We start from the raw sequence: 57,671 nt of genomic DNA, 5'->3' as shown, positions 1-57,671 counted from the left end.
AGCGAATGCGTGAAAACGTAGTTCGCTGCGGTGGCGAAGCTATTCTGGTTGACGATGAGTGGGGGAAACCTGTTTCCGTCGATAAAGTTGAGCAGGCACTGTCCGAACACCCAGATGCCGTTGCTGTTGCGTTTGTTCATGCAGAAACATCAACGGGCGCCCTTACGGATGCGGAAGCGATTTCTCAGGTTGCTCGTCGTTCTAACGCACTAACAATCGTAGATGCTGTGACTTCATTGGGTGGAGTCCCGCTGCTGGTGGACGAATGGCAGTTAGACGCCGTCTACTCGGGTAGTCAGAAGTGTTTGTCTTGTGTTCCGGGTCTTTCGCCTGTGACTTTTTCTCAAAAAGCGGTAGAGAAGATGAAAGCGCGTCAATCGCCTGTGCAAAGCTGGTTCTTAGATCAGAGCTTAGTGCTTGGGTACTGGAGTGGTGAAGGAAAACGTAGCTATCATCATACTGCGCCGGTAAATAGCCTGTACGCTTTGCATGAGTCCTTGGTGATTCTCCGTAATGAAGGGTTAGAGAATGCCTGGGAGCGTCATCAATCAGCGCACCGTGAGCTAAAGGCAGGGCTTGAATCTCTTGGTTTAAGTTTTGTGGTTGAAGAGGGAAGTCGACTACCACAATTGAACGCGGTGTATTTCCCTGAAGGAATTGATGAAGCAGCTGTTCGCACACGATTGCTTGAGGAGTACAATCTAGAGATTGGCGCGGGTCTTGGCGCATTAGCCGGGAAAGCGTGGCGAATTGGCTTAATGGGTTATGGCGCTCGCAAAGAGAATGTTGCCTTGTGTTTGAAAGCTCTGGCGGATGTTTTGAAGTAAATACTTCGTATCATTGATTTGAAAGGCGAACGGGTTATCTCGTTCGCCTTTTTTATTAGGTGCTATTGAGCGCTGCTTTGCGCTGATGATGTCGATGACTTTACCCGTGATGGGCGCTGATACTGCACGGTCGAAAAATCTCTATTAGGGAACAGGAATTGCGCTTCGCTGCGAATCTGTTCGGCTTTGCTTTCGTCCCCCAAGCCTTGGTAAGCCAAGATCAGGTTGTTGTAAAACGCAGGTCGTGGTTTTGACTTGATGATATTCAAAGACCAATCGATATACGGCTGAATCAGTTTTGGATCTTCTTGATAGAGTCCTATATTGAGATAAGTACTGTAAATATCCCAATCGTAGCGATCTTTCCAAACCACAGGGTTCGAAACCTCTTTCAGAATATCCGGATTTTTAGGCTGTGATTTCTCAAACTTGGTAAGCACATAGTTGGTGTGTAAGGCGCTCAACATATAGAAGCTGACAAGAATTGGCACAACCAAGCTCGTTACTCTAAATAAGGTCTTACTGATAACGCTAAATCCTTTTTGGTAATGGTAGGAAGTGCGTTGATCAACCCAGTAAAGGAGCACAATAAAGGTGATCCAGTGAATGGCCGAGTGGTAAAACGGGTACTCAAGTTGTGAGTGTAGAACGATCGGGATAAACAACGCGAACAGAGCTAACTGTGTTCCCTTTGTTGCGGTCGTTATCCGACCTGCGACCAAAGCCGCTGCAAGTAGAATACCGATGATCGGTACAATACCCCCTTCAACACCCCAAAATAACAACTCATTGTGCGGGTGGTCCATCGCAGGAAGCCCCGGGTGATAATTGGAGTTGAGTTGATGTTGACGTGCTGTGTACAGCGTATATTCAGACTCAAATTTACCGTAGCCATAACCAGAGAATGGCTTTTCTACCATCATATCGAGGGCTTGCGGAAAAGTATAAGCTCGAGGGCTTTCTAAGTGTGTACGCTTGCTGGCTAAGCTATCAGCTGCCTGTAAGTTGATAATAGCAAAACCAGCAATCAATCCGAGCAATACAGAACCGCACCAGCCGTAAAAACGTTTCTTGGTCGAAAACTTGTAAAGGTATGGCAGGATAAGGACAAAGCTCAATATGCTAGCTAGCCAACCCGTCCGGGATGCTATGATGATCAGCAGTGGTACTGTGATCGCAGGCATGAGATAGAGCAGAAATGACTCGCTCAGTTTAAGGTTGTATTTGGTCGGCTGTCTCGCCAGAAGATATGCAGAAAGCACAAAGCCAGTTGCGAGAAAGCTCGCCATCACATTTGGCTGCTGGAAAATACCATAAGGGCGGTTGGCTTTGGTGTTGTAGCCAAACATATTGCCAGCTTCTAAGAAAAAGTACTGGAAGTAACCAAACAGAGCTTGGATCATAACGGCGAGTACAATGAACCAGAGTAAGCGCTGCTTATGTTTATTACTAAACTTGAACTGCTGAAGAAGAACGAAAAAAGAGAAACCCGTCCATAGCCCGAGCAAGCGGCCTGAAGCACCGGAAGGCGCTGCGTTACTGTATAGGACTGGCAGTGTAAGAATTATGCAGCTAATCAGAAGCCCAATAGTGAGCTTTGAGTATTTGATAACACGGTTATTGGCCATTTGATAAAAACCAACTGCTAGAGTAACGCTCAAGGCCAGCCAAGTGGTAGGATTGAAGGAGAGTGCTAAGCCTGAACCACCAGGGTTAGGCATAAAAAAGTGCATAGCGATGAGAAAGACAACGGCCAAAGAAACCAAAAAGGGCTTATTGAGCGGGAGTTGAGTCACTTGACCCTCAAGCTGTGTACCACTGGTGTGTATTGTCGCCATAGATCCTTAACCTTATAAAAACGGGGCTTGTCCAATTAGAACAAGCCCCCGATACTTTAACACTTTTCGTCTTATTCGCTGAGCGCTATTGTAGACCTATTTCATAGTTAACATAGGCTTAAGAAAGCGAGCTGTGTGAGAGCCTTCGACCAACGCCACATCTTCAGGCGTGCCAGCAGCAATAATTTCACCACCGCCTTGGCCACCTTCTGGGCCTAAGTCGATGATCCAGTCTGCGGTTTTAATCACATCCAAGTTGTGTTCGATGACTACGACTGTGTTTCCGTGATCACGCAGACGGTGCAGAACAGTCAATAGCTGTTGGATATCGTGGAAGTGAAGACCTGTAGTCGGCTCATCTAGGATGTACAGAGTCTTGCCTGTATCACGCTTAGATAGCTCACGAGCCAATTTAACACGCTGTGCTTCACCACCAGACAACGTTGTCGCGGCTTGTCCAAGTCGAATATATGATAAGCCCACATCCATTAATGTTTGGAGCTTACGTGCGATCACTGGAACTGGGTTAAAGAATTCACGAGCATCTTCGACTGTCATCTCTAATACTTCATCGATGGTTTTGCCTTTATAGCGTACTTCCAGTGTTTCACGGTTATAGCGTTTTCCCTTACATACATCACAAGGAACGTATACATCTGGTAAGAAGTGCATTTCGACTTTAATTACACCATCACCCTGACAGGCTTCACAGCGTCCACCTCGAACGTTGAAGCTAAAGCGGCCAGGCTTATAACCACGAGAACGTGCTTCTTGTGTACCCGAAAACAGTTCACGAATTGGTGTGAAGATACCGGTATAGGTCGCTGGGTTAGAACGTGGCGTGCGTCCAATTGGGCTTTGGTCGATATCGATAACCTTATCGAAATGCTCTAAACCTTTTATCTTCTTATATGGTGCAGGAACTGCAGTTGTGGCACCGTTAAGCTGCGTGTGGGCGATCTTAAAGAAGGTATCGTTAATCAGAGTTGATTTGCCAGAACCTGACACACCCGTAATACAGCTGAACAGGCCGACAGGAATTGTCGCTGTCACCTCTTTAAGGTTGTTGCCTGTCGCGCCAATCAGCTCTACGACTTTCTTCTTGTCGATTGGAGTACGCTCTTTTGGTACTGCAATTTCTTTTACGCCACTGAGGTACTGGCCAGTCAAAGAGTTTGGATTGTCGATGATCTCTTGCATGGTGCCTTCGGCTACAACATTACCACCATGAACACCAGCGCCCGGACCAATATCAATCACGTGATCGGCACAGCGAATCGCATCTTCATCATGCTCTACCACTAAAACGGTGTTACCAAGATCGCGAAGGTGTACGAGAGTCTGTAGTAGTCGCTCGTTATCGCGCTGGTGGAGACCAATGGAAGGTTCATCCAAAACATACATAACGCCAACTAGACCTGCACCAATTTGGCTTGCAAGTCGGATTCGTTGCGCTTCACCACCTGAAAGTGTCTCTGCGCTGCGCGATAGGTTGAGATAGTTCAAGCCAACGTTGACCAAGAAGTGTAGGCGGTCGTTGATCTCTTTCATTACCTTTTCGGCAATTTGTGCGCGCTGACCGCTCAATTGCAGGTTTTGGAAGAATGCCAAGGCATCAGCAATACTCAGTTCAACAATCTGTGGCAAGGTGGTATCACCAATAAATACATTGCGCGCTTCGAGTCTTAGGCGGGTACCGCCACAGCTAGAACAGGACTTAGTTGAAATATACTTCGCAAGATCTTCACGAACTGAGTTCGACTCAGTATCACGGTAGCGTCTCTCTAACGTATTCAGAATACCTTCAAACGGGTGACGCTTAACTCGAATATCGCCACGATCATTGATGTATTTGAATTCAACCTCTGTGCGACCCGATCCTTTCAAGATGATGTCTTGAGTTTTCTTTGGCAAAGAGTTGAACGGCGCAAACAGATCAAATCCGTAGTGCTCAGCGAGCGAAGTGAGCATTTGGAAATAGTAATAGTTCTTTTGATCCCAACCTTTAATGGCACCGTCGGCAATACTTAGGTTGTCGTCAACAATAATGCGGCTTGGGTCGAAATATTGTTGTACACCTAGGCCATCACAGGTACCACAGGCACCAGCTGGATTGTTGAAAGAGAACAGTCGTGGCTCAAGCTCTTGCATGCTATAACCACATTTAGGACAAGCGAAGTTAGCCGAAAATACAATCTCTTCTTGATCGTTATCGTCCATCCAATCAACAACAGCGATACCGCCAGACAGCTCAAGTGTGGTCTCAAAAGACTCAGCGAGTCGTTGTTGAAGATCTGGGCGAACCTTAAAGCGATCGACCACAACTTCAATCGTATGCTTTTTATGTAGTTCTAGTGCTGGTGGATCGGAAAGATCACAGGTCTCACCGTCGATCCTTGCTCGAATGAAGCCTTGAGCTGCAAGGTTTTGCAGCGTCTTAACATGCTCACCCTTACGCTCTTTAACGATAGGAGCAAGCAGCATCATCTTCGAGCCTTCAGGCAGTTCGAGCACTTTATCGACCATTTGACTGATGGTTTGTGCTGCAAGAGGAATATGATGATCTGGACAGCGAGGTTCACCAACGCGAGCATACAAAAGTCTCAGGTAGTCATAGACCTCTGTAATTGTTCCCACTGTTGAGCGCGGGTTATGGGATGTCGACTTTTGCTCGATAGAGATCGCCGGAGACAAGCCTTCAATGTGGTCAACATCGGGCTTTTCCATAAGGGACAAAAATTGACGAGCGTAGGCAGACAGTGACTCAACGTAACGACGCTGACCCTCTGCATACAGGGTGTCGAAAGCCAGTGAAGACTTACCAGACCCAGACAAACCCGTAATCACAATTAATTTATCTCTTGGGATTGTTAGGTTTATATCTTTGAGGTTGTGCGTGCGAGCACCCCTTACTTCAATTTTATCCATTTCAGGCAACCATGTAATTTTCAGTGGCTAAAGTATTACATAGTGTGAGTTTTGTGCAAAGTTTTACTGGATAAAAAAACAGTGCAAAAAAGGCAGCTCAGTAGAGCTGCCTTTAAACTAGAGTAAAAATGGGAAGTGATTACGCTTCTTTCTTGGTTGAGTGTTTGTCTAGCTCAACTTTCTGTGCGTCTTTTTTGTATAGGTTTTCGTAGCAGAAGTTCGTTGCTTCGATATAGCCTTCAACGCTACCGCAGTCGAAGCGTTTACCTTTAAATTTGTACGCAAGTACACAACCAGCTTGGGCCTGTTTTAGTAGCGCATCGGTGATTTGAATTTCGCCGCCTTTACCAGGTTCTGTGTTCTCAATCAGTTCGAAGATATCTGGAGTCAGAATGTAGCGACCAATGATAGCGAGGTTGCTCGGAGCAGTACCTTGCTCTGGTTTCTCTACCATGTCATCAACACGGTAAAGGTCGTCTTTAATCATCTCACCTGAAATCACACCGTATTTGTGTGTTTCGTCTGCTGGCACTTCTTGTACCGCAACAATTGAACAGCGGAACTGTTTGTAAAGAGCGACCATCTGCGCAAGTACACCTTGCTGCTCGTTTACACATAAGTCATCAGCCAGTACCACAGCAAACGGTTCGTCACCTACTAGCTCACGACCAGTTAAGATTGCGTGACCTAAGCCCTTCATTTCACGCTGACGAATATAGGTGAAGTTTGCTGCTTCAATGGTTTCACGAATGTTGTATAGCAGTTCTTCTTTATTAGTACCGCTGATTTGGTGTTCAAGTTCGTAGTTCTTGTCGAAGTGGTCCATGATCGAGTGCTTACCACGGCCTGTTACGATACACATGCCGTCCATGCCCGCTTCAATTGCTTCTTCAACGCCATATTCGATGAGCGGTTTGCTCACAACAGGCATCATCTCTTTTGGCATCGATTTAGTTGCAGGTAAGAAACGTGTACCGTAGCCAGCTGCCGGGAAAAGGCACTTTTTAATCATGGTAAAAACCCTATATCTTTAATAATTATCGAATCAGCTCAGTGTGCTGAACATTTCTGAGGGCAACTCTAGCACAGGTAATGTCGAAAATTCAGCAACAATCCGTATGCTTTATTGGAGCTGTCCTCAAAAATATTGATATTGGCAAGTTATGAAATTAGGTTCTGGTTTGCCCACGCTATAGCTTGCACTCGATTCTTTACAGCCAGTTTACGAAAGATTTGATAAAGATGGGATTTGACTGTGAACTCGCTGATAAATAGATCTTCTGCGATCTGGGTATTCGAAGCGCCAGTTTGTAGGCAGCGAATCACCTGTAATTCTCGGATAGTTAAATCGACCGTAACAGGGCAAGTGCTGATGTTGACGATATTGCGATAATAGAACAGCAATTGGCTGGTGATCTTTCTTGGTAACCAATTCTCTCCATTAATGATCCTTGTGATGCCTTCAGCTATTTTCGGTTTGGTATCGCTGCAGTAGAACAACCCTTTTAAGTGCCCAAAGCGGATGATCTCTTGAGTCTGCAGTGGCTTTTCGACATTGAAAAGAATGATTTCAAAGTTCTTCCACAGTACAGCAAGATTAGGGAAAGCCTGAAACAGGTCAGGCAGTTGCTTGTAATCGACCAAGAGGATTCGATTGCTCTGCTTTTTGTTGATGCACATTATCTCTCCTGGAGGCATTCTATACATTGGAATAGAAAGTAAATTTTCTATCTCATTGATGTACAGATGACTCTGTTCTAGGTCTAAGCATAAAAAGTGTAATGTGCGAGTATACCTCGATACTTTCATGTGAAAGCTCCTTCTACTGTTTATTGGGAAGCGTTCACACTGTCATGATGCGAATTTCATCACTAGTCGCTTTGTTATGACTTGCGTTGAATATCAATTCACCACGTAAATGAGTGGTTTGTAAGTGGCGAAAAAAACAACACTCGTCTGAATATCATGATTTGTTACGTTTTTATTCTTTCGATTCAATAGAGAATCGGATTGCGATTTATCACTGTTAAAAAGCGTGTTATTCTTATGCGCTAAAATTTTCAAGACTATGAGTTTAGACGGAGCAAATCATGGCTAGCCGTGGAGTTAACAAAGTTATATTAGTGGGTAACCTAGGTAATGACCCTGAAATTCGTTACATGCCAAATGGCGGTGCAGTAGCGAACATTACCATTGCAACGTCAGAATCATGGCGTGATAAAGCAACTGGCGAACAGCGCGAGAAAACAGAGTGGCACCGTGTGGCTCTGTTTGGCAAGCTAGCAGAAGTTGCAGGTGAATACCTACGTAAAGGTTCTCAAGTTTACATTGAAGGCCAACTGCAAACGCGTAAATGGCAAGATCAAAGCGGTCAAGATCGCTACACAACGGAAGTTGTTGTTCAAGGCTTTAACGGCGTAATGCAAATGCTAGGCGGTCGTGCTCAAGGTGGCGCACCAGCTCAAGGCGGTATGGGCGGCCAACAGCAGCAAGGTGGTTGGGGTCAACCTCAGCAACCACAACAGCAGCAATACAGTGCACCTGCTCAGCAGCAAGCACCTCAACAACAAGCTCCACAACAGGCTCAACCTCAATACAATGAGCCACCAATGGATTTTGATGACGACATCCCGTTCTAAACTCTGTTTTTCGTAAATCAGAAAACAAAGTATTAAAATGGAAAAGCCGCGTTTGTCGCGGCTTTTTGCTACCCAAAACTCTTAACGCTTTATTTACAACCGCAAAATATAGTATAACGTAGCAGTACGGTATAATGTGAGTTGAAAAGGATTTCGTTATTCATGAGATATACCCCGACCCTTAAGTTGAGCACCCGCTTGGTTGCATTCGTTACTGTTATTGTTATCAGTGCGATGTTTATTTTATTTATCGGGGGCACACTCTCATTCAAGCGCATTGGGCAAGAGTATCTCGATCACTATTTGGTCGGGATTGTTGATGTCGTGGATAAAGAAATGGAAGATCCAGACGCTGCTTATTCTATGCAGCGTTGGATGCCTAAAATGTTGCAAGCCAGCAATATCGTCGAGATGAAACTCTCTAACTCCACCGGTATTGTTTATCGTTTCAAAGATACTTCCCCACAAATCGACCCGAATCGTCTCTATGAGCGCACCTTTATATTAGAGCGAAATACTGGTTATCAAATCGAATTTAAGGCACTCCCTCCATACATTGGCTATAACTATTCAATGGAAGCAATGTGGTCGATCACCTTAGCGGTGGCTTTGATCATTTTCTGTTTAGCAAGAGGCGTGCAATGGCTTAAAGAGCAATTAATGGGCTCTGAAATGCTCGAAGAGCGTGGACGAATGATTCTTGCTGGGCAAGTGGAATCTCACGCTAAGGGGGATGAGCGTGAGTGGCCATATACTGCCAGTGAAGCCCTTGATGTCTTAATTGAAGAACTGCAAGACGCCCGCCAAGAACGCAGTCGTTTTGATACCTTTATTCGCACACACACCTTCTTAGATAAGCTCACTGGCACGGCTAATCGGGTACTTTTCGATAACAAACTGGAATCGGCTCTGCATGAGAGCGGTGCGCGTGGTGGTGTGCTGCTTATCCGTATCGAAGAGTGGGAACAAGTTCGAGACAGTAATGAAAAGCAAGTAACCGACGCCTTTATCGTTGAAGTCGGTGAAGTATTGTCCAATATCGTCCAACGTTACCCTGATGTTATTTTCTCTCGATACTACGATGCGGACTTTGCCGTGTTTATTCCTCATCAAGGTAGTAAAGATATTGCGACACTGGCTGCCCAATGTTTGAGACAACTCGATAAATTGTCACCACCGGAGCCGCTAGATGTGGATAATTGGTGCCACATCGGTGTGACCATGTATGCCGAAGGCGAGCGCCACAGCCAGATTATGGATGAAGCGGAGACGGCACTGAAAAGTGCTCAGTTAGAGCGAAGTAATAACTGGAGTCGTTACCCTAAACTGAATAAGAATGAGTTGGATCGTGGCAGTGTTCGTTGGCGAACATTATTGGATAAGGCATTGCAGCCGGAAAACTTAGTAATCTTTGCGCAGCAGTGTTATCTTACGTCCAATAAAGGGCAAGTTCATGAATTACATAGAGAAATATTCGCAAGGATTCAAGATCCAGAGAAAGGCTTACTCAAATCTTCTCGATTTATGCCAGCAGTAGAGCAGATTGGGTATCAAGCACAAATGGATCAATCAGTTTTGCGTGTTTTATTGAAGTCGGTAAAAGAATCCTCGAAACTGATGAATTACTCTATTAACCTAAATGTCACTCCTTTTGCGAATAAGCAGCACTTTAAGTGGTTTAGAAGTGAGTTATTACAGCTTTCAACTCAGCAACGAGCGCATTTAGGGTTTGAATTTTCAGAAGGTCATGTGATCGCTCACTTAGATTACATGAGGCCCGTCGCCAAAATGCTAAAAGGGCTCGGATGCAAAGTGACAGTCGGTCAAGCGGGTCGAACGATTGTCAGCACTCACTATATTAAAGATTTGAAAGTCGATTTCATTAAGCTACACAGAAGCTTGGTTAAGAAGATCGATCAAAGGCATGAAAATCAACTGTTTGTACGCAGTTTGATTGGAGCTTGTGGAGACTCTCCAACGCAGGTAATTGCAGTTGGTGTAGAAACGAATTCAGAGAAAAATGCTCTGCTTGAGTTGGGAATCCACGGCTATCAAGGACGATTGTTTGATGAAGAGAGGCAAATTATTCCGGTACCTCAACCGAATAAGCCTAAAGTAAAAACAGAGTCGGTAGTTAAAGTTGGCCGAAGAAATCGATGGCGTAAGAGTAGTAGTTAACCATGAAGTTAAAAGCGATTTTAAATAAGATAAAGCCAGCCCAAAACGGCACCCAAGCTCAAGTGGTGTTATTAAGCAGCGACGCTGTTTATGTTTCAGCAGCGGACAAGAGTGTTATTGCTACGCCAATCATGAATGGTGATTGGGAGAGTGCACTGAAAAAGTCACTGGCAAGTGATGCTTTCAATAGCGCTAGCTTGCAGTTAATCGTGAGCTCTAGCTACTACCAGACCTATCAAATTGATAAGCCGGAAATCCCTGAGAGTGAGTGGCCGGTTGCATTACCTTTCCTACTCAAAGATCTAGTGTCAGAACGTGTCACTGAGATCACCGCAAGCGCCGTTGCTTTACCAACGTCGAACAAACTTCAAGTTTATGTTCTTGCGAAAAAGCTACTTGATAAACTACTTAGTGTGGCAAGCCAAGCTCAAGTAACACTCAACGGTGTGGCGCCTGAGGATGAACTTTGGGGTTACAGTGCGGGCGAGCTATCGAACTTTATCTTGTTGCAACGCAGCAAAAATGCTCACTTCAAACTGGGTGCTTTTGTCGATCATACCGTGTGCTTTCAGCGCTCCATTCGTAGCGTAGTACCGCCGTTAACTGGAGTCGCTTCGAGTGCTCTTCAAATGGATGGTCTAGCGCTTGAACTGCAACGTTCAATTGATTACCTCTCTTCACAGATTAAAGGTGTTCAGTTACGACAGCTAAAAATATGTTGTGATGAAGAGGACGAAGCGGAGCTAAAAGAGGCGTTATCTAATACCCTAAGTTCTAGTGTATCTTTGATCAGTGAGAATGGGCGCGAAAGTTCCGAATCACTGCTTGTAGAGCTCGCTCAAGCGCACTCTGAATTCAAAGTTAATCTCTATCCTGAGCATTTAAAACCGAAAAAAGAGTACTTTACTCTTACTAACGTCGCAGCATCTTGGGCTTTAGTTTCTGCTGTTATGCTCGCAGCTTATGGTTTTATGCACTATCAAACAATTCATATTGATGATGAACTGATTGTTCTTCAACAAAAATCTAATCAATTAAACAGTCAGGTGAAGCAGCTTAATGTTGAATTAGCCCAGCATAAGCCTTCTCCAGAGAAAGTAGCCGCCGTTGAGCGTCTCAAACGTGAGATTCAAGCTAAAAAAGACGCCCTACTGGCTGTAGGTCAATACGACGAAAGCCAACAGATCGGGTATTCTGGCGTCATGAACGCTCTGGCTAAATTGGGGCGCAATGATATCTCGCTTTCTCGCATTTATATGACTCATGATTCTCTCGATCTTTCAGGACTCGCTCGCTCTGCCGAGGTGATTCCTAATTGGGTTGGGCAGTTCAAAAATGAGCTTAATCTCGTGGGGCGCGCGTTTGAAAAACTGAAGATTGGTCGTAATGACCAAGATGTTGTGACGTTTGAATTAAGCACCCGTAGGGAGAAATAGTAATGCAAAGGTGGGAGCAGTATAGCGATAAATTCTTAGCGCTAAGCTCAAGAGAGAAATGGCTGGTTTTGCTGTGTGGTTTCGTCGGCCTGTTTATGCTCCTATTCAGTGTATTGGTCGAACCTGCATACAATGATTTACAAGCTAAGCGTGCAAAGAGCATGAGTTTGACCCAGTCAAATCAAAGGCTCGAGGGTGAGTTGTTAGTGCTACAAGCCAAGCTCAATAGAAACCCCGATAAAGAGATCGATATTGAGTTCAAATCGCTGATGGCTCAGAGCCAAGAGCTTTCGATGGATCTGGCTCAGATGATTGATAGCTTGATCTCGCCGTCACAAATGACAGAGTTGTTAGAGAGTGTTTTGAGTTCTGGCAAAGGTTTAAAGCTAGCGTCGTTGGAGTCATTAAAGCCTGAGCCCATTTCAAACAAAAAAGGCACCAGCGAATACTCGGGGTACTACGTACATCCGGTTCGCATGGAACTAACGGGTTCGTACTTCGATATCTCTGCTTATCTGCAAGCTCTGGAGTCTCTTCCCGTTCGCTATTATTGGCGAACCTTTCAATACAAGGTAGAAGAGTATCCACAAGCTCGTTTGGTATTTGAGGTTTACACATTAGGGACAAGACAGGAGTTCATTGGTGGTTAGAGTTCTTTTGCTGTCTCTGCTGTTTTTCAGCTCATCGGTACTGGCCGAACAAGACCCAACTGCGCCGCTAGGGTGGTTGGTTCCTAAAGAGCAGAAAGCAGCACCCGTTAAAAAAGCCCCAACTCGTTATCGCTTACCTTCATTGCAGAGCATAGTTTGTAAGGGTGAAAGCCCATGCTATGCCATCTTAAATGGTCAGGTTGTCTCGCAAGGCGAGGTGGTTCGTGGGTACAAGGTAAAAAAAATAGATTCAGAATACGTCACTCTTCAGAGAAGTACTCAGCAGTGGAAGTTAGAGCTGTTCTCTTTGGATATTAAGAAGAATTAAGGTTTGAGTGAAGACATGCGTAAACTTGTAGTAGCAATTCTAGTTTCATCTTTAGTTGGTTGTTCCATGGGCCATCGTGATCCTGTGGAGATCAAAGAGTCTTTGAATGAATCCATTAATGAAGCCAATAGCCGCGCACTGAGCGAGCTGCCATCGTCGGTGCAAGACGATCTGATGCCGCAGTTTGACGATGATCCAATGTCGCCAAGTATGGAAACGGTTAAGCGTTTTCGTATTCAAGCCAATCGTGTTGATGCTCGAGCTTTCTTCGCGAGCCTAGTAAAAGGTACTGAATTTAGTGCTGCGATTCACCCAAGTGTTACGGGCAACATTACCGTTAATCTCACCGACGTAACCTTGGATGAAGTACTGTCTGTCGTACAAGATCTTTACGGCTACGATATCGAGAAGCGCGGTAAGGTTATCCAAATCTTCCCTGCTGGCCTGCGTACAGTGACTATCCCTGTTGATTACTTGCAGCTTAAGCGAGCAGGTCGCTCATTGACGACGATTACAACGGGTACCATCACTAACTCAGACTCGAATTCATCGAGCTCTTCTAGTTCAAGCTCTAGCTCAAACAGCTCCTCTACGTCTTCAAACTCTTCGTCATCGACAGGTGGTACTGAGATTGAAACGACTTCAGAAAGCGATTTCTGGCCTCAATTAGAAGCGGCGGTGACCCACTTAATCGGCAGCGGTAATGGCCAAAGCGTTGTCGTGACACCTCAAGCAAGTGTGATTACGGTACGAGCTTACCCAGACGAGATTCGCGAAGTGCGTCAGTTCTTGGGTATTTCTCAAGAACGCTTGCAACGCCAAGTTATCTTGGAAGCTAAGATCTTAGAAGTGACATTGAGTGACGGTTACCAACAAGGTATCAACTGGACCAAGATGTTCTCATCAAATGGCACGAATTACACCATTGGTACTGGCAACATTGTTAAAGACACTGCGGGTGCTATCACTCCTGTGACGCTGCCGGGGCTTGATCCTGTTGGTGCACTGTTAGGTGGTCAATCAAATATTGTTGTCTCTGGTGGCAGCTTTGAAGCGGTGTTGAGCTTTATGGGTACTCAAGGTGACCTGAACGTACTTTCTAGCCCACGAGTGACGGCATCCAATAACCAAAAAGCAGTGATCAAAGTCGGTACTGATGAGTACTACGTGACGGATCTTTCGAGCGCTGTAGGCAGCGGCGATAATGCTAACGTTGCGCCAGAAGTCGAGCTAACACCATTCTTCTCTGGCATTTCTCTCGATGTTACGCCTCAGATTGATGACAAAGGCAATGTGTTCCTTCACGTTCACCCTGCGGTTATTGATGTGAGTGAGGAGACTAAATCTCTTAACCTTGGTTCAACCACGGGGACAGTAGAGCTGCCATTAGCAAGAAGTTCTATCCGTGAGTCAGATTCGGTGATTCGTGCGCGCAACGGTGATGTTGTTGTTATCGGCGGTTTGATGAAATCTAACGTGAGTGATGTGACCTCTAAGGTTCCATTCTTTGGTGATATTCCTGCACTTGGTCATCTATTCCGCAATACCAGCCAGCTGACGCAAAAGACTGAGCTGGTGATCTTGCTGAAGCCGACGATTGTTGGTGTGAATACATGGCAGAGTGAGCTTGAGCGTTCGCGTGATCTGTTGCAGCAATGGTTCCCTGATGAAGAGTAATCCGCAGTTTTGCGCGATGGCGGCATCACAGAGGTGAGCAGTTATGTATCAAGCTCACTTTGGTTTTGAACAGTCGCCATTCTCTCTAACGCCAAATACGGATCTTTTTTATGGCTTAGCACCGCATTTTGAAGCGATTCAGACGGTGCTTTCGGCACTCGATATGGGTGAAGGGGTCATTAAGATCACTGGTGAAGTTGGGACAGGTAAAACGATGGTTTGTCGTATGTTGATAAACCATTTAGGTGACAATACGGCATTAATCTACCTGCCTAATCCAGTGTTGTCTGGAGATGATTTGAGATACGCCGTCGCTAAAGAGCTTGGTCTCAATGTTCAAAATAAAGCTATGCTGGTGGACGAGATCCAGCATAGGTTGATTGAACTAAACCACTCCGGAAAAAGAGTGGTGGCGATTCTGGATGAAGCTCAGGCATTATCGGATGAAGCGCTAGAAACACTACGACTATTCGGTAACTTAGAGACGGAATCGACCAAGTTGCTGCAGATTGTACTGTTGGGTCAGCCTGAGCTCGAAACTCGTCTAAACGCACATCATCTAAGACAGTTTCGTCAGCGTATTTCCTTTAGCTCTTGTTTACGAACACTGAACCTTGATGAGACGGTGGCCTACATCGACAATCGAATCAGTAAGTCTGGTGGTTCATCAACTCTGTTTAGTTTGAACCACAAGAAAGCGATTTGGCGGTCTAGTAGAGGTGTACCAAGGCTTATCAATCAACTCTGTCATAAAGCGCTGTTAATGGCCTTTAGCGAACATAAGCAGACCGTAGAAAACCAGCACCTGTTTTCAGCGATGCATGAAACCTACGATGTATCGAAACCTAAGTTTAAAAAGCCAATTTTGTGGGGTTGGAGTGAATCATGAGTACCATAAATAACGCCTTATCAGAATTGGCTAAGAAAGAATCCAAGGTGGCGATTGAAGCTGCTGAGGTGCCAAAGATAAAAACACGTTCACCATGGATTTGGGTGACTGCTGGCTTCTCATTGAGTTTAGCGATGGGCGGATGGGCTGTGTCTCAAGGGTCAAGTGTTGAGTCAGAATCTGTTGCGCTAACTGGTTCGGTGAATGATGAAATAACCTCAAATGAAGCTGTTTCAGCACCAGTATTAGCAGAGTCCCCGACGAAAAAGATGGTGCTAAAAGAATCACAACCTGTGTCTGAAAAAGCACTGGATAAAGCGGACGCATCAACCTCAAATGTCAAACCAGCAACGGTATCGGTTGCCGCATCACCAGAACCTGTAAAAGTTAGCCAAGACAAAGTCAGTGTTGCAAAAACTGCTGATGTACCGATGGCTACAACGACACAAAAACCTGTGTTGTTGGCAAGCACAAAAACAACCAGCACTCAGGCGAATGAGTCAGTAACTCAAACGAAAGCTATTGCACCTGAAGCAACTTCAACTTCGGAAGACACAGCGAGTGGGATTGTCGTTGAGCAAGTCGAGCTTACTCCGGAGCAATTGGCCGCCAATGCTGTTGGCCGAGCTAAGAAGGCGCTTGATGCCAATAATCTAAATGGTGCACTTCAAGGCTTTACTGAAGCGCTTCGCTACACACCTCGTGATGAAGCAGTTAGACAGAAACTTGCGATCCTCTATTTTGGTAAAGGTGATACCCGAAGAGCCTATGAGCTTTTGCAAGCGGGCATTCGTTTGAATATCGATAGTGAAGCACTGCGATTAGGATTATCAAAACTGCTAGTCAAAGCGGATCAAGCTGAGGCGGCACTTAGCCCGTTGTTGCATTTACCTAACAATGCATCGAAAGAATACCTTGCAATGCGCGCAGCCCTAAGCCAAAAAGCTCAGCAAGAAACTATCGCGCTAGAGAGCTATCAAAAACTGACCGAAATAGAACAAGACAACGCACGCTGGTGGTTAGGTTTGGCCATTCAACAAGAGCGCCAACTGATGTTTGAACAGGCAAAACAGTCTTATCAAAATGCACTGGTTCGTGTCGGTATCTCATCACAATCTCAAAGTTTTATCCGCGATAGGCTAAAAGTAATCTCAGACCTAGAGGGCGCCAAGAATGCAAATTAGATTAAGAAAAAGACTCGGTGACCTATTAGTTGAAGAGGGCATTATTACTGAGGCGCAAGTGGAACAAGCTCTTGCTGCTCAAAAAAGCTCGGGCCGAAAGTTGGGCGATGCACTCATTGAGCTTGGATTTTTGTCTGAACAACAGATGCTGAGCTTCTTGTCGCAACAGCTTGATATTCCTCTTATCGATTTAAGCCGTGCTGCGGTCGATGTTGAAGCGGTACAACTGCTTCCAGAAGTACATGCTCGACGTCTTCGTGCGTTGGTTATTGGCAGACAGGGCGACACGCTGCGTGTTGCGATGAGTGATCCAGCGGATCTGTTCGCTCAAGAGGCACTGCTTGGCCAATTAGGTGATTACGCACTGGAGTTCGTGGTTGCTCCTGAGCGCCAATTGGTTGATGGTTTTGATCGTTATTACCGTCGCACCAAAGAGATAGCATCTTTTGCTGAGCAGTTGCATGCCGAGCACCAAGTTAATGAAGCTTTCGACTTTGATATTGCAGAAGAAGACAGCGATGAAGTTACGGTTGTTAAGCTGATTAACTCGCTGTTTGAAGATGCTATTCAGGTTGGTGCTTCCGATATCCACATTGAGCCTGATGCCAATGTATTGCGCTTGCGTCAGCGTATTGATGGGGTGTTGCACGAGACTCTGCTTAATGAAGTGAATATCGCTTCTGCTTTAGTTTTACGTTTAAAGTTGATGGCGAACCTGGATATCTCTGAGAAGCGTCTCCCACAAGATGGCCGTTTCAACATTCGTGCTAAAGGTCAATCGGTGGACATTCGTATGTCGACCATGCCAGTACAACACGGCGAATCTGTGGTTATGCGTCTACTTAACCAATCAGCAGGTCTACGTAAGTTAGAGTCTTCTGGTATTCCTGCAGACCTCTTGGTTCGCCTGCGCAAACAGCTGCGTCGACCACATGGCATGATCTTGGTAACGGGCCCAACAGGTTCTGGTAAAACAACGACTCTTTATGGTGCGCTGAGTGAGCTCAATGAGCCGGGTAAGAAGATCATCACTGCAGAAGACCCGGTGGAATATCGTCTACCGCGTATTAACCAAGTTCAAGTTAATCCTAAAATCGACCTCGACTTCTCTACTATCCTAAGAACCTTCCTACGTCAGGATCCCGACATCATCTTAATTGGTGAGATGCGTGACCATGAAACGGTTGAGATTGGTCTGCGTGCAGCATTAACTGGTCACTTAGTATTAAGTACTCTTCACACCAATGATGCTGTTGATAGTGCTCTGCGTATGATGGATATGGGGGCTCCAGGTTATTTGGTGGCCAGTGCAGTGCGTGCGGTAGTTGCTCAGCGACTGGTTCGTAAGGTGTGCAGCGACTGTAAGGTTGAGGATGAGTTGGATGATGCGCGCAAACAGTGGCTCAGTGAGCGATTCCCGAATCAGGTTTCTGCATCATTCGTAAAAGGTCGCGGTTGTCAGAACTGTAACCTAACCGGTTATCGTGGCCGAATTGGTGTCTTTGAGATGTTAGAGCTTGAACAAAATATGATGGATGCCCTACGTGCTAACGATGCAGTAGGTTTTGCTCAAACGGCAAGACGCTCTGAGAACTATAAACCACTGCTCGCATCGGCCATGGAGTTGGTGTTGCAAGGGGTAGTGAGCCTAGATGAAATCATGCACCTTGGTGAAGGTGATGCTTCTGGCTCGACAGACCCAATCTTGTTGTAGAGGTGTAGAGTATGCCAACTTATCGTTATGTTGGCCGCGGTTCTGACGGGCGTCAGGTTTCCGGCCAATTAGAGGCGAATAGCGAAGAGCTTGCTGCTGAAAGTTTGATGGGTAAGGGGATAATCCCAACCTCGATTAAGCCAGGAAAAAGTGGTGAGTCTGTATTGGAGATGGATGTCTCTAGTCTGTTCTCACCAAACGTTCCCTTAGAAGTTTTGGTGCTTTTCTGTCGTCAACTATATAGCTTGACCAAAGCTGGTGTTCCTTTGTTGCGTTCTATGAAGGGGCTCACACAGAACTGTGAGAATAAGCAACTCAAAGCTGCCCTTGAAGAGGTAAGTACCGAACTCACCAATGGTCGTGGTCTTTCAGCATCGATGCAGATGCACCCTAAAGTGTTTAGCCCGTTGTTTGTGTCTATGATCGGGGTTGGTGAAAACACGGGTCGATTGGATCAGGCCTTACTTCAACTCGCTGGTTATTATGAGCAAGAAGTCGAGACTCGTAAGCGAATCAAAACGGCGATGCGTTACCCAACGTTCGTGATCAGCTTTATCTTGGTCGCGATGTTTGTTTTGAACATCAAGGTGATCCCTCAGTTCACAACCATGTTCGCTCGTTTTGGTGTTGATCTGCCACTGCCCACTCGAATTTTGATTGGTATGTCGGACTTCTTCGTCAACTACTGGATGTTTATGGTTGGCGTAATTGTCGGTTTGATTTTCGCGTTCAAGACTTGGGTAAAAACTGATAAAGGCTTGGAGACATGGGACCGATTCCGTCTCAAGATGCCAGTGATCGGTGGCGTGGTTAATCGAGCTCTGTTATCACGCTTTTCACGAACCTTTGCTCTGATGCTTAAAGCGGGTGTGCCATTGAACCAATCTTTGGCTCTGTCAGCAGAAGCTTTGGATAACCGATTCTTAGAGTTGCGTGTCCAAGAAATGAAATCGGCGATTGAAGCGGGTAGTACCGTCTCTTCAACAGCGATTAACAGCGAAATTTTCACACCATTGGTGATACAAATGATCTCTGTGGGTGAAGAGACAGGTCGTATTGATGAGCTGCTCCTAGAAGTGTCAGACTTTTATGACCGAGAAGTGGATTACGATTTGAAAACCCTGACTGCGCGTATCGAACCTATCTTATTGGTGATTGTTGCAGGGATGGTGCTGATACTGGCTCTGGGTATTTTCTTGCCGATGTGGGGCATGCTCGATGCAATCAAAGGTTAGTGAATGATAAATAACCTACGACGCTCACGTTTTGTCATTTGGAGTGTGGTTATTCTGTCTATTATTACTGGGTTGTTATCTGCTTGGCGTTCGGTCGAAACAGAGGCGACAAACACCGCTTTGATAGTGGCGAGCAAGCGTATATTAGACCGGGCTAACCTCTATAAGCAGCAGTATCTTCTGAATGGTCATCGACAAATGAACGACTTAGGAGAGCCACTCAGTTATAGCCGAACAGGTTGGTTATTACCTATTGATCAGAGCGATGTAAGCTGTGATTATTGGTTAGAACAGTTATATCCCGATGGGCGCGTTTTAGGTTTAGATAGTCCTAAAATTGAGAACTTGAGCGATCAATTTGAGTACCACTGTCGCTACCAATATACCGAAAAACACCAAATAGAGATTTTACTCAAAGGTGAACATTTTCGCGTTATGGCCAATATTTTGGCTTAGTAAAAATATTGACAGTTTTCCTATGGTTTTATGGGCGTGCATATGTATAATGCGCATTAGTAATTAGATGAGAAGGTAGAAAATGCTTAAAAATCAAAAGGGTTTCTCCCTTGTCGAATTAGTTATCGTGATTGTGGTTGTCGGTTTATTGGCTGTGGCAGCACTACCTAAATTTTTGGATGTGACTGACGAAGCGAAAAAATCGAGCATTGAAGGTGTCGCTGGTGGCTTTGCAACAGCTGTTTTGTCGGCTCGGGCGCAATGGGAAGCAGAAGCTCGTCCAACAACGACAATTGGGGTTGAAACATACAATACTGTAAATTATGATGGTGTTGATTTTTGGTTAACAAGATCGAAGAACAGTAACAATGTAGATACTGATTTTCGTGATGGCTATCCTTGGGCAATCAATGAAGATTCAACTTCATTTCCACAAAGCCTAACTAACGTAATTTGTTCTGAGCTGATGGATAATCTACTGCAAAACCCACCAAAAGTAGGGGATGTAGATGTAGTGGCTAATGACAGCAACTACAAGTACTCAGCGGAAGCGAATACAAGCGATGCGACCTGTACTTACGTTCAACTAGAAGGTAATACTGGACATCAGTTTGTTTATGAAGTCAAAACTGGTCGTGTGACCGTAACGTTGCAGTAACACTGCATTATAAACATAGAGAGAGCTAAACTATGAAAAAACAAGGCGGTTTCACCCTAATCGAATTAGTGGTAGTGATTGTTATCCTAGGTATTCTTGCTGTAACTGCAGCACCACGTTTCCTAAATCTGCAAGATGATGCCAAAGAGGCTGCGCTTGAGGGGCTTGCTGGTGCAATGAATGGTGCTGCTGGTATTACTTTTGGTAAAGCTGCTATTTCAGGCCTAGAGGCTAGCGCAGACTCTGCGATCTCTGAAGGAAATACTACAATTGAGATCGTTTACGGCTACCCTGAGGCAACTTCTGCTGGTATCGGTGCTGCTACTGACCTAGATGGTTTCGTTGTATTGAAAGCAGGTACTGCAGCAACTGAAGGGGCGACTGTCGATTACGGTCTTCCTGGTTACACAACACAGTGTGTGCGTTACACAGCGGCAACTTCAGCAGCTCAAGCGACAGCGCGTGTAGTTGACGGTAGTTCAACTCAAAATGCGACAGTCTGCCAATAATCCAATTAATTTTAATAAAGGCCAGCACCTGCTGGCCTTTTTTCTATCTACCACACATTACTGTTAAAACAATTGGTAGTGATACCGTTTTAGATATCAATGTTTTGTATACTTGAAGTCACACCGTAGTGAGAGGTTTGTGATGAAGAAAAGTCTCCCAAGCAGTGGCTTTACCCTTGTAGAGTTGATTATTGTCATCATCATACTCGGCATTATTTCTACCTTTGCTGCGAGTCGCTTCATCGGTACTTCAAGCTTTTCTACCTTTTCTGCGCAAGAGCAAACCATTTCGGTCATCCGTCAAATTCAAGTCAATCGAATGCAGTCAAATGTGTCAGCTGCCAACGACAGCTTCCGTTTAGCCATTAATAGCGATTGCTTAGGTTCTGTCACGGCCTGTAATCTTAACCTCGCTAATTCAACTCAAAGACAACAAGCAGAAGCGCGCAGCGATCATGTTCGCGAAGATGGGATCACCTTTACTCCAGTCAACACAGTGGTTGATTTTGATCTATTAGGTAACCCTTCTGTCAGTTCAGGTGTCAACATTACCATTAATTCCACGACCTCGAGTAACAGCGCTCAGGTCTGCATTAACTCACAAGGTTATGTGAGTGAAGGAGCCTGCCTATGATACGCGTACGTGGCTTTACTCTTATAGAAAGTATCGTAGTGATTGTCGTTTTGGGTATCGCTATGGTGACTATTACTAGCTTCCTTGCCCCGCAAGTCGCAAGCTCGGCTGACCCACAATATCAAAACCGATCTGTTGCACTAGGGCAGAGCTTGATGAATCAAATTCTAGCTAGAGGTTTTGATGAACATAGTGATTTTGATGGTGGCTCAATACGCTGTGGCGACGCAGGCGCTACGTCGTGTACAGACCCAGGTGATTTAGGTGTTGATGGTACAGAATCCATGCCTGCCTCTTTTAACGATATCGATGACTACATTGGGTGTTGGTATACGGCATCAACTCAATCGGCTTGTCAATCTACGCCAACCTATGAGTTGGCTAATATCCTCGATGAAAATATTGCAGGAAGCTACGCGAACTTCCGTGTAGAAATTTCTGTGTTTTACGATCAAAACATGGATGGTGTTAACGATAATGCCATCGGTACTCTTAAGCGAGTAGAGCTCAATATATTCGGTGGCAATAACCAATATACTTTGGCTGCGTATAAGGGGAACTACTGATGAAGATTCGTGGTTTTACCCTAATTGAGATGATTGTGACCATCGTAGTGGTGGGGGTGATTGGCTTAGCCATCGCAGGTTTTGTTGAGTACGGGATGAAAGGCTACGCTGAGACCATTGACCGCCAAAAAGTCCAAGTAAAAGGACAGTTTGTGGTCGAGAAGATGTCTCGCGAGATCAGTCACGCAGTGCCCAACAGTTTTGATACAAGTATTACACCTGCCTCGGCATTTGCTCAGAAGTGCTTGACGTTTTACGCCATCAAGTATTCTGGCTTTTATCATTATGCTGAGAACAGCAATAACCTAGATTTCATTATCGGGCAAGATACTCCAACCCTCGATAACGATGATTATTTAATCATAAATCCAACTACTTATGCTGACTTGGGCGCAGGTTCGACAAAACGAATTCTAGTGTCAGGACTGGTATCTACAAATAATGTATTTACTGCGACTTCGGTTAATTTGAGCAGTCAATCGGTCGCACTACGCCACTACATATATGACAGCAGTGATTCTGTTAGTTACTGTTTAGTAAATAACACGACAGAAAACCAGGGCGTGATCGAACGTAATGGTGTAAGAGTCGCAGATAGTATTAACTACGCAGAAAGTAGTTTTAGATATGAAGAGCCAAGTTTGCAGCGTGGCGGGGTCATCCATATAGACTTAGTCCTCGAACAAAATAGTGAGATCAGTGTTTACCAACAAGATGTGCAGGTACTCAATGCGCCATAGAAAATCGAATCAACAGGGTAGTGTTTTAGTTATCGCCGTATTTGTGATTGTGGTGATGGGCTTTCTTGCTACGTCACTTGTTCAAGTTCAATGGAGCAACCACGACACTTTGACTCGTAAGCAGCTCGGTACACAAGCATGGTTGTTGGCACACTCTGCCAATGAGTGGGCTTTGACTCAGGTGTACCCACTCACCGTTTCTCCTGCAGTTTCGTCAAGTGTAAGAACGGTTTGTACCAATTTAAATGCCAATCAAGTTAGCCATGGCATGTCGACGATATGCAATGTTGACTCACTTACCTGCGATGAGATTGGGGTACTAGATGGTGTCGGATTTTTCAAGATAGAATCAACAACAACCTGTGGCTCTGGTGTTAATCAAGTACAGCGTATTCAAGAAGTTTGGGTGAGGGAGTAGTTATGAATATTGGAAGCATGCTTTTCAGAGTCATTAAAAATACAACCCAGCTTTTAAAGTTCTGTGTGGTTGCGATCGTGCTGTCTATGATTTCTTTCGTTTCGATGGCGGATGACTTCTCTCCTCAACAGTGCAGTAACCTTAAAAGACAGGACGGCTTTTCTATTGCATTTACGGTCCCAGACCCCAATCCAGTAACGGTTACGTTTACATCAAACAACTCAGTGGTCAAATTATGGTCAAGTGTTGCTGGTAGTAATGCCAAGATAATCGACTCGAATGTAAATCCTGGAGAACGTGTTCTTCTAGTTTACAAGCCCACGTCAAGTAATGGTAAGCAAGGAAACCTTATTTACAAACTTGATACTGGTTCAGGGTATACGCAACAACAGCCGCCAATCGCTATTTTCATTACTGGCGGGAATGGGACGCTACAGGTGTCAGGTGATACTGTGGTGGTAGAGTGTGCTGATGGGGAACAAGAACCCGATCCAATCCCCGATTTACAAGATGTCCACTATGAATTCGGTTCCATTGAAGGAATGGACTGTACTCATGGCTGTAATCTTCTATTTCAAAAGTCTTATGAGAATCCGATTGTCTTTTTGATGTCGACCATTGATCCAGACGATATTGTTAATAGCGTTCCGACAAAGGCGAGTGTTGCAACTATTTGGGACTCTAAGAAAGGTGCGACTATTGAAAGTGAATCGATGCCGGGTACTTCAAAATCAGACCGAATGTCACCTATCTATTACTTTGTTACCGAGCCTGGAAGGTTAAAGTTCTATGACTCTAGTGGTGGTGCTGTTTACGGTGAAGCTGGTGTCAAAAGAACAGACCTAGCCCAGTGTACTAGTGGATGTGATAGAGCTGATGATTGGGAGGATATTGATTATCAATTGGGAAACATTACAGATCCAGTGATAATGGCTCAAGTTCAAGGAAAAGATTCTAAGTGGGCGACTACTGCAATTCAAAGTGTCGGTTCAACAGGCTTTGACTTGTCTCTTGAACGCGGTCGTCAAGGTCCTTTGGGTTCTGGTACTAAAGATATTGCCTACCTCGTTGTCCCTGAGTTTCACGGTAAAGACGAAGATTTGCAGTCGAATATAGAGTTTTACCAAGGCTCTAGAGATTATGCTCAATCAAAAGGCTCGCCACCGACTGAATCTATTGGTTGGTCATGCGAAAACAACAAGGTGAATTTGCATCAGAATTTTTCGAAGTTCGGTGTGATTGTTAATAAGCAAAGCCGAGTAGGTAGTCACGGAGGATGGCTTCGTTACTGTAAGCAATTTGAAGAGGGTGGAAAGCCAACGTTCACCTTTGCCTTTGACGAAGATGTAGAGTCTCTCAGTAACCGTAAACACGGCAAAGCAGAGTCAATAGGCTATTTTGCTTTTGAGATCCCAGAAACCGAGTTACCTACTAATGTTTGTAACCTGTTCCCGGAACCAATCCAAAGCTGGTCTGGTGTGAATAGTGAGCTCTACTTAGGGAATCCAATTCGAATAGATGGTTGGTCTCAAGACTACATTGATCGATATGTCAATAAAGTCTCTGAGGGCTATCAGCGTTATGATGACAGTGTATGGTCGCCTTCTGTGGATGAGTACTTATTATTGGGTTTTGATCATACAACGACGGCACACCCCCTCTATACATCGAAAGTTTGTAATGGTGATTATGCTTGCGATGTTGGTAATGGAGACGGGTATTTAGATTTAAGAAAAGTGGCCCAAGCTAATATTTTACCTGTTCCACAAAGAAGTACTTCACATACGTTAAGAATCGCGACTGTTGATGGAGTCAAGAACAGTTGTCGAGATGGTGCCACTCCTAAGTTATGTTCGTATTCTGAAAGTGGGAAAAACATTGAAGTAGTCATCGAGAAAGATCTAGCTAACTTAACGATAAACAAAGAGTGGGTTAACGATACTATTGTTCGGGTTAAGCTGAGAGATAATCTGTATATTGAAAATATGCAGATTTCATCTGGTAACAATGTTGAGCTTGTATTTCCTAAGCTAAGTACAGTGACATTTGGAACATTCCATCATCAGTCTGGTAGCACTCAATATATATTTGAGCCAGGAACTCAAGTTAATATCAGATTGTCGATGACCTTAACTCGAGCCCAGATATCACAAGAGCACTCATACCCTGTTTTATATGCGCCAAACGGAACAATTACTTTCCATGAATCTTCTATTTTTAGAGGATTTATTCTCGCGGACCATTTAATTTTCAATCAAGGTAGTATTGAAGGTGCTGTTACAGCTCGCAAGGCTGAATTCCATAGTTCCAATGTCACCATCAATAAGCCTGATTATAGTTGTCCATTACCTCCAATCCCTCAGGGAGAGTTAGTTGTTACGCCTATTCAATCGCATGTTCTGACTTGTGAAGCCGCTGCTGTTGAATTTCGAGTGAAAGAGAAAGATAGCGACGCTACTGTGACTAGTGAGAATGGTGATTTTATCGCTAAAGCAATGCCAAATGCTAATGCTCGTTGGTGCGAAGAGTATGACAAAAATGCGGGGAGCTTTTCGCAGTGTAGTAACTATGGTTCTTCTCTAACAGCATCGCTAGTTGAGGGAAAAAAGACGCTTTATCTCTCGTCAAATCAGCTAAATAAATCTGGGTATGAAGTCAGTGGTGAGTGGAATGGAGAAGACTTTCTGGGGGACTTTAAGGTTTCTTTCGTGCCTTATAAGTTTGATGTTGACCCTCAACAAGTTGTAGCCGGTAATTCTCAAAGTGTTACCGCCAAAGTTATGTCGTGCGATATAGAAAACTCACCTGTGTCGCAAGATTATATTGGCAAGCCAGATATTCAACTAGATATCGAATCCCCTTCAGATGGTAAAGACGATATTAGTTTGTTGACCTACGAGCCCGAATTTATTGCGTCTGAGAATGGTGAGACTCAAGATCTTTTAACGATCTTGGAGTCGGGACAGTTTCGAGTAACTCTTAGTGACAGTTCTTTCGAATGTAGTGAGTTATCTGGATGTCCCGAGAGTGGTATCGATTCACTTTCTGGCAGTTTCATTGTTAAGTCTCGACCTTGGAAGTTTGCTGTATGTACTGATAGTGACTCTAGTGGAACGAGTAGCACTGGAGACGGGTTTGCAGCAGCCGGAGAAAAGTTCGATGTCTACGCGAAGCCGATTCGTTATACGGACGATGCGACTATTTGCAACGACGCTTTGGTGACAGAAAACTATCTGAAATCCGATGCAAGTGTAGCCATTACACATACTTTGGACACACCAACAGATGATGGTTCTGTTCTTGGTAGCCTTAATCCGAATAGTGAACGTACAAAAAACGCGAACAGTATTGTTGAAGCCAACAAAGGCTACAAATTTGAGAATCTTAAGTACTCAGAAGTCGGTAGCTTCAATTTTATAGTAACGGAAACGGGCAGTTTTTATGGGAATATTTTGGGTGGCTTCTCTGGTAGCAAAGCAATTGGTCGTTTTTACCCTAAATACTTCCAAGTCATTGACCAAAATTGGAGCTACGCTGGAACGCAAACATTCAATTATATGAATCAGAACTTTGAGCAAATTAGTTTTGATGTCGAAGCATTATCTAAAGAAGTGTCTATTAATGGTGGAACTGAAGTACCCCAACCAATACAAAATTACCAATATTTTGATTCAAAGTTGCAAACGAGTTTTTCCTTGTATGAGAGTGAGTTGGCAACACGTTTCATTTCACCAAGTTTTGGGAACGGGGTTTGGAGCGGAAGTAATCAGAGCATTGGTCATTTTTCAGTTAGTTTGTCAGGGGACTGCGGCGGAAATAGCAGTTTCTGTGTAACCAAAGTAGATACTAAAGCTGGGTATGAAGATGGGCCATATAACCTTAATGAAGGAATCTCTGGAGATATCACAGACATTAGGTTGGCGATTGAAGACAACATTGACCCAGTTGAGTTTTGGAGTGGTGGAGACCAGCTCTCAAAAGAACCAGATATCCGTTTTGGTCGCATAGATCTCGATGATGTTGGTGGAAACTCTGGAGCGATAATTGCTATTCCATTGAGAGCTGAATATTGGAACGGCAGCCAATTTGTTGTTAACGAAGACGATAGAACAACAAATGTAGTAGCTTCTACGAGCGCCAGTAGCGTAATTTGGTCTGGTGACGATAGTACGACAACTACAGCAACTTTAGATAATGGCGGTGCCGTTACTGACGGAGAGTCTCGAAATCTAACCGCTTCTCAAGGTGAAGGCGTTAGTCTCCGTGAACAAGTTCAACTATGGCAAAGTATGAGTTTGACTCCATGGCTGAGATATAACTGGGATAGCGATGAGGTTCCGGATGCTGCTAATGGGGAGCAAGATCCTTCCACTGTCGTCACATTCGGTATCTACCGCGGTAACGATCGCGTGATCTACCGAGGAGAAAGTGGTCTAACAGGTCAGTGATAATATAATTTTCACGCGCTAAGTTAGGAATCTGTAAGAAAATGCGGGTTTCAGCCCATGTTTATACTTCAATGCCTTGCCGTTACAGCAAGGCATTGGTACATTTAGTGCAATTTTTGTCTTCTAATTCTTGCAGGATGAGCGAAGAATATGTTTAAAAAACTTCGTGGCATGTTTTCAAACGACCTATCGATTGACTTAGGTACTGCCAATACCCTTATTTATGTAAAAGGCCAAGGCATCGTTCTTGATGAGCCTTCAGTTGTAGCTATTCGCCAAGATCGTGTGGGTTCTGCAAAGAGTGTTGCTGCTGTTGGTCACGCAGCAAAACAGATGCTAGGTCGTACACCTGGTAATATTTCAGCGATTCGCCCAATGAAAGATGGCGTAATTGCAGACTTCTACGTAACAGAAAAAATGCTTCAGCACTTCATCAAGCAAGTGCATGACAACAGCGTTCTTAAGCCAAGCCCTCGTGTTCTTGTTTGTGTTCCTTGTGGTTCTACCCAAGTTGAGCGTCGTGCAATCCGCGAATCTGCACTAGGTGCGGGTGCTCGTGAGGTTTACCTAATCGATGAGCCGATGGCGGCAGCAATCGGTGCAGGTCTACGTGTTTCAGAACCGACAGGTTCAATGGTTGTTGATATCGGTGGTGGTACAACGGAAGTTGCGGTTATCTCACTAAACGGTGTGGTTTACTCATCTTCGGTTCGCATCGGTGGCGACCGCTTTGATGAAGCGATCATCAACTACGTTCGTCGTAACTACGGCAGCTTGATCGGTGAAGCAACGGCAGAGAAGATCAAACATGAGATCGGCTCAGCATACCCTGGCGATGAAGTAGAAGAGATCGAAGTACGCGGTCGTAACCTTGCTGAAGGTGTGCCACGTAGCTTTAGCTTGAACTCAAACGAGATCCTTGAAGCACTACAAGAACCACTATCTGGTATTGTTTCAGCGGTAATGGTTGCACTTGAGCAGTGTCCACCAGAGCTTGCTTCAGATATCTCAGAAAACGGTATGGTTCTGACAGGTGGTGGTGCACTACTTAAAGATCTTGACCGTCTGCTAACTGAAGAAACAGGTATTCCTGTTGTTGTTGCAGAAGAGCCACTAACGTGTGTTGCTCTAGGTGGCGGTAAAGCCCTGGAGATGATCGACATGCACGGCGGCGACCTGTTCAGCGAAGAGTAATCATTGAGTTTTAGGCTCTTTCGTCTCTTATGCTAGCTGAGAGCCTAGGACTTTGTCTAAAGGATCAAATGTAGCCCTAGGACCAACATAGAATGAAGCCAATTTTTGGTAGAGGTCCCTCTCTACAATTGCGCCTATTTTTTGCTGTAATTATATCAGCCAGCCTTATGCTGGCTGATAGTCGTTTAGATGCTTTCTCAAATGTCCGCTATCTATTGAACAGCATGGTAGCGCCAATTCAATACGCTGCTAATCTACCGAGAACCATGTTTGATGGTGTTTATGAGCGTTTTAATACTCGTAAAGGTCTGATTGAATCAAGCCACTCTCTTAAGCGCGAAGTGCTTCACCTTAAGAGTGAGTTAATCCTGCTAGAGCAGTATCAAGAAGAGAATAAACGCCTGCGTAAGTTGCTTGGTTCACCTTTTATTCGCGATGAGAAGAAGGTGGTCACTGAAGTAATGGCCGTAGACACCTCGCCGTATCGCCATCAAGTGGTGATCGATAAAGGTCAGATCGATGGTGTTTATGAAGGCCAGCCGGTGATCAATGAGAAAGGTATTGTCGGTCAGGTAACCTTTGTTGCAGCGCATAATAGCCGTGTCTTACTGCTGACTGATGCTAACAATGCGATTCCGGTTCAGGTGATCCGTAATGACATTCGAGTGATTGCGTCAGGTAACGGCAAGATCGATGAGATCGAACTTCAGCATATCCCAACCAGTACCGATATCCAGCAAGAAGACATGCTCGTGACATCTGGCTTGGGTGGCGTTTATCCAGAAGGCTACCCAGTGGCTTACGTGTCGTCGGTTGATTACGATCCGAAACGTGAGTTTGCAGTAATCAAAGCAGAACCTGTGGTTGAGTTTGATAAACTTCGTTACCTGCTATTGATTTGGCCTGATGAAAACAAGCGTATGCAAGCAGATCAGACTAATATAGAACAAACCATGTTAGAGGGTGACAATGGCCAATAGCGTATTAAGAAGTAAGTTAGTGATCGCTTGCTCGCTTCTGATTGCCCTGATACTTCAAACGATTCCATGGCCAGGTAGCCTAGACCTGTTTCGCCCATCTTGGTTACTGCTTGTAACTTGTTACTGGGTATTGGCTCTGCCACACCGTGTTAACGTGGGAAGCGCTCTGATTCTTGGTCTGCTTTGGGACTTGTTGATCGGTTCCACGCTAGGCATTCGCGGCATGATGCTCTCGATTGTGATGTACATTATTGCGATGAACTTCCTCGTGATCCGTAATATGGCGCTTTGGCAACAAGCTATGATCATAGCGGCGTTGACCGTTTTGTTTGAAGTATTGGTCTTCTTTGGTGAATATTTGATTCAAGACGTTGTTTTTAATCCATTATCGCTATGGAGTGCATTGATTAACTGTATACTTTGGCCTTGGATGTTTTTGTTGATGCGTCGCGTACGTCGCCATTGGCATGTGAGGTAAAGGAATATGAATAAGTCATCGCTAGTTTTGGCATCTGGCTCGCCACGTCGTAAAGAGCTGCTCACACAGTTGGGTTACGAGTTTTCTGTTCTCGTCACCGATATTGAAGAGCAACAACAGCCGGATGAAGATGCACAAGCGTATGTCCAAAGGCTGTCGCTTGATAAAGCCAAAGCAGCATTGAACTTGATAGCAGAGCAAGAGCCTAACTCGAATCAGTACGTAGTTTTAGGCTCGGATACCGTGGTCGTCAGCCAAGGCCAGGTGCTAGAAAAGCCGAGTGATTTAGTTGACTGTAAGCGCATGCTCACTCAGCTGTCAGATCAACGCCATCAAGTGATGACGGCTGTATCTGTGGTTTCTGCAGATAAACACAAAACAGAAATCGTAATTACCGACGTATGGTTTAAACCCCTCAGTGAACAAGAAATAGAAAAATACTGGCAAACGGGGGAGCCATGCGATAAAGCAGGTAGCTATGGAATCCAAGGTTTGGGTGGACGATTTGTCACCCGAATCGAAGGTAGTTATTACGCCGTTGTCGGCTTACCTTTATTTGAAACGGACCAGCTACTGCAAGAATTCTTATAATTTTACTAATCTGAGGTGCACCATGAGTGCTGAATTGTTGCTGAACGTGACCCCGAGTGAAACTCGTGTGGCTATGATTGAAGGGGGAACTCTTCAAGAGATCCATATTGAAAGAGATGCTCGTCGTGGCATTGTAGGAAACATCTACAAAGGGCGTGTCAGCCGCGTTCTTCCAGGTATGCAGGCAGCATTTGTCGATATTGGTCTTGAAAAAGCCGCGTTTTTGCACGCTTCAGATATCGTTCCTCACACGGAGTGTGTGGCGGAGAATGAGAAAAAGCAGTTTCAGGTTCGTGATATTTCAGAGCTTGTTCGTCAAGGACAAGACATTGTTGTGCAGGTTGTTAAAGACCCGCTCGGCACCAAGGGCGCACGTTTAACCACCGACATTACCCTTCCTTCTCGCTATCTTGTCTTTATGCCTGGTGCTAGCCATGTAGGCGTTTCTCAGCGTATCGATAGTGAATCAGAACGTAATCGTCTTAAGAAGGTTGTTTCTCGTTACTGTGATGAACACGGTGGCTTTATTATCCGCACGGCTGCGGAAGGTGCTGATGCTCACGAGCTTGAGCAAGACGCCGCATTCCTGAAGCGTTTGTGGTTAAAAGTCTTGGAGCGTCGTGGGAAGCATAAAGCGCGCACACGCCTATACGGCGAGCTGTGCCTGAGCCAACGCATTCTACGTGACTTTGTTGGTACTGAGCTAAGCAAGATTCAAGTCGATTCACGCCAAGAGTTTGAAAACCTGAAAGAGTTTACCTCGGAGTACGTACCAGAGCTGACGAGCAAGTTAGAGCTGTATGAGGGTGATAAGCCGATTTTTGATATGTACGACACCGAGAATGAGATTCAGCGTTCATTGGACCGTAAGGTTGAGCTCAAATCTGGTGGCTACCTGATTATCGACCAAACGGAAGCCATGACCACGGTAGACATTAACACGGGTGCCTTTGTCGGTCGTCGTAATCTTGAAGAGACAATCTTTAACACCAACGTGGAAGCAACACAGGCGATTGCACGTCAACTGCGCTTGCGTAACCTTGGTGGCATTATCATTATTGACTTCATCGATATGTTGTCTGAAGAGCACCGTAAGCGTGTACTTACTTCACTAGAGTCGGCACTCGATAAAGATCGCGTTAAAACCAATATCAATGGCTTTACTCAGCTCGGCTTGGTGGAAATGACGCGTAAACGCACACGTGAAAGCATTGAGCATATCCTTTGTTCAAGCTGTCCTGCTTGTGAAGGACGTGGCAGTGTGAAAACGGTTGAGACGGTGTGTTACGAGATTCTACGTGAAATTACTCGAGTGAATCGCGCGTACGATGCGGATAAATTCGTGGTTTATGCTGCCCCTGCGGTAGCCGAAGCCCTTGAGGGTGAAGAGTCTCATGCACTGGCTGAGCTTGAGGTCTTTATTGGTAAACAAGTTAAAATTCAAGCTGAGCCTTTGTATATTCAAGAGCAGTTTGACGTTGTTATGATGTAATGGATACTTTGTGAGCTCTAGTGTTACTCAGCTACTGCGTGCATGTTTATGGTTAGTGGTTACTTTGCTTGTGGCACTTGCCATTGCAGTAACCACTTTACGTGTTGCGCTCCCTAACCTGAATAAATACCAATCTGAGATTGAACAGTGGGTAAACCAACATTCAGGTTTTGAATTCTCGATTCAAGATGTGAGTGGCTTTTGGCGTAACACTCACCCTTCGATTGCATTGAAAGGCGTTCATGCCAATCTCGCACAAGCTGAAGACGTCACTTTCTCGGTTGAAACCGTCGAAGTCGAGTTCGATCTGGTTCAATCTGCGCTGCAAATGCGCCCTGTGGTTGCCGATTTGGTGATGAATGGGATGTATCTCGATATTCGCTCTATCGATCTGTTCGCAGCTCGTAATAGTGCTGATACCGAGAAGCAAAATACAGATTCATCTGGGCGAGTGATTAAAGAGCTCGACAATCTTCTATTGAAAACCTTGGTTGATGTTACGGCCAAGGACTCCTCTCTACTTTATCGAACCGTTTCTGATGAAGAGCGTCAACTCGATATCGAAACCCTTAAGTGGCAGAACTCTGGCAAGCACCACCTTGCTGAGGGTGTGGTCAGCATTAAAGATGCAAACCTGAACTCTTTGTCAGTGAGTGCTAACTTTATCGATGGCGGTTCACTAACGGATGTGACTGGTCAGTTCTATGTTAGTGCTGAAAATATCTCTGTAAAACCTTGGCTGACACGCTACATGCAAGCCGAGTCTGGGATTGAGACAGGTAATGTCAGCCTAAACAGCTGGTTAACCCTGAAAAACAGCAAGCCTGTCGATGCTTATGTCGAGGTGCTTCCGTCAGAACTGGCTTGGAATGAAGATGGTTACCACGAACTGATGATTGAGTCGGGGACCTTTAAGCTCACACCTACTGATTTAGGCTGGCAAGTAAATGGTCACTCACTTAACCTGCGCACTGATGACCATGCTTGGCCTGAACTGGATGTTGCATTCAATTGGCAGAAAGGCCCTTGGCAACTTAATGTCTCTGAGCTAGATATCGCCGCTCTTACTCCGTTGATTAAATTGCTTCCGGACTCTGAAAACTCTAATGAGCTGATTGATAAGCTATCTCCAGGTGGCCTTGTTGAAGACATCCGTATTTCGATGGGAAGCAATATCGAGAGCTTACGGTATTCAGCAAACTTCTCTGAGCTGGCTATGGAGCAGTGGGAACTGCTGCCTGGGTTTAGTCAGGTGTCAGGTTCTGTTTTTGGTTCAACGACTGAGGCCAAAGCCAGTATCAATGTGATTGATGATGTTTTCCCGTATGGGGAGGTATTTCAGGCTCCACTCAATATCAAGCAAGGGCAAGTCGATATTGTTTGGCAGCAAGACGAGAACGGTTGGAAATTGTGGTCAGATAAAGTGACGGCTGCGACTCCGGACCTGCAGGTGCTTGGCGCGTTTCGTCTCGATTTCCCGAATGATGCCAGCCCATACCTTTCTTTCTATGGCGAAGCGGATGCTTACAACGTAGGTGAAACGTGGCGTTACCTGCCAACCTTGGCTTTAGGTCAAGATCTTACCGATTACCTGTCGACTGCAATTCAAGCTGGTCGATCAAACTCTGTCAAACTACTTTGGCATGGTGAATTGGCACAATTCCCTTATTCGAACAACGACGGCATCTTTCAGATCTGGGTTGGGCTTGAGGATGTGAAGTTCAGTTTTGATACCGCGTGGCCACTGATCACCGATTTACAACTCGATCTGTTGTTTGAAAACGATGCGATGCACCTTGATTCTCGCTCGGCACAATTGATGGACGTCACTGCCGATCGTATTACAGGGCGTATTCCCTATCTTGGTGAAGGCGGTCATATCGAGATCGAAGCCAAAGCAACGGCAACGGGCAATGCAGTTCGCGATTATATGACGGCGTCTCCGCTGGTGGACTCGGTCGGTGCTGCGTTAACGGCGTTGCAAGTAAGTGGTGATGTTTACTCGGAATTCCAACTTGATATTCCGTTTGATAGCAGCCGTGAGCCAAGAGCTTGGGGCTATGCCGACCTAAAAGGCAATCATGTTCAGATTGAAGCGCCGCCAATGGTGCTGGAAAACACCACTGGTCGTATTGAATTTGATAACGATGTGGTCACCGCGACCGGTTTATCTGCTGAGTTGCTAACTCAGGGTATTTCTGTTGATTTTACAGGGCAAAATGATGGCTCTGGTTATGCGGTTGGGATTGATGTGCTAGGCGACTGGGATGTTAAACCGCTCGAGCCATACATTGGTGAACAATGGCTGAGTCGTTTGTCTGGGCATGCGCCATGGCAATCCAATATCGATATACAACTCAACGACATAGGCTTCACATATCAACTAGACTTAAAGTCAGACTTAACTTATTTGGCGAGTGATTATCCTTACCCACTTTCAAAGAGTACGCTTGAGAAAGGCACCGCTAGATTGCAGGCGTCGGGCAATCAGGAGTCGATTACAGCTCGCCTACAGTTGCCAAATACTAAGTATCAAACCGAAATTGATATTACGGGTGAAGTACCGGTTCTGACGGCGACCAATTTAGTACTTGGGCGTGGTGGCTTTAAGATCAGTCCAGTAGTAGGACATCATGCATTAATCCGTACCGATGAGTTTAATCTTGATGATTGGCTCGAAGTGGTGATGGAGCCAGTTAAACCGTCAACGGCGGTACTGAGCAAGATGAATACACCAACGATTCCAGCGCCAACCAGAATCACGCTTGAGAGCAAAGAGCTGACTCTTGGTGGCATCGCGTGGAATGACGTTGAATTTAGTGCACGCAAAAACAAGCTAGCGTGGCAGATGCAGGTTTCAAGTCAGGAAGTGGAAGGTGATATCAACTACCTAGCACCTTATGACTTAACGGTTTCCTTAGATCGCTTGCATCTGTTTGTTCCGGGTTGGAGCGAGAAGAAGAGTGAAGATCAGCTCTTACAGCGCATGGATGAAGACTCTCCATTGATCTCAGAACTCGATAGAAAAGTTCATGATGCAATGCCAAACCTGACCCTAATGATCAAAGACTTTTGGTTGCAGGGCTATAAAGTCGGCAAAGTTGATGTTGAGCTACAACGCAAGGATGATCGTATTGAATGGAATAAGATCCAAGTGCGCAGCGGCAACAATAAAGCGGATCTGAGTGGTTGGTGGGCGCTAACGGATACAAAGAGTCATTCGGCACTGAATGTTGATGTTGAGGGCGAGAACAACAGTGAGCTGATGGAGCGTTTTGGTATTACTTCTGGTATCCAAAAAGCCCCATTTTCGATGCAAGCCCAACTTGAGTGGGACGGCTCACCGTGGGGCATTAAGATCGATACGCTGGATGGCAAGGTAGAGACCGAGCTGGGTAAAGGGATCATCTCTGATGTTAGTGGTGCAGCGCGACTGCTTGGCTTGTTTAGCCTTGATTCTATTATTCGTAAAATGCAGCTCGACTTTTCCGATGTGTTCGACAAAGGCATGGCGTTTAACAGTATTACTGGTACGGGTGAGTTCCAAAACGGCATCTTCCTGACCAACGACCTGAGAATGGATGCGGTAGCGGGTGAGATGAAGATCAAAGGCATCGCTAACCTCAATAGCCGTTTAGTTGATGCTGAAGTGAACTTCACCCCAGACATTACATCGGGTATTCCAGTTTTGACTGCATTTGCTGTGACGCCGCAAACTGCGCTCTATGTGCTTGCGATTACCACGGTAATTTCGCCGGTGGTTGAGGTCTTTACCCAAGTGAATTATTCGGTTAAAGGACCGCTTGATTCACCAACCGTGAGTGAGCTTTCGCGGAGTAAAGGTGAATTCAAGCTGCCAGAAAAACTGAGAGATATGGCTAAATAAAGTCCGAATAACAATAATTTGTTTGGACTGAGTAAAGGATGAAATAGGAGTAAAACACATGGACAGTGTTGGCTTGATTCAGATGACTTCAGGGCCGAACCCAAGTGAGAACTTAGCTTTCCTCACTCAAGAGGTTATCAAGTGTAGAGCACATGGCGCCAAATGGGTGGTTTGCCCTGAAAATGCCTTGGTGTTTGGTAGTAAGCAAGACTACCACCAACACGCAGAGCCATTAGGTAATGGGCCATTACAAGCGCATGTGTGCGAGTTAGCTAAGCAGCACCGTATGTGGATTGTTATCGGTAGTATGCCTATTAAGACAGATGCCGGCGTTACTACCACCTCGCTGGTGATTGACGACTTTGGTACTGTTGTTGCTCATTACGATAAGCTGCACATGTTCGACGTGGATGTCTCTGATGCGCACAAATGTTATCGAGAGTCCGATATTTTTACGCCAGGTGATCGCGTGGTCACTGCAGAAACACCTTTCGGTCACTTAGGCTTGAGTATTTGCTATGATGTGCGCTTTCCGCACCTTTACTCTGAATTAAGACATCAGGGTGCACAAATTATGTTAGTGCCGGCTGCTTTTACAGCAGTAACTGGCGAAGCGCACTGGGAAGCTTTGTTGCGCTGCCGTGCGATAGAAACACAATCTTGGGTCGTCGCAGTTGGGCAAGGAGGCAAACACCCTTGTCAGCGAGAGACCTGGGGACACTCCATGGTGATAGACCCATGGGGGAGAGTGGTCGCTCAACTTGGCCAAGAGCCGGAAAGTATGGTTGTCGAATTGGATACGACCAGCTGTGAGCCTATTAGACAGAATATGCCGATCGTTCAACACTCTCGATTTACACACCAATTTTAATTACAAATAAGAGCCATTTATGAGCATCAATCAAATTGAAGAAGCGCTACTTAACCCGACAGGGCTTACGGAGCAAAATATCGCAGATACATTGGCGAGCATTGCTACCCGCCAGATTGATTATGCTGATATCTACTTTCAGTCGAGCTGGCATGAATCTCTTGTCCTAGAAGACAGCATCATCAAGGATGGATCTTTCAATATCGATTGTGGTGTTGGCGTGCGTGCGGTTGCGGGCGAAAAGACCGGTTTTGCCTACTCAGACCAAATTCAACTAGAAGGTCTTAAGCAGAGTGCGATTGCGGCTCGTGGTATTGCAAAACAGGGAAAAAACGGCAAGGTACAAGCGTTCAAGCGCAACATTAACCAGGCTTACTATGATGCAGTAAACCCGCTAGCAAGCTGGGAAAAGCAGCAGAAAACAGAATTACTTAAAGCGCTAGATGCTTATATTCGTACCAAAGAACCAATGGTAACAGAGGTATCGATTAGCCTAAGTGGTGTACACGAGCAGATGCTAGTGGCTGCAACAGATGGTACCTACGCTGGAGATATTCGCCCGTTGGTTCGCCTGTCTATCAGCGTGTTAGCGCAGAAAGGCGATCGTCGTGAACGTGGCAGTGCTGGTGGCGGTGGTCGTTTTGGTTACGACTTCTTTTTGAGTGACGACAATGGCACTCAAGTGGCGTATCAATTTGCCGATGAAGCGATTCGTCAGGCTCTTGTTAACCTTGAGGCAGTTGCTGCACCTGCAGGTGCAATGCCAGTGGTTCTTGGCTCTGGTTGGCCGGGCGTGTTACTGCACGAAGCGGTAGGTCATGGTCTCGAGGGTGATTTCAACCGTAAAGAGTCTTCAGTTTTCTCTGGAAAAGTTGGTGAACAAGTAACCTCTAGCCTGTGTACGATTGTTGATGACGGTACATTGACTAATCTTCGTGGCTCGTTGAATGTCGATGATGAAGGTGTCAACGGTCAATACAATACCTTGATTGAAAACGGCGTGTTAAAAGGCTACATGCAAGATAAGCTCAACGCTCGCCTAATGGGCGTTGCACCGACAGGTAATGGTCGCCGTGAGTCTTACGCGCATCTTCCAATGCCTCGCATGACGAACACTTACATGCTGCCAGGTGAGCATACACCGGAAGAGATCATCGCAACCGTAGATAAGGGTATCTATGCTCCAAACTTCGGTGGCGGTCAGGTTGATATTACTTCAGGTAAGTTTGTATTCTCGGCTTCTGAAGCGTACATGATTGAAAACGGCAAAATCACTCACCCGGTGAAGGGCGCAACATTGATTGGCTCTGGTATCGAAGCGATGCAGCAAGTATCTATGGTCGGTAATGACCTAAGCATTGACCGTGGCGTGGGTGTATGTGGTAAAGCAGGTCAAAGTGTACCTGTCGGTGTTGGCCAGCCAACGCTGAAGCTAGACTCACTGACTGTTGGTGGTACTGAGTAATCTTGACTCACCTGATGAATAAACAAAGCGCCTCCTAGTGAGGCGCTTTTTCGTATTTGTTAGCAGGCTTTAGCACTACATATTCTCTTCAGCAAACTCGGCCAAACGGCTTCGTACTACGCCATTGAGGTGAATATTGGCGCTGCCTTCGAAGTCTTTGAAGCGCTCGACCATATAGGTTAGGCCCGACGTGACTGGGGTTAGGTAGGAAGAGTCGATCTGAGCTAGGTTACCCGAACAGACAATCTTGGTGCCCTCGCCACAGCGGGTAATGATGGTTTTAATCTGCGAGGCGGTGAGGTTTTGGCACTCATCAAGCAATACGAAGGCGTTTTGAATCGAGCGACCACGCATGAAGTTTATCGATTTAAACTGAATGTTGGCTTTGTCACAGATGTATTTCATCGACCCTTCTGTGCAGTGATCGTTTTTGTGCAGTGCCTCTAGGGTATCGGTGACCGCAGCAAGCCACGGTAGCATCTTCTCTTCTTCGGTGCCGGGTAAGAAGCCAATCGACTCACCGATGTCAGGGGTGTTTCGGGTTACGATGATCTTATCGAACTGCTTGCGTTCAATGGTTTGTTCAAGTGCGGCAGCCATAGCCAGCAACGTCTTACCGCTACCAGCTGCTCCAGTGAGGATCACTAAGTCGATATCTGGGTCGAGTAGTGCATCAATTGCCATCCCCTGATAGATGTTCTTAGGAGTGATGTCCCATGCGCGGCGGTTCATCAGACGCTCACGACTCATGTCTTGTAGTGTGATAGTTTCAGGTTCTATCTCGGCAACGCGAGCAGCAAAATCACTCTCTTCATCAATCACATACTGATTGATGAAGGTTGGTTCAAATGGACCACGTGCCAAGGTGTGATAGGTTTTTCCACCGAGAGTTCGGCTATCAACGTTATCAATGCCATCCCAGAACGCGCCCTCGATTGTTTGAAAGCCCTTGGTTAGATATTGGATGTCATCAATCAGCTGGTCTGTTTGATAGTCTTCAACAAAGCGTACTCCAGCACCTTTGGCACGTAGCCGCATGTTGATGTCTTTAGTGATGAGCACCACTTCGCGTGGTGCTCGTTTGTTTTGGAGATAGAGCACTGCATTAAGAATGCGGTTGTCACCGGCTTTGTCGTCGGCGAATGCCTTGATGCTCTCTTGCAGCTCATAATCTGCAAGAATTGAAATGCTACCTGAGGCGCTGCTTAAGTCTTTGGAAAAGGGAATCCCTTCAGAGATTTGATCCGGGGTTGCGTCTCTGAAGAGGTCTTCTAAAGCGCGAATTGCGATTCTTGCGTCGCGCGCGACATCTCTTTTGCTGTCTTTGATTCGGTCGAGTTCCTCAAGAACTGTCATCGGGATAACAACGTCGTGCTCTTGAAATGAAAAAATTGCGAAGGGTTCGTGAAGTAGAATGTTGGTGTCTAGAACAAATAGTTTCCGATTGGTCTCGCCCATAGCATCTCCTTGCCAGATACGGCTTCTTGTATCACAGATAAACGTGGATAAAGCCAGCTAGGATCACAGCCTAATGAGCATGTTAGTTCACAACCTAGCCCAACTTTAGCCAGAGGAATGTCACCATATTGCCGATACTCTAAATATGGTTCATTCATGCAAAAACAGCAATCTTTGCTCTCTAGAATAGCCATGCTTTTTTGACAGTTTGATTGCACAGACGAAATCGGAAAAAAAGCATGAAATCATCACCTTTTGGCGTGACCTAAATCACAGCATCAAGTAAGATTAGCGACCTTTTTCTGCACCATATTCTCAATCAATAGAATCTGATTCGCTTAATTGAAATGTGGCTGCAAACGAAGCATTTTTAGCTATATTTTTATTCTGGGATTTGCAAAGTCCCGATAAGAAATTGATGGCTTAAATGACCAAATTCCATAGATAAGATTGAGGTAGTCGATTCATGACATTTGCTTTGGGGCAGCGCTGGATAAGCGATACGGAGAGCGATTTAGGTTTAGGTACCGTTGTAGCAATGGATGCTCGCACAGTGACACTAATGTTTGCCGCGTCAGAAGAGAATCGTGTTTACGCACGTACTGATGCTCCCGTAACCCGAGTAACGTTTAATGTTGGCGATGTTATTGAATGTCAGGAAGGCTGGTCACTGTCTGTTGAAGAAGTGATTGAAGAGAAAGGCCTGTTTACCTATCTAGGTACTCGTCAAGACACTGAAGAGAGCGGTGTTTCTCTGCGTGAGATCTTCCTAAGCAACCAGATCCGCTTTAACAAACCTCAAGACAAGCTCTATGCTGGTCAAATTGATCGCATGGACAACTTTGTTCTGCGCTACCGTGCATTGAGTAACCAATATCAGCAACACAAGAGTCCTATGCGCGGCCTGTGTGGCATGCGTGCAGGTCTTATCCCTCACCAGCTATACATCGCTCATGAAGTTGGCCGCCGTCACGCACCTCGCGTTCTGCTTGCTGATGAAGTGGGTCTAGGTAAAACCATCGAAGCAGGTATGATTATCCATCAGCAGGTTCTTTCTGGCCGTGCTGAGCGTATCTTGATTGTGGTACCAGAAACACTGCAGCATCAGTGGTTGGTAGAGATGATGCGTCGTTTCAACCTGCATTTCTCTATCTTCGATGAAGAGCGCTGTATTGAAGCCTTCGCAGAGTCAGACAATCCGTTCGATACTCAGCAATATGTATTGTGTTCACTCGACTTCCTGCGCAAAAGCCGTAAACGCTACGAGCAAGCACTGGAAGGTGAGTGGGATCTATTGGTTGTCGATGAAGCGCACCACCTTGAGTGGAGCCAAGACAAACCAAGCCGCCAATACCAAGTGGTAGAGGGCCTAGCTGAGAATACTCCGGGTGTGCTGCTACTGACGGCGACACCTGAACAACTGGGCCGTGAGAGCCACTTTGCTCGTCTGCGCCTGCTGGATCCTGATCGCTTTTATGATTACGACGCATTTGTTGAAGAAGAAGAGCAATACGCGCCTGTTGCGGATGCGGTAACGGCATTGTTCTCTGGTATCAAGCTAGAAGATAGCCAGAAAAATCAAATCACTGAGCTGCTTTCTGAACAGGACGTTGAACCTCTTTTCCGTGTTATCGAAGGCGATAGCCCAGAAGAAGAGCAGGCAATTGCTCGCCAAGAGCTGATTGATAACCTAATGGATCGTCATGGTACTGGCCGCGTTCTATTTAGAAACACTCGTGCTGCGATTAAAGGTTTCCCTAAGCGTAATGTTCATTTACTGCCGATGGATATCCCAAGTCAGTACACTACATCAATGCGTGTATCGGGCATGATTGGTGGCAAGATGACACCAGAAGCGCGTGCGATGAAGATGCTCTACCCAGAAGAGATCTTCCAAGAGTTTGAAGGTGAAGAATCAAGCTGGTGGCAATTCGATTCACGCGTGAATTGGTTGTTAGAAAAGATCCAAGAGAAGCGTAGCGAGAAGATCCTAGTGATCGCATCTCGTGCTAGTACAGCTCTACAACTTGAGCAGGCACTGCGTGAGCGTGAAGGTATTCGTGCAACGGTATTCCACGAAGGGATGTCTATCCTAGAGCGTGATAAAGCGGCGGCATACTTTGCTCAAGAAGAGGGCGGTGCTCAGGTTCTGATCTGTAGTGAGATCGGCTCTGAAGGTCGTAACTTCCAGTTTGCTAACCAATTGGTGATGTTTGACTTACCATTTAACCCAGACTTGCTTGAGCAGCGTATTGGTCGTCTTGATCGTATCGGTCAGCAGCGTGATATCGATATCCACGTTCCATACCTGAAAGGCACCTCGCAAGCGATTCTTGCACGTTGGTTTGATGAAGGATTGAATGCGTTTGGTGAGACGTGTCCAACCGGTCGCACCGTTTACGATAAGTACGCAGAAAACCTGATTGAGATGCTAGCATCGGGCAACACTGAACAGTTAGATGAAGTGATTGAAGAGTCGGCGAAACTCAACCAGAGCCTTAAAGCAGATCTTGAGAAAGGTCGTGATCGACTGCTTGAGATGCACTCGAACGGTGGTGAGAAAGCGACTGAAATCGCAGAGAAAATTGCTTCTACTGATGGCGACACCAACTTGGTGACATTTGCACTTAGCCTATTCGACACTATCGGTCTTAACCAAGATGACAAGGGTGAAAACGCACTGGTAGTAACACCATCTGAGCACATGATGGTTCCAAGCTACCCAGGTCTGCCATACGAAGGTGCAACGATCACCTTCGACCGTGATACGGCGCTGTCTCGTGAAGATATGAACTTCATCAGCTGGGAGCACCCGATGATTCAAGGCGGTATTGATCTGCTATTGAGTGAAGGCGTGGGTACTTCAGCTGTGTCACTGTTGAAGAACAAAGCACTACCTGTAGGTACGATTCTTCTAGAGTTGGTTTACCTTGTTGATGCACAGGCGCCTAAGCGCAGCGGCATCAGCCAGTTCTTGCCTAAGACACCGATTCGTCTAATGATGGACGGTCGTGGTAACGATCTCTCTTCGCAGGTTGAATTTGAAGGCTTTAACCGTCAATTGAGCCCTGTGAACCGCCATTTAGCAAGCAAGCTAGTGAACTCGGTGCAAGCGGATATCCATAAGCTGATTGAAGCTGGTGAAGCGCAAGTGCTACCTAAAGTGGAAGAAGTTCGAGAGCAAGCTCAGAAAGAGATGCAGGCGAACCTAAATGGCGAGCTAGAGCGTCTGCAAGCACTGAAAGCAGTGAACCCAAATATTCGTGATGAAGAGCTGCAAGTGATTGAGACACAAATTGACGAGCTGACGGGGTACATTGCCAAAGCGCAGGTACAGCTTGATTCTCTGCGTTTGATTGTCGTTTCGCACAACTAATTCGTTGAACTGAAAAGTATCGATTGGGGCCTTCTTTATGAAGGCCCTACTTTTATCCTGTCGTCCATAGGCACGCTTTTAAATAGGTAGATTAAATGATGGCGGCACAACAGAAGGCACACTATGGCTTTAATTGAGTACAAGCCACCGACAGATCCTTGGATTGAGGTTGTGTTTGAAGACGCAGATATCTTAGTGGTCAACAAGCCGTCAGGGTTGCTGTCGGTCCCCGGTCGAGAGCCACAACACTATGACAGTATGTGGAGTCGAGTCGTAGAGGCTTACCCACAAGCGCAAGCCGTGCATCGCTTGGATATGTCTACCTCAGGGCTAATGTTGTTTGCTAAACATAAAGAGGCTGAGCGTCATTTAAAGAAGCAGTTTCAGTATCGATTAACTCATAAGCTTTATTACGCTCGAGTATGGGGGAAAGTAGAGTTAATAGAGGGAGAAGTCGACCTGCCTTTGATTTGCGATTGGCCAAATAGGCCTCGTCAGAAAGTGTGCTTTGAACACGGAAAGCCTTCACAGACTCGCTATCAAGTAGCGCTGTATGAGGAACATACGACGCTGTTACGTTTGTTACCGATCACTGGGCGCTCTCATCAGTTGCGTGTTCATACTATGGCACTGGGTCACCCGATTGTTGGAGACGAGTTCTACTCAACGGAGCCGGCACTCAGTTACTCGCAACGATTAGAGCTTCATGCATGTGAGCTCAGCTTTTATCATCCTGCCAATAACCAACTGTTTACCGCTTTTGTCCCTTGTGACTTTTACCTAAAGGCCAAGCCACAGATAACTCAACATTTTGATATTGAGTCTGAGTTACCAGACTATAAAAAGCTGAAAGGTTAGAATGGTCTGGTAGACGAATGTTGAAACAAGGAAGAACAATGAGCAAACCTAAGGTGGTGTTCCTCGATAGGGCAACCATTCCGTCCCAGATTTCTTTAAAAGCGTTGGGCTTTGAACATGAGTGGGTTGAGTACGACTTCACTCAGCCAAACCAAGTCGCCAAGCGAATAGCCGATGCAGAGATTGTTATCACGAATAAAGTGGTGCTGAATGCGTCTAATCTATTATCCGCCTCTAGACTGCGTTTTATTGCTGTCTCTGCCACTGGCGTAAACAACATTGACCTAGAGTACTGTCAAAGTAACGGTATTTTGGTCAGCAACATTCAGGGGTACGCGACTCAGTCCGTTCCCGAACATGTGATTGCAATGCTGTTTGCCTTAAAGCGTAACCTTAAGGGCTACCACCAAGATATCGAGCGTGATGTGTGGCAGCGCGATAAGCAGTTCTGCTTTTTTACTCACCCAATCCAAGATATTGCTGGCAGCACTTTAGGTATCTTTGGTAGCGGCAGCTTAGGCCAAGCGACCGCAGTTCTGGCTAAAGCGATTGGAATGCAGGTGGTGTTTGCTGAACGCAAGGGAGCGAGCAGTTGCCGAGAGGGTTACATGCCTTTTGAGGAAGTGCTTAGAACCGCGGATGCAATCAGCTTACACTGCCCGTTAACGACTCAGACGGAGAACCTCATCTCTCGCGCAGAATTTCAGATGATGAAGCCTAATTGTGTGCTGATAAATGCCGGGCGCGGTGGGCTGGTGGATGAAGTCGCGTTAGTTGATGCGCTGCGCAGTGGCGAGATTGCTGGTGCGGGTGTTGACGTATTCACTGCCGAACCAGCGGATAAGTCTAACCCTTTGTTAGCAAATAGCGATTTACCCAATCTTCTTCTAACACCTCATGTGGCGTGGGGTAGTGATAGTGCAATACAGAAGCTGGCGGATATTCTAATGGATAACATTGACGCGTTTGCAGCCGGGTCTGCTCAAAATCTAGTGACGTAGTCTCAAATTGCTGAATCTCACCCAATAAAAAAAGGTTGGCATAAACGCCAACCTTTTATGTTTTAGAGCGATATAAATTTAGCCTTGTGGCTTTACAACCAAAACGTTGATTGGTGAGTTCTGTACAACTTTGCTTGCTACAGAGCCTAGAACCACTTTATCAATCTTAGAGCGCTTATGGCTTGGCATAACGATAAGGTCTGCGCCTAGCTTCTCTGCATGATCTAGAATGGTCGAGTAGGTTTTGCCTTCGGCCACATGTACTTTGTAGATCACTTCGTCATCGATGTACTTGTCTGCAAACTCTTGAAGCTGACGCTTTACGTCTTGCTTCATTTGGTTTGCTGCATCTTTCGGGAAGTAAGACGCAACCATAGACATGTGAATACCAGGCAGAACGTTCAAAAGGTGAATCTCTGCATTGCTGTTTTTAGCGTGCCATACTGCAAGTTCAACGGCTTTGTCTGAAAAGCCTTTGTCGTTAAGATCAACTGGAACAAGGATTTGTCTGTACATGTTTTTGTCTCTTTGGTTTAGCGGCGCTGAGCGAGTCTAGGCGCCGTACTATCCTTTCCGTGTAATACAGAAGTGAAAGTGTTTGGAGCACTCTCACTTCCCATTGTTACGCGCTAATCTCATCCTTACGAGCACGTCTTCTTTGGTTCATACCTAAGCCAATGAGGATCAGTAGAGTCGGAACAAATACCCACTCTTTCATTGGTCGGTCAGCATCTTGAATGATGGACTTAATTTCCCAGTCAAAATCGATACCAGCCGCTTCAGCAGGGCTGCCAAACTCAACCATGTCGACAATCATCTTGCCGTCAGCTTCGGTTAGCATAAGACCCATTGATGAGATACGCTCTTCAGCAGTTGCTGCCTTGTCATCAAATGGCAAACGAACCGTCTTCTCTGAGTAATCGCCTTCTAGGTTCTCACCACCGACTCTTAGTTCGATAGATTGTCCTACATTTAGCTGCTCAGTAACTTGCGCAATCTCAACACCAGGTGAAAGAACTTTCGCTGGGTAGATCATGTCCCACCAGAAACCCGGACGGAAGAAAGAGAAGGTAAGCACAAGTAAGAGTACCGTTTCCCACCATTTGTTCTTAGTGAACCACCAACCTTGCGTCGCTGCAGAGAAGATCAACATCGCTGCTACCGATGAGAAGATCGTCAGCGCTAAATGCCACCATGAATCAATGCCCATCAATAGTAGTTGGGTATTGAAGATGAACATGAACGGCAAGATCGCAGTACGGATATCGTAGGTAAAGCCTTGAATACCAGTACGGATTGGATCTGACTTAGCAATCGCTGCGGCTGCAAAGGCTGCTAGGCCAACTGGCGGTGTATCATCGGCTAGGATACCGAAGTAGAACACGAACAGGTGAACCGCAATCAATGGAATGATCAGGCCGTGTGCCGCACCTAGAGTTACGATTACCGGCGCCATTAGCGTCGAAACAACAATGTAGTTCGCTGTTGTTGGCAGACCCATACCTAGAATCAAGCTAATTACCGCAGTAAACAGCAGCATAAGTAGGATGCTACCACCTGAGATAAACTCAACGAAGTCAGTCATAACCAGACCGATACCAGTAAGTGTTACCACACCTACCACTGTTCCAGCTGCGGCCGTCGCAACACCGATACCGATCATGTTACGCGCGCCTGAAACCAATGCTTCCGCTAGATCGATAAAGCCTTCTTTTGTTTGAGCAGCAAGATCGTCAGACTTGTTCATCATCGCTATCAATGGACGTTGAGTCACCAAGATGAAGATCATAAACACAGTTGCCCAGAATGCTGATAGACCTGGAGAGAAGCGCTCAACCGTCAGACACCATACTAGAACCACGATAGGCAATAGGTAGTGTAGACCTGACTTGATGGTTGGACCTGGATCCGGTACTTCCGTTAGGTTCTCGTCGATTTCGATACCGCCCTCTTCAGCGTATTTTGCTGAGATGCGAACCAAACCAAGGTAAGAGAGAAGTAGGGCTACTGTTACGATAGGTGTCGCAGCCGCACCAAACACATCTTTCGTCCAACCAACACCGTAGTAAACCACAGCACTGATAATACATAGACCTAAAATTGTGCCAGTGAACGACAGTAGGCTTTGAACCACAGTTGGTGTGTGACGACGAGGAAGACCTGTCATGCCCGCTTTACACGCTTCTAAGTGAACGATGTAAATCAGAGCGATGTAAGAGATAAGTGCTGGTAGTAGTGCCGCTTTGATAACCTCAACGTAAGAGATACCAACGTATTCCACCATTAAGAATGCAGCTGCACCCATGATTGGCGGAGTCAGTTGACCATTGGTTGAAGCCGCTACTTCTACAGCACCTGCTTTAGTACCAGGGAAGCCAACACGCTTCATCAATGGAATCGTGAAGGTACCTGTGGTTACTACGTTAGCAATCGACGAGCCAGACACAAGACCAGATAGGCCCGAAGCCACAACAGCAGCTTTTGCAGGGCCGCCTTTCATGTGACCAAGCAGTGAGAATGCAACTTTGATGAAGTAAGCACCTGCACCCGCACGCTCTAGCATCGCACCAAATAGTACGAACAAGAATACGAATGAGGTAGAAACACCCAGAGCAACACCAAATACACCTTCAGTCGTTAGCCATAGGTGCGACATTGCTTTGTTAAGACTTGCACCTTTGTGTGCAATCACGTCTGGCATGTATGGGCCGCCGAACGTATACAGCAGGAATACAGCTGCAACCACCATAAGTGGTGGGCCAAGTGCACGTCGTGTCGCTTCTAGTAGCAGTACCATACCGGTTACCGCTGCCACAATATCAAAAGTCGTCGGAGCGCCTGAACGGCCAGCCAGTTCCGTATAGAAAATGTAGATATAAGCAGCAGAGAAACTACCAGCAAGCGCCAATACCCAATCAAGAGCTGGTATATAGTCGCGAGGAGAATTCTTTAGTGCTGGGTAAGCAGTAAATGCAAGAAAGATAGCAAACGTGAGGTGGATAGCACGCGCTTGAGTATCGTTCAATACAGCGAAGTCAAAAATAAACGGTAGCGGAGATGCATACCAAAGTTGGAACAATGACCAACATAGCGGCACAAACCATAGAATACGACCTTGCATGCCGCTCGGGCTACGTGCTCCAGTGTCTGATTGTGCCACCATTTCTTGCACATCAGAAGACGGTGATGTTGTCTGCGTCATGTACTTTATCCTTATTATTGATGGTCTAGCCTTTTCGCATGTCACAGCGATACGTAATTTTTCTTCCTATCTAGTGTAGTGAACTGACAAGAAAATGCGTTTTTGATCGACTGTGTCTTAGGCTTGATACGAAGGTAAGTTCTCCAATTTGGAGAGACTTAAAAGTTTGTCTCTTTTCACTTAGGTTCTTTTTATAAAGCGTGAAAAGCCAATAAGGAGGGCTCGCCTCCTTATTGGATAGAGTAGGTTTGAAGATGGATTACTTCAGAAGACCCACTTCTTTGTAGTATTTTTCAGCACCTGGGTGTAGAGGGATAGAAAGACCAGCTTGTACCATGTCCTCTTTCTTCAGGTTTGCAAATGCAGGGTGAAGACGTTTGAACGTGTCAAAGTTTTCAAATACTGCTTTTGCAACGTTGTAAGCAACATCGTCTGATACGTCAGTCGTTGTTACCATAGTCGCTGCTACACCGAAGCTGTTTACGTCAGCATCTGTACCGCGGTACATACCTGCAGGTACTGTGCTGTATGCGTAGTATGGGTTCTCAGCAACGATCTTGTCGATTTGAGGACCAGTTGCAGATACTAGCTTAGCGTCACAAGATGTTGTTGCTTCTTTGATTGAACCGTTCGGGTGACCAACCATGTAGATGAATGCATCAATCTTGTTATCACAGAGTGCTTGAGAACGCTCAGAACCTTTTAGCTCAGACGCTAGCTTGAAGCTGTCGTTAGTCCAACCCATAGCGTCCATTACAACACCCATAGTTGCACGGTCACCAGAACCTGGGTTACCAATGTTTACGCGCTTACCTGCTAGGTCAGCTACGCCATTGATGCCTGAGTCTGTGCGAGCAATGATGTTGAACGGTTCTGTGTGTAGAGAGAACATAGCGCGTAGTTTTTTGTACTCGCCTTGATCTTTGAACTTACTTGTACCGTTGTAACCGTGGTATTGCCAGTCCGATTGAACAACACCGAAATCCAGTTCACCAGCACGGATAGTGTTAACGTTGTAGATTGAACCACCAGTCGATTCTACTGAACAACGGATGTTGTGGTCTTTGCGGCCTTTGTTCACTAGTTTACAAATCGCACCACCTGTAGGGTAGTAAACACCCGTTACAGAACCAGTACCGATTGTGATGAACTCTTGAGCGTTAGCTGCGCCAGCGCCCATTACAGCAGCTGCAATCGCACCAACTTTAAGAAGTTTGGTAAATGCCATGAATTTCCCTTCCTTTATTCATTATTAACCCTGAAACAAGTGTAGTTGCTTCTGGAGTTTCCTCTTTGGAAACGGCACCTTTTTCAATCCATGTGATGAAAAAGTGGCTGAATAATATCAAAAAATTGGCAGTAAATTACTCGAATGTTAAAACTTATAGCGAAAAAATCTAAATATTGATGCACTAATATAACGTTTTATTTGCAACTAGATTTTTTAAAATCAAATAGTTATGTGGTTTTGAGTGGTTAAAGATGGATATTTCAGGATGTGAGGTGGATCACGAACTTGATAGGTATTCATGATCCATTCGTATGGGTAATGTTTATGAAACTTCAGACATTATCCAGCGTATTCAAACAGTTCACATACAGACTCAAATAGCTGCTTGGTTGTGACTGCCAGAGTTGGGGTGATAAAGATAGTATCATCGCCAGCCACCACGCCTAGGATGCCTTCAGACTTACCTAGAGAGTCTAATAGGCGAGCGATCAACTGTGCAGCACCAGGGCCTGTGTGGATAACAACCAACGCATTGTTGTGGTCAATATCTAGTACTAACTCTCTGAGCGAGCTAGAAACTGTAGGAACGCCTAATTCTGCTGGAAGACAGTAAACCATCTCCATTTTTGCATTACGAGTTCGAACAGCACCGAACTTAGTTAACATACGCGAGACTTTCGATTGGTTGATACTCTCAAAGCCTTCGTGCTTGAGTGCGTCGACAATCTCACCTTGAGAGCCAAAGCGCTCTTCTTTTAGTAAAGCTTTAAAAGCGCGAACTAAGTTGTCTTGTTTTTCGGTATTGCGCATATGTCTTCTTATTTCTTAACAAATCTATCTGCATATTCTCGCATACATATTCAGTTTTAGCCAAAATATCCAGACAATTTGTTAGTCATATCACTGTAAATATTAAATGGAATAATATGCTATTAATGACGATTTGCTTTGTTATTTCAGTGAATTATTCACATAATACAAACTCGCTGTGTAGCACGGTTTTATTGACTTGCGCGAGGTCGCAAAGCTGGCGTTAATTGATTGTAATCACTTTGTGATTATTATAGTTTTTGAACTTAAATTAGCTCACAAATCACCCTACTAAGAACTTATAAGAGAAAATCTCTCAAGGAGAATAACAATGAAAGTAGCTGTTATTGGTGCCGCTGGTGGCATCGGTCAAGCCCTAGCCCTATTACTTAAGAACCGCCTACCTGCAGGTTCTGATCTTGCTCTTTACGATATCGCTCCAGTAACACCAGGTGTTGCTGCGGACCTTAGCCATATCCCAACGCCAGTTTCGATCAAAGGCTACGCGGGTGAAGATCCAACGCCAGCACTAGAAGGCGCTGATGTGGTTCTTATCTCTGCGGGTGTTGCACGTAAGCCAGGTATGGATCGTGCGGATCTTTTCAATGTAAACGCGGGTATTGTTAAGTCTCTAGCTGAAAAAATCGCGGTTGTATGTCCAAAAGCTTGTGTTGGTATCATCACTAACCCAGTAAACACGACTGTGCCAATCGCTGCTGAAGTTCTTAAGAAAGCGGGCGTTTACGACAAGCGTCGCCTATTCGGTGTGACTACTCTAGATGTTATTCGTTCTGAAACATTTGTTGCTGAGCTAAAAGACAAAGATCCAGGCGACATCCGTGTACCAGTTATCGGTGGTCACTCTGGTGTAACGATTCTTCCACTACTTTCACAAGTAGAAGGTGTAGAGTTTACTGATGAAGAGATCGCAGCACTGACTACACGTATCCAAAACGCAGGTACTGAAGTAGTAGAAGCGAAAGCGGGCGGCGGTAGTGCAACTCTATCTATGGGCCAAGCAGCTTGTCGCTTCGGTCTAGCTCTTGTTAAAGCACTTCAAGGTGAAGAAGGCGTAATCGAGTGTGCATACGTTGAAGGTGAAGGCGAGCACGCACCATTCTTCGCTCAGCCTGTGAAACTTGGTAAAGAAGGCGCAGAAGCTATCCTAAGCTACGGTGAGCTAAGTGACTTCGAGCGCAATGCACTAGACAGCATGCTAGAAACGCTAAATGGCGACATCGAAATCGGTGTTGAATTTGCTAAATAAGCGCATTTAGATTGTTTGAATTCAAAAGCCGTTCTGATGAGCGGCTTTTTTGATCTCGGCTTTTGATCTTTGTTTGCTAAAGGCTCGTATTCCTCGTTGAAATAGAAAACCGAGGGTAGGGTATGAGTCGAGTACAAAAAGGGATGCATGTCGAGTATTTGGGGAGCTTGGGAAAGGTGTTAGTGATTGATGAGCAAGAGCAAACCGCTTTGGTTGAGTCCTATCACACCCATGAGCAATATGCGGTACCTCTTGAGGAGCTAGAGGCGATTGACGCACAACTCCCGCTCTCATTAGAGTCTAGCCGTTACTAAGCGCCCACAAACTAAAAAAGAGCCTCTACGGCTCTTTTTTTGTTTATCTGACGAATTGCCAGTTGCACTTAATGACTACTTGCTGCGTTTTACAGCTAGGTGCGCCAGTGTTGTCAGTGCTTGCTTGTATTCTGAATCTGGAAGTACAGATAACTCTGCAATCGCTTTGTCAGCCTCTTCGTAAGCCTTCTGCGTGGTGTACTCTAGAGATCCTGTCGCTTTCATCGCTGCAAGAATATCGTCAAGCTTCTCCATGCCGTTAGAGTGCTCAATCGCTTCGCGAATCATACTTGCTTGTTCTGGTGTACCGTTGTGCATGGCGTAAAGCAGAGGCAGAGTTGGCTTACCTTCTGCAAGGTCATCACCCACGTTCTTACCCATCTCTTTACCATCAGCGGTGTAATCCATAACATCGTCAATCAACTGGAAAGCAGTACCAAGGTATTTACCGTAGTTCTGCATTGCCGTTTCGACTTCAGGTGACGATTCAGTCAGGATTGCGCCAATTTGTGTCGCTGCTTCAAACAGACGTGCAGTTTTCGAGTAGATCACCTGCATGTAGCTTTCTTCAGTGGTGTTTGGATCGTTGCAGTTCATTAATTGCTGAACTTCACCTTCCGCGATCACATTTACCGCTTCACTCATTAGTTCAAGGATCCTTAGTGATCCTAGCTTTGTCATCATTTGGAATGAACGAGTGTAAATAAAGTCGCCAACTAGAACGCTGGCTGCATTACCAAAGGCTGCATTCGCCGTTGCTTTACCGCGACGCATGTCCGATTCATCTACCACGTCATCATGCAATAACGTTGCTGTATGGATGAATTCGATAAAGGCTGCAGAGGTGATATGAGCTTCACCTTGATAGCCAAGAGCACGAGCTGATAAAAGAGCAAGCAAAGGGCGAAGGCGCTTGCCGCCACCGCTCACGATATAGAAACCAAGTTGGTTGATTAAACTTACGTCAGAATTAAGTTGGGCTTGAATTGTTTCATTCACTTTTGCCATATCATTGGCAGTAAGCGCTTGGATAGCTTTAAAATCCATTGTTCATCCGGCTAAAGTTAGACCCTGTAAGGCTTATACGTTGTATTAATTGTTGAATAATACACTAAAAAACGTTGATTAATACATCGCTTAAGGGCATGATTGCCGCACTTTTCTTTGGCGAACAGGTTTTCGCCAATTTTTTAAAAATATGGCTTGTCAAAGGCGTATCTTCTCTGTAGAATCTGCGCCCTATTGATGATTAGTTTAGCGCACACCCAAATGAGGCTGTGCGGAAAAAGCGGAGTAAAATATGTACGCTGTTTTCCAATCTGGTGGTAAACAACACCGTGTAAGCGAAGGTCAAACTCTTCGTTTAGAGAAATTAGACGTTGAAACTGGTGCAACTGTTGAATTTGATAAAGTTCTTCTTGTTGCTAACGGTGAAGAAATCACTGTTGGTGCACCTCTTGTTGAAGGTGGTAAGGTTACTGCGGAAGTAGTACAACACGGTCGTGGCGATAAAGTTAAAATCGTTAAGTTCCGTCGTCGTAAGCACTCTCGTAAGCAAGCTGGCCACCGTCAGTGGTTCACTGAAGTGAAAATCACTGGCATTAACGCTTAAGTTATAGGAGAGTTTAACAATGGCACACAAAAAAGCTGGCGGTTCTACTCGTAACGGCCGCGATTCAGAAAGCAAACGTCTTGGTGTAAAGCGTTTCGGTGGTGAATCTGTTCTTGCAGGTAACATCATCGTTCGTCAACGTGGTACTAAGTTCCACGCTGGTACTAACGTAGGTATCGGTAAAGACCACACTCTTTTCGCTCTTACTGAAGGTAAAGTGAAATTCGAAGTGAAAGGTCCTAAAAACCGTAAATTCGTTAGCATCGATTCTGAGTAATTTCTCAGTCTCAAGATGAATTTAAAAGCCCTGCCGTTAGGCGGGGTTTTTTATTTATAGTGAGATTAAAAATTAAAGCGAGAATAAAAAAGCAGGCGCTCTTGTTACGTGTACAGCAAAGAACCCCTCCTTATTTGTTCCTTAGTTGCAGATAGACCCTAGATCTTAGGTGATCGATCTAAATACGGATCTGCTAGAATTTATATCATTCTTTAATGAGTGGTACGCAACGCAAAGTGCGGAGTTAAAAATGAAATTCGTTGATGAAGCGGTAGTAAAAGTAGAAGCCGGTGATGGTGGTAATGGTACAGTAAGTTTTTGGCGCGAGAAATTCGTAGCTAAAGGCGGCCCAGACGGCGGTGATGGCGGTGACGGTGGTGATGTTTATATCCAAGCGGATGAAAACCTGAACACACTGATCGATTACCGTTTCCAACGTTTTTACAATGCAGAGCGTGGTGAGAATGGCCGCGGTGGTAACTGTACCGGTAAGCGTGGTAAAGACATCACATTGAAAGTGCCGGTAGGTACTCGTGCCGTTGATATCCACACCAATGAAATCGTGGCTGAAGTTGCTGAGCACGGCAAAAAAGTAATGGTAGCTAAAGGTGGTTGGCACGGTCTTGGTAACACACGTTTTAAATCGTCTGTTAACCGAGCTCCTCGTCAAAAGACCATGGGTACTAAGGGTGAGGTTCGTGAACTTCGTCTAGAACTACTTCTGCTTGCTGATGTAGGTATGCTAGGTCTACCAAATGCAGGTAAGTCTACCTTCATTCGTTCTGTTTCTGCAGCGAAACCAAAAGTGGCGGATTACCCATTTACAACACTTATCCCAAGTCTGGGTGTAGTGAGTGTGGTTCCTGAGAAGAGCTTCGTGGTTGCCGATATCCCTGGTCTAATTGAGGGTGCAGCGGATGGTGCTGGTCTTGGTATTCGTTTCTTGAAGCACCTTGAGCGTTGTCGTGTGCTACTGCACATGATCGATATCATGCCAATTGATCAATCGGATCCAATTCAGAATGCATTGACGATCATCGACGAGCTTGAACAGTACAGCGAAAAAGTGGCTCAAAAGCCTCGTTGGTTAGTGTTTAATAAAGTTGATCTAATGCCTGAAGAAGAAGCACAAGAGAAGATCCAAGAGATTATTGATGCTCTGGGTTGGGAAGGCGAGTACTTCCAAATCTCTGCTGTGAACAAGCTAGGTACCAAAGAGCTTTGTTACAAGCTAGCTGACTTCATGGAAAATCTACCTCGTGAAGAGGAAGAGGTGACTGAAGAAGAGAAAGTCGACTTCATGTGGGATGATTACCACAAAGACGCGATGAGCGGCAAAGATGTCGTGACTGACGACGATTGGGATGATTGGGACGACGAAGAAGATGACGGTCACGTTATCTACGTTCGTGACTAATTGAGTCGATTAGATAAAAACCGCAATTAATATTGCGGTTTTTTTGTATCTAAATCATGAATCGATGATGATGAATCAGGCAAAATTTACCTCTTAAGTATTAACGCCAATGGGAAGGAAATCATGGCATCAAAACAACGAGCGATATCTCGATTGGTCGCTCAATCTGGACAAATGTTATTAGCACACGGTGCCGAGAGCACCTTAGTGGGAGACATCATGCGTCGCATAGGCATTGCGTGTGGTGTTGATGAGGTGGAAGTTGCTCTGTCCGCCAATGCGTTGGTGGTCACGACAGTCATGGGTGACCACTGTATCACCACCACTCGAAGCTGTGCTGATCGTGGTATCAATATGCGGGTGATCACAGATATCCAGCGTATCTGCATCATGATGGAAAAAGGAATTCTGGATTCTGACTTAGCCCAGAGAAAGATTAATGAAATCAGCCCCGAGCGCTATAATCGCTGGTTGGTCGTGGTGATGATAGGGTTATCTTGTGCTTCATTCAGCCGTTTAGCTGGGGGCGATTGGCATGTATTTATGATGACTTTTATCGCGTCTGCTTGCGGAATGATTGTTCGCCAAGAGATCGGTCATCGACACTTTAACCCTCTTCTGAATTTTGCCGTTACGGCCTTCGTGACCACGGCTATTTCCGCTCAAGCTGTGTTGTTTGATATCGGTGGCCAACCAACTATCGTCATGGCTTCTTCGGTATTGATGCTGGTACCCGGCTTTCCTTTGATTAACTCAGTTGCAGATATGCTTAAAGGTCACATCAATATGGGACTTGCCCGCTTTACTATGGCGAGTTTACTGACGCTGGCGACCAGCCTTGGCATTGTAGCTGCAATGAGCTTGTCTGGTGTATGGGGGTGGGCTGGATAATGTTAGAGTTATTATTTGGTTTAGCTAATGATATGTTTTTTGCGGCCATTCCTGCCGTTGGTTTTGCGCTAGTATTCAATGTTCCGCAGCGAGCACTTGTTTACTGCGCGCTGGGTGGAGCCATTGGTCACGGGAGTCGCTATTTAATGATGCACTTCGGTGTTCCTATCGAGTGGGCGACCTTCTTTGCTGCAACCCTTGTCGGCATGATAGGTGTCCACTGGTCGCATAAACTGCTGGCCCACCCTAAGGTGTTTACGGTCGCAGCTCTCATCCCAATGGTTCCGGGTGTCTTTGCTTTTAAGGCGATGATTGCCATGGTTGAGATTAACAATATGGGCTATACGCCTGAGCTAGTGGCTATGTTGATGGAGAACTTCCTCAAAGCGATGTTCATAATCGCGGGGTTAGCGATTGGCTTAGCAGTGCCAGGGCTGTTATTCTACCGCCGTAGACCTATCGTTTAGCAAACATTAACCCAATTCAGAGTAGGACCTCAGTAGATATGATCATCAGTATGATAGCGGCAATGGCAGACAATCGTGTTATTGGTAAAGACAATCAAATGCCTTGGCACCTTCCCGCTGACTTTGCGTGGTTTAAACGTTCGACAATGGGTAAACCGATTGTGATGGGACGTAAAACTTATGACTCTATTGGCCGTCCGTTACCTGGCCGCTTGAACATCGTGGTGAGCCGTGATGAAACCTTGAAAATTGATGGTGTCACTATGGCGACTTCTGTTGAGCAAGCTTTGGAGTTGGTCGGTGATGTTGAAGAGGTGATGATCATTGGTGGTGGCTCTATCTATGCGCATTGCTTACCAAAAGCAGATAAACTGTATCTCACTCATATTGATTTAGCTGTCGATGGCGATACTCAATTCCCGGATTGGGGAGAGGGTTGGACGCAAAGCTATTCAGAAACATTTAAGGCAGATGACAAGAACAAGCACGATATGGAGTTTGTGATTCTCGAGCGCTAAGGTCTAAAGTTTGTAAATGCTTGCGCTATCTCACTAATAGCGCAAGCTTCTCGTATCTCGTAT

The 57,671-nt window shown here is 45.5% G+C and carries 48 protein-coding genes (1 of these 48 running past the window's edge); 38 read left to right on the top strand and 10 right to left on the bottom strand.

Annotated features, from left to right (window positions below; translation table 11 throughout):
- Positions 1–827, top strand: partial view of an alanine--glyoxylate aminotransferase family protein gene (locus tag KI743_RS21930; protein WP_285468173.1) — the 3' portion only. It extends 313 nt beyond the left edge of the window; the window shows 827 of its 1,140 coding nt (coding positions 314–1,140); its start codon lies beyond the left edge, outside the window; it ends in the stop codon at positions 825–827.
- 62 nt (positions 828–889) lie between these two features.
- Here KI743_RS21930 and KI743_RS21925 read toward each other — a convergent pair whose 3' ends face one another.
- The 4 genes from KI743_RS21925 to KI743_RS21910 all read right to left on the bottom strand — a co-directional run bounded on the left by KI743_RS21925 (position 890) and on the right by KI743_RS21910 (position 7,402).
- Positions 890–2,665 carry a PglL family O-oligosaccharyltransferase gene (locus KI743_RS21925; protein WP_285468172.1) on the bottom strand — a complete coding sequence of 592 codons (1,776 nt, stop codon included), beginning with the start codon at positions 2,663–2,665 and terminating at the stop codon, positions 890–892.
- Positions 2,666–2,761: 96 nt separating this feature from the next.
- Positions 2,762–5,593 (bottom strand): excinuclease ABC subunit UvrA, encoded by a 2,832-nt coding sequence (gene uvrA / locus KI743_RS21920; RefSeq protein ID WP_152468072.1) that lies wholly within the window; start codon positions 5,591–5,593, stop codon positions 2,762–2,764.
- Positions 5,594–5,732: 139 nt separating this feature from the next.
- Entirely contained in the window at positions 5,733–6,605 is an 873-nt protein-coding gene (gene galU / locus KI743_RS21915; protein WP_032552987.1) for a UTP--glucose-1-phosphate uridylyltransferase GalU, read from the bottom strand.
- 149 nt (positions 6,606–6,754) lie between these two features.
- On the bottom strand, positions 6,755–7,402 hold the full coding sequence (locus tag KI743_RS21910; protein WP_032552988.1) for a LuxR C-terminal-related transcriptional regulator: 648 nt from the start codon (positions 7,400–7,402) through the stop codon (positions 6,755–6,757).
- Between the two features lie 281 nt (positions 7,403–7,683).
- Here KI743_RS21910 and KI743_RS21905 point away from each other — a divergent pair, with 281 nt between their 5' ends.
- The 26 genes from KI743_RS21905 (at position 7,684) to tldD (ending at position 38,909) form a co-directional block, all read left to right on the top strand.
- A complete protein-coding gene (locus KI743_RS21905) occupies positions 7,684–8,232 on the top strand; it encodes a single-stranded DNA-binding protein (RefSeq protein ID WP_032552989.1) in 549 nt (182 codons plus the stop codon).
- A 162-nt stretch (positions 8,233–8,394) separates the two neighbouring features.
- The gene (gene csrD / locus KI743_RS21900) at positions 8,395–10,410 is read left to right on the top strand and encodes an RNase E specificity factor CsrD (RefSeq protein ID WP_285468168.1); all 2,016 of its coding nucleotides are present in this window, start codon (positions 8,395–8,397) and stop codon (positions 10,408–10,410) included.
- 2 nt (positions 10,411–10,412) lie between these two features.
- Positions 10,413–11,846, top strand: coding sequence for an MSHA biogenesis protein MshI (locus KI743_RS21895; protein WP_285468166.1), 1,434 nt, complete (start codon positions 10,413–10,415; stop codon positions 11,844–11,846).
- 2 nt (positions 11,847–11,848) lie between these two features.
- Positions 11,849–12,496, top strand: coding sequence for a type 4a pilus biogenesis protein PilO (gene pilO, locus KI743_RS21890; protein ID WP_285468164.1), 648 nt, complete (start codon positions 11,849–11,851; stop codon positions 12,494–12,496).
- Positions 12,489–12,824, top strand: coding sequence for an MSHA biogenesis protein MshK (locus tag KI743_RS21885; RefSeq protein ID WP_285468163.1), 336 nt, complete (start codon positions 12,489–12,491; stop codon positions 12,822–12,824). Before pilO ends, KI743_RS21885 begins: the two co-directional genes overlap by 8 nt.
- A gap of 15 nt (positions 12,825–12,839) precedes the next feature.
- Complete coding sequence (mshL, locus tag KI743_RS21880) at positions 12,840–14,501, top strand: pilus (MSHA type) biogenesis protein MshL (protein WP_150870752.1); 1,662 nt, start codon at positions 12,840–12,842, stop codon at positions 14,499–14,501.
- Positions 14,502–14,544: 43 nt separating this feature from the next.
- A complete protein-coding gene (locus tag KI743_RS21875; RefSeq protein WP_285468162.1) occupies positions 14,545–15,390 on the top strand; it encodes an ExeA family protein in 846 nt (281 codons plus the stop codon).
- The gene (locus KI743_RS21870; RefSeq protein ID WP_285468159.1) at positions 15,387–16,574 is read left to right on the top strand and encodes a lipopolysaccharide assembly protein LapB; all 1,188 of its coding nucleotides are present in this window, start codon (positions 15,387–15,389) and stop codon (positions 16,572–16,574) included. The genes KI743_RS21875 and KI743_RS21870 overlap by 4 nt, the downstream gene beginning before the upstream one ends.
- Positions 16,564–18,288 carry a GspE/PulE family protein gene (locus KI743_RS21865; RefSeq protein ID WP_285468158.1) on the top strand — a complete coding sequence of 575 codons (1,725 nt, stop codon included), beginning with the start codon at positions 16,564–16,566 and terminating at the stop codon, positions 18,286–18,288. Before KI743_RS21870 ends, KI743_RS21865 begins: the two co-directional genes overlap by 11 nt.
- Before the next feature lie 11 nt (positions 18,289–18,299).
- Positions 18,300–19,523, top strand: a complete 1,224-nt coding sequence (locus KI743_RS21860) for a type II secretion system F family protein (RefSeq protein ID WP_285468157.1) — start codon at positions 18,300–18,302, stop codon at positions 19,521–19,523.
- A gap of 3 nt (positions 19,524–19,526) precedes the next feature.
- Positions 19,527–19,979 carry an MSHA biogenesis protein MshF gene (locus KI743_RS21855; RefSeq protein WP_285468156.1) on the top strand — a complete coding sequence of 151 codons (453 nt, stop codon included), beginning with the start codon at positions 19,527–19,529 and terminating at the stop codon, positions 19,977–19,979.
- An 82-nt stretch (positions 19,980–20,061) separates the two neighbouring features.
- Positions 20,062–20,637: a prepilin-type N-terminal cleavage/methylation domain-containing protein gene (locus tag KI743_RS21850; protein ID WP_285468154.1), complete on the top strand. Its 576-nt coding sequence runs from the start codon at positions 20,062–20,064 to the stop codon at positions 20,635–20,637.
- A 32-nt stretch (positions 20,638–20,669) separates the two neighbouring features.
- Positions 20,670–21,146, top strand: coding sequence for a type II secretion system protein (locus tag KI743_RS21845; RefSeq protein WP_285468152.1), 477 nt, complete (start codon positions 20,670–20,672; stop codon positions 21,144–21,146).
- A gap of 142 nt (positions 21,147–21,288) precedes the next feature.
- Complete coding sequence (locus KI743_RS21840) at positions 21,289–21,780, top strand: prepilin-type N-terminal cleavage/methylation domain-containing protein (RefSeq protein WP_285468151.1); 492 nt, start codon at positions 21,289–21,291, stop codon at positions 21,778–21,780.
- A complete protein-coding gene (locus KI743_RS21835) occupies positions 21,777–22,346 on the top strand; it encodes a prepilin-type N-terminal cleavage/methylation domain-containing protein (protein WP_285468150.1) in 570 nt (189 codons plus the stop codon). Before KI743_RS21840 ends, KI743_RS21835 begins: the two co-directional genes overlap by 4 nt.
- On the top strand, positions 22,346–23,086 hold the full coding sequence (locus KI743_RS21830) for a prepilin-type N-terminal cleavage/methylation domain-containing protein (RefSeq protein ID WP_285468149.1): 741 nt from the start codon (positions 22,346–22,348) through the stop codon (positions 23,084–23,086). The genes KI743_RS21835 and KI743_RS21830 overlap by 1 nt, the downstream gene beginning before the upstream one ends.
- Entirely contained in the window at positions 23,076–23,504 is a 429-nt protein-coding gene (locus KI743_RS21825; protein WP_285468147.1) for an MSHA biogenesis protein MshP, read from the top strand. The genes KI743_RS21830 and KI743_RS21825 overlap by 11 nt, the downstream gene beginning before the upstream one ends.
- A 2-nt stretch (positions 23,505–23,506) precedes the next feature.
- On the top strand, positions 23,507–27,952 hold the full coding sequence (locus KI743_RS21820) for a DUF6701 domain-containing protein (protein ID WP_285468145.1): 4,446 nt from the start codon (positions 23,507–23,509) through the stop codon (positions 27,950–27,952).
- Positions 27,953–28,102: 150 nt separating this feature from the next.
- Positions 28,103–29,146 (top strand): rod shape-determining protein, encoded by a 1,044-nt coding sequence (locus KI743_RS21815; RefSeq protein WP_004740843.1) that lies wholly within the window; start codon positions 28,103–28,105, stop codon positions 29,144–29,146.
- Positions 29,147–29,238: 92 nt separating this feature from the next.
- A complete protein-coding gene (gene mreC / locus KI743_RS21810; RefSeq protein WP_032553008.1) occupies positions 29,239–30,126 on the top strand; it encodes a rod shape-determining protein MreC in 888 nt (295 codons plus the stop codon).
- The gene (gene mreD / locus KI743_RS21805; RefSeq protein ID WP_150870775.1) at positions 30,116–30,604 is read left to right on the top strand and encodes a rod shape-determining protein MreD; all 489 of its coding nucleotides are present in this window, start codon (positions 30,116–30,118) and stop codon (positions 30,602–30,604) included. Before mreC ends, mreD begins: the two co-directional genes overlap by 11 nt.
- 6 nt (positions 30,605–30,610) lie before the next feature.
- Positions 30,611–31,195, top strand: a complete 585-nt coding sequence (locus tag KI743_RS21800) for a nucleoside triphosphate pyrophosphatase (protein ID WP_285468144.1) — start codon at positions 30,611–30,613, stop codon at positions 31,193–31,195.
- A 22-nt stretch (positions 31,196–31,217) separates the two neighbouring features.
- Positions 31,218–32,687, top strand: a complete 1,470-nt coding sequence (gene rng / locus KI743_RS21795) for a ribonuclease G (RefSeq protein ID WP_032553012.1) — start codon at positions 31,218–31,220, stop codon at positions 32,685–32,687.
- 10 nt (positions 32,688–32,697) lie between these two features.
- On the top strand, positions 32,698–36,573 hold the full coding sequence (locus tag KI743_RS21790) for a YhdP family protein (RefSeq protein ID WP_285468143.1): 3,876 nt from the start codon (positions 32,698–32,700) through the stop codon (positions 36,571–36,573).
- Positions 36,574–36,631: 58 nt separating this feature from the next.
- Positions 36,632–37,444, top strand: coding sequence for a carbon-nitrogen hydrolase family protein (locus tag KI743_RS21785; protein WP_285468142.1), 813 nt, complete (start codon positions 36,632–36,634; stop codon positions 37,442–37,444).
- A gap of 19 nt (positions 37,445–37,463) precedes the next feature.
- Positions 37,464–38,909, top strand: coding sequence for a metalloprotease TldD (tldD, locus tag KI743_RS21780; protein WP_285468141.1), 1,446 nt, complete (start codon positions 37,464–37,466; stop codon positions 38,907–38,909).
- 75 nt (positions 38,910–38,984) lie between these two features.
- On the opposite strand, the gene KI743_RS21775 is transcribed toward tldD, so the two are convergent.
- Positions 38,985–40,367 (bottom strand): PhoH family protein, encoded by a 1,383-nt coding sequence (locus tag KI743_RS21775; protein ID WP_285468140.1) that lies wholly within the window; start codon positions 40,365–40,367, stop codon positions 38,985–38,987.
- 466 nt (positions 40,368–40,833) lie between these two features.
- On the opposite strand from KI743_RS21775, the gene rapA reads away from it, so the two are divergent.
- The 3 genes from rapA to KI743_RS21760 all read left to right on the top strand — a co-directional run bounded on the left by rapA (position 40,834) and on the right by KI743_RS21760 (position 45,602).
- Complete coding sequence (gene rapA / locus KI743_RS21770; protein WP_285468139.1) at positions 40,834–43,743, top strand: RNA polymerase-associated protein RapA; 2,910 nt, start codon at positions 40,834–40,836, stop codon at positions 43,741–43,743.
- A gap of 123 nt (positions 43,744–43,866) precedes the next feature.
- Positions 43,867–44,601: a bifunctional tRNA pseudouridine(32) synthase/23S rRNA pseudouridine(746) synthase RluA gene (gene rluA, locus KI743_RS21765; RefSeq protein WP_285468138.1), complete on the top strand. Its 735-nt coding sequence runs from the start codon at positions 43,867–43,869 to the stop codon at positions 44,599–44,601.
- Between the two features lie 38 nt (positions 44,602–44,639).
- A complete protein-coding gene (locus KI743_RS21760; protein WP_285468137.1) occupies positions 44,640–45,602 on the top strand; it encodes a D-2-hydroxyacid dehydrogenase in 963 nt (320 codons plus the stop codon).
- Positions 45,603–45,680: 78 nt separating this feature from the next.
- Here the strand turns inward: KI743_RS21760 and KI743_RS21755 are convergent, their stop codons facing one another.
- From KI743_RS21755 to argR, 4 genes are all read right to left on the bottom strand, one after another.
- The gene (locus KI743_RS21755; protein WP_032553020.1) at positions 45,681–46,118 is read right to left on the bottom strand and encodes a universal stress protein; all 438 of its coding nucleotides are present in this window, start codon (positions 46,116–46,118) and stop codon (positions 45,681–45,683) included.
- Between the two features lie 106 nt (positions 46,119–46,224).
- On the bottom strand, positions 46,225–48,804 hold the full coding sequence (locus KI743_RS21750; protein WP_285468134.1) for a TRAP transporter permease: 2,580 nt from the start codon (positions 48,802–48,804) through the stop codon (positions 46,225–46,227).
- A 259-nt stretch (positions 48,805–49,063) separates the two neighbouring features.
- Positions 49,064–50,032 (bottom strand): TAXI family TRAP transporter solute-binding subunit, encoded by a 969-nt coding sequence (locus KI743_RS21745; protein ID WP_032553022.1) that lies wholly within the window; start codon positions 50,030–50,032, stop codon positions 49,064–49,066.
- 342 nt (positions 50,033–50,374) lie between these two features.
- Positions 50,375–50,845 (bottom strand): transcriptional regulator ArgR, encoded by a 471-nt coding sequence (argR, locus tag KI743_RS21740; protein WP_032553023.1) that lies wholly within the window; start codon positions 50,843–50,845, stop codon positions 50,375–50,377.
- A 331-nt stretch (positions 50,846–51,176) separates the two neighbouring features.
- Between argR and mdh the strand changes: the two genes are divergently transcribed.
- Together mdh and KI743_RS21730 are read left to right on the top strand one after the other, a co-directional pair.
- A complete protein-coding gene (mdh, locus tag KI743_RS21735) occupies positions 51,177–52,112 on the top strand; it encodes a malate dehydrogenase (RefSeq protein WP_032553024.1) in 936 nt (311 codons plus the stop codon).
- Between the two features lie 122 nt (positions 52,113–52,234).
- The gene (locus tag KI743_RS21730) at positions 52,235–52,426 is read left to right on the top strand and encodes a hypothetical protein (RefSeq protein WP_032553025.1); all 192 of its coding nucleotides are present in this window, start codon (positions 52,235–52,237) and stop codon (positions 52,424–52,426) included.
- Between the two features lie 75 nt (positions 52,427–52,501).
- Here KI743_RS21730 and ispB read toward each other — a convergent pair whose 3' ends face one another.
- Positions 52,502–53,473, bottom strand: coding sequence for an octaprenyl diphosphate synthase (ispB, locus tag KI743_RS21725; RefSeq protein ID WP_032553026.1), 972 nt, complete (start codon positions 53,471–53,473; stop codon positions 52,502–52,504).
- 253 nt (positions 53,474–53,726) lie between these two features.
- On the opposite strand from ispB, the gene rplU reads away from it, so the two are divergent.
- From rplU to folA, 6 genes are all read left to right on the top strand, one after another.
- A complete protein-coding gene (rplU, locus tag KI743_RS21720) occupies positions 53,727–54,038 on the top strand; it encodes a 50S ribosomal protein L21 (protein ID WP_032553027.1) in 312 nt (103 codons plus the stop codon).
- 19 nt (positions 54,039–54,057) lie between these two features.
- Complete coding sequence (gene rpmA, locus KI743_RS21715) at positions 54,058–54,315, top strand: 50S ribosomal protein L27 (protein WP_032553028.1); 258 nt, start codon at positions 54,058–54,060, stop codon at positions 54,313–54,315.
- Between the two features lie 250 nt (positions 54,316–54,565).
- Positions 54,566–55,732 carry an Obg family GTPase CgtA gene (gene cgtA / locus KI743_RS21710; RefSeq protein ID WP_150870797.1) on the top strand — a complete coding sequence of 389 codons (1,167 nt, stop codon included), beginning with the start codon at positions 54,566–54,568 and terminating at the stop codon, positions 55,730–55,732.
- 123 nt (positions 55,733–55,855) lie between these two features.
- Positions 55,856–56,623, top strand: a complete 768-nt coding sequence (locus tag KI743_RS21705; RefSeq protein ID WP_150870799.1) for a threonine/serine exporter ThrE family protein — start codon at positions 55,856–55,858, stop codon at positions 56,621–56,623.
- A complete protein-coding gene (locus KI743_RS21700) occupies positions 56,605–57,090 on the top strand; it encodes a threonine/serine exporter family protein (RefSeq protein WP_032553032.1) in 486 nt (161 codons plus the stop codon). Before KI743_RS21705 ends, KI743_RS21700 begins: the two co-directional genes overlap by 19 nt.
- A gap of 38 nt (positions 57,091–57,128) precedes the next feature.
- The gene (folA, locus tag KI743_RS21695; RefSeq protein ID WP_285468132.1) at positions 57,129–57,608 is read left to right on the top strand and encodes a type 3 dihydrofolate reductase; all 480 of its coding nucleotides are present in this window, start codon (positions 57,129–57,131) and stop codon (positions 57,606–57,608) included.
- Positions 57,609–57,671: the final 63 nt, after the last annotated feature.

The sequence above is a fragment of the Vibrio sp. D420a genome, from assembly GCF_030248625.1.
GTDB classification, from domain to species: domain Bacteria; phylum Pseudomonadota; class Gammaproteobacteria; order Enterobacterales; family Vibrionaceae; genus Vibrio; species Vibrio fortis_A.
The sequence above is the reverse complement of the archived record's forward strand: the minus strand, read 5'-3'. Positions and strand labels throughout refer to the sequence as shown.

Bases quoted from the DNA above. Each gene is read 5' to 3' on its own strand.
- KI743_RS21750 (WP_285468134.1), bottom strand. From the start codon at position 48,804: ATGACGCAGACAACATCACCGTCTTCTGATGTGCAAGAAATGGTGGCA.
- KI743_RS21820 (WP_285468145.1), top strand. From the start codon at position 23,507: ATGAATATTGGAAGCATGCTTTTCAGAGTCATTAAAAATACAACCCAG.
- argR (WP_032553023.1), bottom strand. From the start codon at position 50,845: ATGCGCAATACCGAAAAACAAGACAACTTAGTTCGCGCTTTTAAAGCT.
- cgtA (WP_150870797.1), top strand. From the start codon at position 54,566: ATGAAATTCGTTGATGAAGCGGTAGTAAAAGTAGAAGCCGGTGATGGT.
- csrD (WP_285468168.1), top strand. From the start codon at position 8,395: ATGAGATATACCCCGACCCTTAAGTTGAGCACCCGCTTGGTTGCATTC.
- rpmA (WP_032553028.1), top strand. From the start codon at position 54,058: ATGGCACACAAAAAAGCTGGCGGTTCTACTCGTAACGGCCGCGATTCA.
- KI743_RS21860 (WP_285468157.1), top strand. From the start codon at position 18,300: ATGCCAACTTATCGTTATGTTGGCCGCGGTTCTGACGGGCGTCAGGTT.
- KI743_RS21755 (WP_032553020.1), bottom strand. From the start codon at position 46,118: ATGTACAGACAAATCCTTGTTCCAGTTGATCTTAACGACAAAGGCTTT.
- KI743_RS21845 (WP_285468152.1), top strand. From the start codon at position 20,670: ATGAAAAAACAAGGCGGTTTCACCCTAATCGAATTAGTGGTAGTGATT.
- tldD (WP_285468141.1), top strand. From the start codon at position 37,464: ATGAGCATCAATCAAATTGAAGAAGCGCTACTTAACCCGACAGGGCTT.
- KI743_RS21895 (WP_285468166.1), top strand. From the start codon at position 10,413: ATGAAGTTAAAAGCGATTTTAAATAAGATAAAGCCAGCCCAAAACGGC.
- rluA (WP_285468138.1), top strand. From the start codon at position 43,867: ATGGCTTTAATTGAGTACAAGCCACCGACAGATCCTTGGATTGAGGTT.
- KI743_RS21745 (WP_032553022.1), bottom strand. From the start codon at position 50,032: ATGGCATTTACCAAACTTCTTAAAGTTGGTGCGATTGCAGCTGCTGTA.
- KI743_RS21875 (WP_285468162.1), top strand. From the start codon at position 14,545: ATGTATCAAGCTCACTTTGGTTTTGAACAGTCGCCATTCTCTCTAACG.
- KI743_RS21730 (WP_032553025.1), top strand. From the start codon at position 52,235: ATGAGTCGAGTACAAAAAGGGATGCATGTCGAGTATTTGGGGAGCTTG.
- KI743_RS21830 (WP_285468149.1), top strand. From the start codon at position 22,346: ATGAAGATTCGTGGTTTTACCCTAATTGAGATGATTGTGACCATCGTA.
- KI743_RS21865 (WP_285468158.1), top strand. From the start codon at position 16,564: ATGCAAATTAGATTAAGAAAAAGACTCGGTGACCTATTAGTTGAAGAG.
- pilO (WP_285468164.1), top strand. From the start codon at position 11,849: ATGCAAAGGTGGGAGCAGTATAGCGATAAATTCTTAGCGCTAAGCTCA.
- rng (WP_032553012.1), top strand. From the start codon at position 31,218: ATGAGTGCTGAATTGTTGCTGAACGTGACCCCGAGTGAAACTCGTGTG.
- mdh (WP_032553024.1), top strand. From the start codon at position 51,177: ATGAAAGTAGCTGTTATTGGTGCCGCTGGTGGCATCGGTCAAGCCCTA.
- rapA (WP_285468139.1), top strand. From the start codon at position 40,834: ATGACATTTGCTTTGGGGCAGCGCTGGATAAGCGATACGGAGAGCGAT.
- mreC (WP_032553008.1), top strand. From the start codon at position 29,239: ATGAAGCCAATTTTTGGTAGAGGTCCCTCTCTACAATTGCGCCTATTT.
- KI743_RS21800 (WP_285468144.1), top strand. From the start codon at position 30,611: ATGAATAAGTCATCGCTAGTTTTGGCATCTGGCTCGCCACGTCGTAAA.
- mreD (WP_150870775.1), top strand. From the start codon at position 30,116: ATGGCCAATAGCGTATTAAGAAGTAAGTTAGTGATCGCTTGCTCGCTT.
- ispB (WP_032553026.1), bottom strand. From the start codon at position 53,473: ATGGATTTTAAAGCTATCCAAGCGCTTACTGCCAATGATATGGCAAAA.
- galU (WP_032552987.1), bottom strand. From the start codon at position 6,605: ATGATTAAAAAGTGCCTTTTCCCGGCAGCTGGCTACGGTACACGTTTC.
- KI743_RS21855 (WP_285468156.1), top strand. From the start codon at position 19,527: ATGATAAATAACCTACGACGCTCACGTTTTGTCATTTGGAGTGTGGTT.
- KI743_RS21840 (WP_285468151.1), top strand. From the start codon at position 21,289: ATGAAGAAAAGTCTCCCAAGCAGTGGCTTTACCCTTGTAGAGTTGATT.
- KI743_RS21760 (WP_285468137.1), top strand. From the start codon at position 44,640: ATGAGCAAACCTAAGGTGGTGTTCCTCGATAGGGCAACCATTCCGTCC.
- KI743_RS21925 (WP_285468172.1), bottom strand. From the start codon at position 2,665: ATGGCGACAATACACACCAGTGGTACACAGCTTGAGGGTCAAGTGACT.
- KI743_RS21905 (WP_032552989.1), top strand. From the start codon at position 7,684: ATGGCTAGCCGTGGAGTTAACAAAGTTATATTAGTGGGTAACCTAGGT.
- KI743_RS21850 (WP_285468154.1), top strand. From the start codon at position 20,062: ATGCTTAAAAATCAAAAGGGTTTCTCCCTTGTCGAATTAGTTATCGTG.
- KI743_RS21705 (WP_150870799.1), top strand. From the start codon at position 55,856: ATGGCATCAAAACAACGAGCGATATCTCGATTGGTCGCTCAATCTGGA.
- KI743_RS21825 (WP_285468147.1), top strand. From the start codon at position 23,076: ATGCGCCATAGAAAATCGAATCAACAGGGTAGTGTTTTAGTTATCGCC.
- rplU (WP_032553027.1), top strand. From the start codon at position 53,727: ATGTACGCTGTTTTCCAATCTGGTGGTAAACAACACCGTGTAAGCGAA.
- KI743_RS21775 (WP_285468140.1), bottom strand. From the start codon at position 40,367: ATGGGCGAGACCAATCGGAAACTATTTGTTCTAGACACCAACATTCTA.
- KI743_RS21910 (WP_032552988.1), bottom strand. From the start codon at position 7,402: ATGAAAGTATCGAGGTATACTCGCACATTACACTTTTTATGCTTAGAC.
- uvrA (WP_152468072.1), bottom strand. From the start codon at position 5,593: ATGGATAAAATTGAAGTAAGGGGTGCTCGCACGCACAACCTCAAAGAT.
- mshL (WP_150870752.1), top strand. From the start codon at position 12,840: ATGCGTAAACTTGTAGTAGCAATTCTAGTTTCATCTTTAGTTGGTTGT.
- KI743_RS21815 (WP_004740843.1), top strand. From the start codon at position 28,103: ATGTTTAAAAAACTTCGTGGCATGTTTTCAAACGACCTATCGATTGAC.
- KI743_RS21870 (WP_285468159.1), top strand. From the start codon at position 15,387: ATGAGTACCATAAATAACGCCTTATCAGAATTGGCTAAGAAAGAATCC.
- KI743_RS21785 (WP_285468142.1), top strand. From the start codon at position 36,632: ATGGACAGTGTTGGCTTGATTCAGATGACTTCAGGGCCGAACCCAAGT.
- folA (WP_285468132.1), top strand. From the start codon at position 57,129: ATGATCATCAGTATGATAGCGGCAATGGCAGACAATCGTGTTATTGGT.
- KI743_RS21700 (WP_032553032.1), top strand. From the start codon at position 56,605: ATGGGGGTGGGCTGGATAATGTTAGAGTTATTATTTGGTTTAGCTAAT.
- KI743_RS21835 (WP_285468150.1), top strand. From the start codon at position 21,777: ATGATACGCGTACGTGGCTTTACTCTTATAGAAAGTATCGTAGTGATT.